This is a genomic window from Methylobacterium planeticum, assembly GCF_008806345.1.
GTDB classification, from domain to species: Bacteria; Pseudomonadota; Alphaproteobacteria; order Rhizobiales; family Beijerinckiaceae; genus Methylobacterium; species Methylobacterium planeticum.
In genome coordinates this window covers 1-53,537 of sequence record NZ_VZZJ01000017.1, presented here as the reverse complement: position 1 = coordinate 53,537, position 53,537 = coordinate 1, and the positions used below count along the sequence as shown (strand labels likewise).

59 protein-coding genes and 1 pseudogene (1 of these 60 running past the window's edge) are annotated in these 53,537 nt (G+C 69.6%); 27 read left to right on the top strand and 33 right to left on the bottom strand.

Annotated elements, in window-relative coordinates; all coding sequences use genetic code 11:
* The 3 genes from rpsO to F6X51_RS18320 all read left to right on the top strand — a co-directional run.
* Positions 1-259: the 3' portion of a 30S ribosomal protein S15 gene (rpsO, locus tag F6X51_RS18330; protein ID WP_150965119.1), read on the top strand. 11 nt of this gene lie to the left of the window's left edge; the window shows 259 of its 270 coding nt (coding positions 12-270); its start codon lies beyond the left edge, outside the window; it ends in the stop codon at positions 257-259.
* A 204-nt stretch (positions 260-463) separates the two neighbouring features.
* Positions 464-2,653, top strand: coding sequence for a polyribonucleotide nucleotidyltransferase (gene pnp, locus F6X51_RS18325; protein WP_150965118.1), 2,190 nt, complete (start codon positions 464-466; stop codon positions 2,651-2,653).
* A 175-nt stretch (positions 2,654-2,828) separates the two neighbouring features.
* On the top strand, positions 2,829-3,050 hold the full coding sequence (locus F6X51_RS18320; RefSeq protein WP_150965117.1) for a YgaP family membrane protein: 222 nt from the start codon (positions 2,829-2,831) through the stop codon (positions 3,048-3,050).
* Positions 3,051-3,133: 83 nt separating this feature from the next.
* Here F6X51_RS18320 and F6X51_RS18315 read toward each other — a convergent pair whose 3' ends face one another.
* On the bottom strand, positions 3,134-3,403 hold the full coding sequence (locus F6X51_RS18315; protein ID WP_109895320.1) for a GlsB/YeaQ/YmgE family stress response membrane protein: 270 nt from the start codon (positions 3,401-3,403) through the stop codon (positions 3,134-3,136).
* Positions 3,404-3,617: 214 nt separating this feature from the next.
* Between F6X51_RS18315 and F6X51_RS18310 the strand changes: the two genes are divergently transcribed.
* Both F6X51_RS18310 and F6X51_RS18305 read left to right on the top strand, forming a co-directional pair.
* Positions 3,618-3,989 carry a RidA family protein gene (locus F6X51_RS18310; protein ID WP_150965116.1) on the top strand — a complete coding sequence of 124 codons (372 nt, stop codon included), beginning with the start codon at positions 3,618-3,620 and terminating at the stop codon, positions 3,987-3,989.
* Entirely contained in the window at positions 3,986-5,092 is a 1,107-nt protein-coding gene (locus F6X51_RS18305) for a polyamine ABC transporter substrate-binding protein (RefSeq protein WP_150965115.1), read from the top strand. Before F6X51_RS18310 ends, F6X51_RS18305 begins: the two co-directional genes overlap by 4 nt.
* Positions 5,093-5,258: 166 nt before the next feature.
* Here the strand turns inward: F6X51_RS18305 and F6X51_RS18300 are convergent, their stop codons facing one another.
* Complete coding sequence (locus tag F6X51_RS18300) at positions 5,259-5,684, bottom strand: DUF3597 domain-containing protein (RefSeq protein ID WP_150965114.1); 426 nt, start codon at positions 5,682-5,684, stop codon at positions 5,259-5,261.
* A gap of 178 nt (positions 5,685-5,862) precedes the next feature.
* Here F6X51_RS18300 and F6X51_RS18295 point away from each other — a divergent pair, with 178 nt between their 5' ends.
* The 3 genes from F6X51_RS18295 to F6X51_RS18285 are packed head-to-tail and all read left to right on the top strand — an operon-like array spanning position 5,863 to position 8,442.
* Entirely contained in the window at positions 5,863-6,891 is a 1,029-nt protein-coding gene (locus F6X51_RS18295) for an ABC transporter substrate-binding protein (RefSeq protein ID WP_150965113.1), read from the top strand.
* Between the two features lie 19 nt (positions 6,892-6,910).
* Positions 6,911-7,663 carry an ABC transporter permease gene (locus tag F6X51_RS18290; protein WP_150965112.1) on the top strand — a complete coding sequence of 251 codons (753 nt, stop codon included), beginning with the start codon at positions 6,911-6,913 and terminating at the stop codon, positions 7,661-7,663.
* A gap of 5 nt (positions 7,664-7,668) precedes the next feature.
* Positions 7,669-8,442, top strand: a complete 774-nt coding sequence (locus F6X51_RS18285; RefSeq protein ID WP_150965111.1) for an ABC transporter ATP-binding protein — start codon at positions 7,669-7,671, stop codon at positions 8,440-8,442.
* On the opposite strand, the gene F6X51_RS18280 is transcribed toward F6X51_RS18285, so the two are convergent.
* From F6X51_RS18280 to F6X51_RS18265, 5 genes are all read right to left on the bottom strand, one after another.
* Positions 8,400-9,584: an alpha/beta fold hydrolase gene (locus F6X51_RS18280; protein WP_246696880.1), complete on the bottom strand. Its 1,185-nt coding sequence runs from the start codon at positions 9,582-9,584 to the stop codon at positions 8,400-8,402. The two genes, F6X51_RS18285 and F6X51_RS18280, sit on opposite strands and share 43 nt — an antisense overlap.
* A 149-nt stretch (positions 9,585-9,733) precedes the next feature.
* The gene (locus F6X51_RS18275; protein WP_150965110.1) at positions 9,734-9,985 is read right to left on the bottom strand and encodes a hypothetical protein; all 252 of its coding nucleotides are present in this window, start codon (positions 9,983-9,985) and stop codon (positions 9,734-9,736) included.
* A 121-nt stretch (positions 9,986-10,106) separates the two neighbouring features.
* Positions 10,107-10,421 (bottom strand): hypothetical protein, encoded by a 315-nt coding sequence (locus tag F6X51_RS18270; RefSeq protein WP_246696879.1) that lies wholly within the window; start codon positions 10,419-10,421, stop codon positions 10,107-10,109.
* On the bottom strand, positions 10,411-10,587 hold the full coding sequence (locus F6X51_RS28010) for a hypothetical protein (protein WP_191970164.1): 177 nt from the start codon (positions 10,585-10,587) through the stop codon (positions 10,411-10,413). The genes F6X51_RS18270 and F6X51_RS28010 overlap by 11 nt, the downstream gene beginning before the upstream one ends.
* A gap of 500 nt (positions 10,588-11,087) precedes the next feature.
* A complete protein-coding gene (locus tag F6X51_RS18265) occupies positions 11,088-11,423 on the bottom strand; it encodes a hypothetical protein (protein ID WP_150965109.1) in 336 nt (111 codons plus the stop codon).
* A 602-nt stretch (positions 11,424-12,025) separates the two neighbouring features.
* On the opposite strand from F6X51_RS18265, the gene F6X51_RS18260 reads away from it, so the two are divergent.
* The 4 genes from F6X51_RS18260 (at position 12,026) to F6X51_RS18245 (ending at position 13,613) form a co-directional block, all read left to right on the top strand.
* Positions 12,026-12,259 (top strand): hypothetical protein, encoded by a 234-nt coding sequence (locus F6X51_RS18260; RefSeq protein WP_150965108.1) that lies wholly within the window; start codon positions 12,026-12,028, stop codon positions 12,257-12,259.
* Positions 12,260-12,467: 208 nt separating this feature from the next.
* Positions 12,468-12,830 (top strand): hypothetical protein, encoded by a 363-nt coding sequence (locus F6X51_RS18255; protein WP_150965107.1) that lies wholly within the window; start codon positions 12,468-12,470, stop codon positions 12,828-12,830.
* A gap of 150 nt (positions 12,831-12,980) precedes the next feature.
* Positions 12,981-13,193 carry a hypothetical protein gene (locus F6X51_RS18250; protein ID WP_150965106.1) on the top strand — a complete coding sequence of 71 codons (213 nt, stop codon included), beginning with the start codon at positions 12,981-12,983 and terminating at the stop codon, positions 13,191-13,193.
* 138 nt (positions 13,194-13,331) lie between these two features.
* Complete coding sequence (locus F6X51_RS18245; RefSeq protein WP_150965105.1) at positions 13,332-13,613, top strand: hypothetical protein; 282 nt, start codon at positions 13,332-13,334, stop codon at positions 13,611-13,613.
* A gap of 41 nt (positions 13,614-13,654) precedes the next feature.
* Here F6X51_RS18245 and F6X51_RS18240 read toward each other — a convergent pair whose 3' ends face one another.
* The 4 genes from F6X51_RS18240 to F6X51_RS18225 all read right to left on the bottom strand — a co-directional run bounded on the left by F6X51_RS18240 (position 13,655) and on the right by F6X51_RS18225 (position 16,568).
* A complete protein-coding gene (locus F6X51_RS18240) occupies positions 13,655-14,101 on the bottom strand; it encodes a YybH family protein (RefSeq protein WP_246696878.1) in 447 nt (148 codons plus the stop codon).
* A 439-nt stretch (positions 14,102-14,540) separates the two neighbouring features.
* Complete coding sequence (locus F6X51_RS18235; RefSeq protein ID WP_150965104.1) at positions 14,541-14,810, bottom strand: hypothetical protein; 270 nt, start codon at positions 14,808-14,810, stop codon at positions 14,541-14,543.
* A gap of 548 nt (positions 14,811-15,358) precedes the next feature.
* Positions 15,359-15,577, bottom strand: a complete 219-nt coding sequence (locus F6X51_RS18230; RefSeq protein ID WP_150965103.1) for a DUF6894 family protein — start codon at positions 15,575-15,577, stop codon at positions 15,359-15,361.
* 220 nt (positions 15,578-15,797) lie between these two features.
* A complete protein-coding gene (locus F6X51_RS18225; protein WP_150965102.1) occupies positions 15,798-16,568 on the bottom strand; it encodes a CDP-diacylglycerol diphosphatase in 771 nt (256 codons plus the stop codon).
* 286 nt (positions 16,569-16,854) lie between these two features.
* Here F6X51_RS18225 and F6X51_RS18220 point away from each other — a divergent pair, with 286 nt between their 5' ends.
* Positions 16,855-17,220 carry a hypothetical protein gene (locus F6X51_RS18220; RefSeq protein WP_150965101.1) on the top strand — a complete coding sequence of 122 codons (366 nt, stop codon included), beginning with the start codon at positions 16,855-16,857 and terminating at the stop codon, positions 17,218-17,220.
* 79 nt (positions 17,221-17,299) lie between these two features.
* Positions 17,300-17,758, top strand: coding sequence for a hypothetical protein (locus tag F6X51_RS18215; RefSeq protein ID WP_150965100.1), 459 nt, complete (start codon positions 17,300-17,302; stop codon positions 17,756-17,758).
* Positions 17,759-17,828: 70 nt separating this feature from the next.
* On the opposite strand, the gene F6X51_RS18210 is transcribed toward F6X51_RS18215, so the two are convergent.
* The 3 genes from F6X51_RS18210 to F6X51_RS18200 all read right to left on the bottom strand — a co-directional run bounded on the left by F6X51_RS18210 (position 17,829) and on the right by F6X51_RS18200 (position 19,516).
* The gene (locus F6X51_RS18210) at positions 17,829-18,143 is read right to left on the bottom strand and encodes a hypothetical protein (protein WP_150965099.1); all 315 of its coding nucleotides are present in this window, start codon (positions 18,141-18,143) and stop codon (positions 17,829-17,831) included.
* Between the two features lie 355 nt (positions 18,144-18,498).
* A complete protein-coding gene (locus tag F6X51_RS18205) occupies positions 18,499-18,942 on the bottom strand; it encodes a VOC family protein (protein WP_246696877.1) in 444 nt (147 codons plus the stop codon).
* 67 nt (positions 18,943-19,009) lie between these two features.
* Entirely contained in the window at positions 19,010-19,516 is a 507-nt protein-coding gene (locus F6X51_RS18200; RefSeq protein ID WP_150965098.1) for a CYTH domain-containing protein, read from the bottom strand.
* 751 nt (positions 19,517-20,267) lie between these two features.
* Here F6X51_RS18200 and F6X51_RS18195 point away from each other — a divergent pair.
* A complete protein-coding gene (locus tag F6X51_RS18195) occupies positions 20,268-21,071 on the top strand; it encodes a MetQ/NlpA family ABC transporter substrate-binding protein (RefSeq protein ID WP_150965097.1) in 804 nt (267 codons plus the stop codon).
* A gap of 13 nt (positions 21,072-21,084) precedes the next feature.
* On the opposite strand, the gene F6X51_RS18190 is transcribed toward F6X51_RS18195, so the two are convergent.
* From F6X51_RS18190 to F6X51_RS18180, 3 genes are read right to left on the bottom strand one after another with little or no spacing between them, the layout of a single operon-like run.
* Positions 21,085-21,870, bottom strand: a complete 786-nt coding sequence (locus F6X51_RS18190) for a MetQ/NlpA family ABC transporter substrate-binding protein (RefSeq protein WP_150965096.1) — start codon at positions 21,868-21,870, stop codon at positions 21,085-21,087.
* Positions 21,871-21,911: 41 nt separating this feature from the next.
* Positions 21,912-22,577, bottom strand: a complete 666-nt coding sequence (locus F6X51_RS18185; protein WP_150965095.1) for a methionine ABC transporter permease — start codon at positions 22,575-22,577, stop codon at positions 21,912-21,914.
* The gene (locus F6X51_RS18180; RefSeq protein ID WP_407658618.1) at positions 22,567-23,691 is read right to left on the bottom strand and encodes a methionine ABC transporter ATP-binding protein; all 1,125 of its coding nucleotides are present in this window, start codon (positions 23,689-23,691) and stop codon (positions 22,567-22,569) included. Before F6X51_RS18180 ends, F6X51_RS18185 begins: the two co-directional genes overlap by 11 nt.
* Positions 23,692-24,259: 568 nt before the next feature.
* Between F6X51_RS18180 and F6X51_RS18175 the strand changes: the two genes are divergently transcribed.
* From F6X51_RS18175 to F6X51_RS18160, 4 genes and pseudogenes are all read left to right on the top strand, one after another.
* Positions 24,260-25,363, top strand: coding sequence for an ABC transporter substrate-binding protein (locus F6X51_RS18175; RefSeq protein WP_150965094.1), 1,104 nt, complete (start codon positions 24,260-24,262; stop codon positions 25,361-25,363).
* Between the two features lie 11 nt (positions 25,364-25,374).
* Positions 25,375-26,382 (top strand): ABC transporter permease, encoded by a 1,008-nt coding sequence (locus F6X51_RS18170; RefSeq protein WP_150965093.1) that lies wholly within the window; start codon positions 25,375-25,377, stop codon positions 26,380-26,382.
* Positions 26,376-27,212 carry an ABC transporter ATP-binding protein gene (locus F6X51_RS18165; RefSeq protein ID WP_150965092.1) on the top strand — a complete coding sequence of 279 codons (837 nt, stop codon included), beginning with the start codon at positions 26,376-26,378 and terminating at the stop codon, positions 27,210-27,212. The genes F6X51_RS18170 and F6X51_RS18165 overlap by 7 nt, the downstream gene beginning before the upstream one ends.
* 74 nt (positions 27,213-27,286) lie before the next feature.
* A pseudogene (locus tag F6X51_RS18160) lies at positions 27,287-27,625 on the top strand (c-type cytochrome); the annotation flags it as partial.
* 12 nt (positions 27,626-27,637) lie between these two features.
* On the opposite strand, the gene F6X51_RS18155 reads toward F6X51_RS18160, so the two are convergent.
* The 6 genes from F6X51_RS18155 to F6X51_RS18130 all read right to left on the bottom strand — a co-directional run bounded on the left by F6X51_RS18155 (position 27,638) and on the right by F6X51_RS18130 (position 34,586).
* Entirely contained in the window at positions 27,638-28,399 is a 762-nt protein-coding gene (locus F6X51_RS18155; RefSeq protein WP_150965091.1) for a Crp/Fnr family transcriptional regulator, read from the bottom strand.
* A 299-nt stretch (positions 28,400-28,698) separates the two neighbouring features.
* Positions 28,699-29,496 (bottom strand): MetQ/NlpA family ABC transporter substrate-binding protein, encoded by a 798-nt coding sequence (locus tag F6X51_RS18150; protein WP_150965090.1) that lies wholly within the window; start codon positions 29,494-29,496, stop codon positions 28,699-28,701.
* A gap of 35 nt (positions 29,497-29,531) precedes the next feature.
* Positions 29,532-31,244, bottom strand: a complete 1,713-nt coding sequence (gene nikE, locus F6X51_RS18145) for a nickel ABC transporter ATP-binding protein NikE (RefSeq protein WP_150965089.1) — start codon at positions 31,242-31,244, stop codon at positions 29,532-29,534.
* Positions 31,241-32,161, bottom strand: coding sequence for an ABC transporter permease (locus tag F6X51_RS18140; RefSeq protein ID WP_210250318.1), 921 nt, complete (start codon positions 32,159-32,161; stop codon positions 31,241-31,243). The genes nikE and F6X51_RS18140 overlap by 4 nt, the downstream gene beginning before the upstream one ends.
* Positions 32,158-33,075: an ABC transporter permease gene (locus F6X51_RS18135; protein WP_150965088.1), complete on the bottom strand. Its 918-nt coding sequence runs from the start codon at positions 33,073-33,075 to the stop codon at positions 32,158-32,160. Before F6X51_RS18135 ends, F6X51_RS18140 begins: the two co-directional genes overlap by 4 nt.
* An 8-nt stretch (positions 33,076-33,083) precedes the next feature.
* Positions 33,084-34,586: an ABC transporter substrate-binding protein gene (locus F6X51_RS18130; RefSeq protein ID WP_210250317.1), complete on the bottom strand. Its 1,503-nt coding sequence runs from the start codon at positions 34,584-34,586 to the stop codon at positions 33,084-33,086.
* Between the two features lie 456 nt (positions 34,587-35,042).
* On the opposite strand from F6X51_RS18130, the gene F6X51_RS18125 reads away from it, so the two are divergent.
* On the top strand, positions 35,043-36,383 hold the full coding sequence (locus F6X51_RS18125) for an LLM class flavin-dependent oxidoreductase (protein WP_150965086.1): 1,341 nt from the start codon (positions 35,043-35,045) through the stop codon (positions 36,381-36,383).
* Between the two features lie 32 nt (positions 36,384-36,415).
* Here F6X51_RS18125 and F6X51_RS18120 read toward each other — a convergent pair whose 3' ends face one another.
* The gene (locus F6X51_RS18120) at positions 36,416-37,777 is read right to left on the bottom strand and encodes an LLM class flavin-dependent oxidoreductase (RefSeq protein ID WP_150965085.1); all 1,362 of its coding nucleotides are present in this window, start codon (positions 37,775-37,777) and stop codon (positions 36,416-36,418) included.
* A gap of 82 nt (positions 37,778-37,859) precedes the next feature.
* The gene (locus F6X51_RS18115) at positions 37,860-39,083 is read right to left on the bottom strand and encodes an acyl-CoA dehydrogenase family protein (RefSeq protein ID WP_150965084.1); all 1,224 of its coding nucleotides are present in this window, start codon (positions 39,081-39,083) and stop codon (positions 37,860-37,862) included.
* A 359-nt stretch (positions 39,084-39,442) separates the two neighbouring features.
* On the opposite strand from F6X51_RS18115, the gene F6X51_RS18110 reads away from it, so the two are divergent.
* The gene (locus F6X51_RS18110; RefSeq protein ID WP_150965083.1) at positions 39,443-40,861 is read left to right on the top strand and encodes an LLM class flavin-dependent oxidoreductase; all 1,419 of its coding nucleotides are present in this window, start codon (positions 39,443-39,445) and stop codon (positions 40,859-40,861) included.
* A gap of 93 nt (positions 40,862-40,954) precedes the next feature.
* Here the strand turns inward: F6X51_RS18110 and F6X51_RS18105 are convergent, their stop codons facing one another.
* The 4 genes from F6X51_RS18105 to F6X51_RS18090 all read right to left on the bottom strand — a co-directional run bounded on the left by F6X51_RS18105 (position 40,955) and on the right by F6X51_RS18090 (position 45,855).
* Positions 40,955-42,970: a family 2A encapsulin nanocompartment cargo protein cysteine desulfurase gene (locus tag F6X51_RS18105; RefSeq protein WP_150965082.1), complete on the bottom strand. Its 2,016-nt coding sequence runs from the start codon at positions 42,968-42,970 to the stop codon at positions 40,955-40,957.
* Positions 42,957-44,348: a family 2B encapsulin nanocompartment shell protein gene (locus F6X51_RS28925; protein ID WP_150965081.1), complete on the bottom strand. Its 1,392-nt coding sequence runs from the start codon at positions 44,346-44,348 to the stop codon at positions 42,957-42,959. The genes F6X51_RS18105 and F6X51_RS28925 overlap by 14 nt, the downstream gene beginning before the upstream one ends.
* Positions 44,349-44,777: 429 nt before the next feature.
* The gene (gene cysE / locus F6X51_RS18095; RefSeq protein WP_150965080.1) at positions 44,778-45,617 is read right to left on the bottom strand and encodes a serine O-acetyltransferase; all 840 of its coding nucleotides are present in this window, start codon (positions 45,615-45,617) and stop codon (positions 44,778-44,780) included.
* Between the two features lie 31 nt (positions 45,618-45,648).
* A complete protein-coding gene (locus F6X51_RS18090; protein ID WP_150965079.1) occupies positions 45,649-45,855 on the bottom strand; it encodes a hypothetical protein in 207 nt (68 codons plus the stop codon).
* A 261-nt stretch (positions 45,856-46,116) separates the two neighbouring features.
* On the opposite strand from F6X51_RS18090, the gene F6X51_RS18085 reads away from it, so the two are divergent.
* The gene (locus F6X51_RS18085; RefSeq protein ID WP_281407650.1) at positions 46,117-46,563 is read left to right on the top strand and encodes a YeeE/YedE family protein; all 447 of its coding nucleotides are present in this window, start codon (positions 46,117-46,119) and stop codon (positions 46,561-46,563) included.
* 8 nt (positions 46,564-46,571) lie between these two features.
* Positions 46,572-47,006, top strand: coding sequence for a DUF6691 family protein (locus tag F6X51_RS18080; protein WP_407658615.1), 435 nt, complete (start codon positions 46,572-46,574; stop codon positions 47,004-47,006).
* Positions 47,007-47,704: 698 nt separating this feature from the next.
* Here F6X51_RS18080 and F6X51_RS18075 read toward each other — a convergent pair.
* The 3 genes from F6X51_RS18075 to F6X51_RS18065 form a co-directional block, all read right to left on the bottom strand.
* The gene (locus tag F6X51_RS18075) at positions 47,705-48,004 is read right to left on the bottom strand and encodes a hypothetical protein (protein ID WP_150965076.1); all 300 of its coding nucleotides are present in this window, start codon (positions 48,002-48,004) and stop codon (positions 47,705-47,707) included.
* Between the two features lie 281 nt (positions 48,005-48,285).
* Positions 48,286-49,617, bottom strand: coding sequence for an SCP2 sterol-binding domain-containing protein (locus F6X51_RS18070; protein WP_150965075.1), 1,332 nt, complete (start codon positions 49,615-49,617; stop codon positions 48,286-48,288).
* On the bottom strand, positions 49,614-50,357 hold the full coding sequence (locus F6X51_RS18065; protein WP_246696876.1) for an SDR family NAD(P)-dependent oxidoreductase: 744 nt from the start codon (positions 50,355-50,357) through the stop codon (positions 49,614-49,616). The genes F6X51_RS18070 and F6X51_RS18065 overlap by 4 nt, the downstream gene beginning before the upstream one ends.
* A gap of 167 nt (positions 50,358-50,524) precedes the next feature.
* Between F6X51_RS18065 and F6X51_RS18060 the strand changes: the two genes are divergently transcribed.
* Complete coding sequence (locus F6X51_RS18060) at positions 50,525-51,127, top strand: TetR/AcrR family transcriptional regulator (protein ID WP_150965074.1); 603 nt, start codon at positions 50,525-50,527, stop codon at positions 51,125-51,127.
* Positions 51,128-51,331: 204 nt separating this feature from the next.
* Here F6X51_RS18060 and F6X51_RS18055 read toward each other — a convergent pair whose 3' ends face one another.
* Entirely contained in the window at positions 51,332-51,568 is a 237-nt protein-coding gene (locus F6X51_RS18055) for a hypothetical protein (protein ID WP_150965073.1), read from the bottom strand.
* 268 nt (positions 51,569-51,836) lie between these two features.
* Here F6X51_RS18055 and F6X51_RS18050 point away from each other — a divergent pair, with 268 nt between their 5' ends.
* The 3 genes from F6X51_RS18050 (at position 51,837) to F6X51_RS18040 (ending at position 53,387) form a co-directional block, all read left to right on the top strand.
* Complete coding sequence (locus tag F6X51_RS18050; protein WP_150965072.1) at positions 51,837-52,148, top strand: hypothetical protein; 312 nt, start codon at positions 51,837-51,839, stop codon at positions 52,146-52,148.
* Positions 52,149-52,165: 17 nt separating this feature from the next.
* The gene (locus tag F6X51_RS18045; protein WP_150965071.1) at positions 52,166-52,798 is read left to right on the top strand and encodes a hypothetical protein; all 633 of its coding nucleotides are present in this window, start codon (positions 52,166-52,168) and stop codon (positions 52,796-52,798) included.
* A 352-nt stretch (positions 52,799-53,150) separates the two neighbouring features.
* Positions 53,151-53,387 carry a hypothetical protein gene (locus tag F6X51_RS18040; RefSeq protein ID WP_150965070.1) on the top strand — a complete coding sequence of 79 codons (237 nt, stop codon included), beginning with the start codon at positions 53,151-53,153 and terminating at the stop codon, positions 53,385-53,387.
* Positions 53,388-53,537 lie beyond the last annotated feature (150 nt).

The following is a 53,537-nucleotide window of genomic DNA, read 5'->3' as shown; positions in this document are numbered from 1 at the left end:
GGCAGAGCGCAAGACCGCGCTCATCAAGGACTACGCGCAGGGCGGCAAGGACACCGGTTCGCCGGAGGTCCAGGTGGCGATCCTCACCGAGCGGATCACCAACCTGACCCAGCACTTCAAGACCCACGGCAAGGACAACCATTCCCGCCGCGGCCTCCTGAAGCTGGTCTCGCAGCGCCGCTCGCTGCTCGACTACGTGAAGCGCAAGGACGAGGCCCGGTACCGCTCGCTGATCGAGCGCCTCGGCATCCGTCGCTAGGATCTTCCAACGCGCGGTCCCGAGCCCGGCTCGGGACCGCGCTCGACCATCGACGGGGCGGAATGGGTCCGGCCCGTCGATCCCCGGGCGACTTCGAGGCGCGACGCCAGGGCAGGATCGCGAGGGGCTTCCGAACCGGGAGTCCCTCGCCGTCTTGCCGCTGGCGGTGCCGGGTTCGCCCGACCGTATGAAGGCTGATGAGATATGTTCGACGTCCAACGTGAAGAGCTGATCTGGGGCGACCGCAAGCTCGTCCTCGAGACCGGCAAGGTCGCCCGCCAGGCCGACGGCGCCGTCGTCGCCACCTACGGCGAGACCTCGGTCCTCGCCACCGTCGTGTCGGGGAAGGAGCCGAAGGCCGGCATCGACTTTCTGCCGCTGACCGTGAACTACCAGGAGCGCGCCTACGCCGCCGGCCGCATCCCGGGCGGCTACTTCAAGCGGGAGGGCCGTCCCTCCGAGAAGGAGACCCTGGTCTCCCGCCTGATCGACCGTCCGATCCGCCCCCTCTTCGTCGAGGGCTGGCGCAACGACACCCAGGTCGTCGTTACCGTCCTGACCCACGACCTCGAGAACGATCCCGACATCGTCGCCATGGTGGCGGCCTCCGCCGCCCTCACGCTCTCCGGCGTGCCCTTCATGGGCCCGATCGGCGCGGCCCGCGTCGGCTACCTCAACGGCGGCTACAAGCTGAACCCGGCCGTGACCGAGACCGACGAATCGACCCTCGACCTCGTCGTCGCCGGCACCCAGGACGCGGTCCTGATGGTCGAGTCGGAGGCGAAGGAGCTCTCCGAGGACGTGATGCTCGGGGCCGTGATGTTCGGCCACAAGCACTTCCAGCCCGTGATCGAGGCGATCATCCGCCTCGCCGAGAAGGCCGCCAAGGAGCCGCGCGACTTCTCCCCGCCGGAGAACGCCGACGTCGAGACGGCCGTCCTGGAGATCTGCGAATCCGAGCTGCGCGACGCCTACAAGAAGACCGTCAAGCAGGAGCGCTACGCCGCCGTCGACGCCGTGAAGGCGAAGGTCGTGGCCGCCCTCTGCCCGGTCGAGGGCGAGCAGAAGTTCGCCCCCGAGAAGGTCAAGGCCGCCTTCAAGGAGGCCCAGTCGAAGGTGGTCCGCTGGAACATCCTCGACACCGGCTCGCGCATCGACGGCCGCGACGTGAAGACCGTCCGCCCGATCGTCTCCGAGGTCGGCGTGCTGCCCCGCGCCCACGGCTCGGCCCTGTTCACCCGCGGCGAGACGCAGGCGCTCGTCGTCGCGACCCTCGGCACCGGCGAGGACGAGCAGTTCATCGACGCGCTGGAAGGCACCTACAAGGAGACCTTCCTGCTGCACTACAATTTCCCGCCCTATTCGGTGGGCGAGACCGGCCGGATGGGCTCCCCCGGCCGCCGCGAGATCGGCCACGGCAAGCTCGCCTGGCGCGCGATCCACCCGGTGCTGCCGCCGGCCCACGAGTTCCCGTACACGATCCGCGTCGTGTCCGAGATCACGGAGTCGAACGGCTCCTCCTCGATGGCCTCCGTCTGCGGCGGCTCGCTGTCGCTGATGGATGCGGGCGTGCCCCTGCGCCGCCCCGTCGCGGGCATCGCCATGGGCCTCATCCTCGAGGGCGAGCGCTTCGCGGTGCTCTCCGACATCCTCGGCGACGAGGATCACCTCGGCGACATGGACTTCAAGGTGGCCGGCACGGACGAGGGCATCACCTCGCTCCAGATGGACATCAAGATCGCCGGCATCACCGAGGAGATCATGAAGGTGGCGCTGGCCCAGGCCAAGGACGGCCGCGGCCACATCCTGGCCGAGATGGCCAAGGCCCTGACGGCGGCCCGGCCCGAGCTCGGCGAGTACGCGCCGCGCATCGAGACCATGCAGATCCCGACCGACAAGATCCGGGAAGTGATCGGCACCGGCGGCAAGGTGATCCGCGAGATCGTCGAGAAGACCGGCGCCAAGATCAACATCGAGGATACTGGCATCGTGAAGATCGCCTCCTCGGACGGCAAGGCGATCAAGGCGGCCTATAACTGGATCCGTTCGATCGTGGCCGAGGCCGAGCCGGGCATGATCTACGATGGCACCGTCGTGAAGACGATGGAGTTCGGCGCCTTCGTGAACTTCTTCGGCGCCAAGGATGGTCTCGTCCACATCTCGGAGCTCGCTGCCCAGCGGGTCGCCAAGGTCACGGATGTCGTCAAGGAAGGCGACAAGGTGAAGGTGAAGTTCCTCGGTCAGGACGACCGCGGCAAGATCCGCCTCTCCATGAAGGTCGTCGACCAGCAGACCGGCGAGGACCTCACCGAGAAGCTCAAGGCCGAGCGCGGTGACCGCGGCGACCAAGAGCCCCGCCGCGAGCGCGGCGAGCGCCGCAACGCCGGCGAGTAGGCTCCGGCCGAACCGACCCGACAGCAACGAAGCGCGGCCCCCCGGGCCGCGCTTTTTTCATGCGCGCGCGGGTCCGGTCGGACCGGTGCCGGTGCGATGCGGCACAGGGGCTCGGAACGCTGCCCGGGGCTTCGCGTTCGCACCGCGAGACTCGTTTCACAGGAGAGAACGCCCGATGGCGAATGCGATGATCCACGACATCTTCAGCGGTCAGCCGAACCTCACGACGACCGAGCGCGCCGTCTCGGTGGTGCTCGGGCTCGGCATCGCGGCCGCCGCCGCGCAGCCCCGGCCGAACAAGCTCCTCAGCCTCGCCGCCCTGATCGTCGGTGCCGGCCTCGCCATCCGGGGTGCCACGGGCCATTGCGCGGTCAAGGCCGCGGCCGACCAGCTCTGAGACGACGCCCAGATCCGGTCCCGCACAACGAAAGAGGGGCGCCTCGCGGCGCCCCTCTGCATGTCCGGACTTGCGTGAGAGCGTCAGAGCGTGGTGGTGCGGCTGCGGCCGGCGACGAAGCCGTAGATCGCCAGCACGACCACCGCGCCCACGATGGCGCCGATGAAGCCCGCCCCCTGATTTGGCCCGTACCAGCCGACGGCCTGGCCGATGAAGGTCGCCACGAAGGCGCCGACGATGCCCAGGATGGTGGTGAGGATGAAGCCGGACGGCTCGTTGTTCCCCGGCATGAGGAACTTGGCGATGACGCCGGCGATGAAGCCGATGATGATGGTCCCGATGATCGAAAACATGGCGCTAAGTTCCTGAGCTTCACTGTAAACTGCCCAATGAACGTGCCAACCGGGCCTTGGGTTGCGCCGCATCGTGAGAGTTTGTCGCAGTTCACGCCCTCGCGTGCGCGAGGCCGAGCCCGCGGCTTCCCCCTTTACGGCCGGGCGCATCCGGCGGCACAACGCGCCGGGCGGGTCCTTCGCGCCCGCATCCTCCAGAAAGCTCAAGGCGACCATGACGATCAAGCGCTTCGAACCCGGCCCGCGCATGAGCCAGGCGGTCACCCACGGCGACATGGTGTTCCTGGCGGGCCAGGTGGCGGCCGACACCGTGGGCACCGGGGTGACCGCCCAGACGCAATCGATCCTCGCCGAGATCGACCGGCTGCTCGCCGTCGCCGGCAGCGACAAGAGCCGCATCCTCGCCACCACCATCTACCTCGCCGACATGGCGACCTTCGCGGAGATGAACGCCGCCTGGGATGCCTGGGTCGACAAGGCGAACCCGCCGGCCCGCGCCACCGTCGAGGCCAGGCTCGCCGGGCCGGAATACCTCGTCGAGATCGTGGTCACCGCCGCCAAGCTGCCGGCCGGGGATGCTCCGTGAGGCGCCGTGCCCTCCTCGGCACCCTCGCTGCGCTGCTCGCGTCCCTCGCGGGCGCGCCCGCCGGGGCGCAGACGCCCGGGCGCGTCGTCAACATCTACAACTGGTCGGACTATATCGACCCGAAGGTGCTGGAGGACTTCACCCAGCAGACCGGCATCAAGGTCGTCTACGACACCTACGACAACAACGAGATCCTCGAGACGAAGCTGCTCGCCGGCCGTTCCGGCTACGACGTGGTGGTGCCCTCCGGCCCGTTCCTGCAGCGGCTGATCAAGGCGGGCGCCTTCCAGCCCCTCGACAAGGCCAAGATCCCGAACCTGACGCATGTCTGGCCCGAGATCGCCGGGCGCCTCGCCACCTACGATCCGGGCAACGCCTACGCGGTGGACTACATGTGGGGCACCACGGGTCTCGGGCTCAACCTCGCGGCGGTGCGCGAGCGCCTCGGCGCGTCGGCTCCCCTCAACACCTGGAACCTCGTCCTCAATCCCGCGAGCGCCAACAAGCTCAAGGATTGCGGGATCATGATGCTCGATTCCCCCGAGGATCTGATCCCCAGCATGCTGCCGGCCTACGGCCTCAAGGCGGATTCGAAGCGCTGGGACGACATCACCCAGGTCACCGACGCGCTCTACAAGGTACGGGGCGCGGTGCGGAAGTTCCACTCCTCGGAATACATCCAGTCCCTCGCCAACGGCGACCTCTGCGTCGCGGTCGGCTATTCGGGCGACGTGCTGCAGGCCAAGAAGCGCGCCGAGGAGGCCAAGAACGGCATCGAGATCGGCTACGTCATCCCGAAGGAGGGCGCGCTGATGTGGTTCGACGCCTTCGCGATCCCCAAGGATGCGCCCCACCCGGCGGAGGCCCACGCCTTCATCGACTATATGATGCGGCCCGAGGTGGCGGCGGCCAACACCAACTTCGTCTCCTACGCGAGCGGCAACCTGCCGGCGAAGAAGCTGGTGAAGCCCGAGATCCTGAACAATACCGGGATCTACCCGGACGAGGCGATGATGCAGCGCCTCTCGACCAACACGGCCTGGGACGACCGCACCCAGCGCTTCGTCACCCGGCTCTGGACGCGGGTTCGCACGGGCAAGTGAGCGGTGCCGCGCGCCCGTTCGGGTGAGCTTCGCGCCAGCGATTCCGCCGGGGGGCCGGCCTCTCTGGAACGTCCTGCTCCCTCTCCCGGGCCGGGAGAGGGAGCGTTCCTGCGGACAGGCTCCGGAACGCGAAGCCTGTCGCCCCTCGGCCGGGCCCCGGCTCGCCTCAGTCCTTCAGATCGGCCGGGACCTTGCCGCCGTTCTCCTCGAGCTTCTTGATCACCTGCTTGTGCAGCCAGATGTTCATCGAGGCCGAGTCGCTCTTGTCGCCGGTATAGTGCAACTCGTCAGCGAGCTGCTGGCGGGCATGCAAACTCGAGTCGAGGTCGAGCAGCTTCATCAGATCGACGATGGAGGTGCGCCAGTTCAGCGTCTGCGAGTTCTTCGCGGCCATGTCGTTGAGGACGGACTCGACGTCGACCGTGCCTCCGGTCGAGGCAGGAGCCGAGCCGGCGGATCCGGTGGTGGCCGTCGAGGCCGGGTTGCTCGATCCCCCCGCAGGGGCGGCGGACGAGCCCGAGGGCGCCGCCTCCGCCGAGCCACCGCCGAACGGGTGCAGGATCTTGCTGACGATGCTGCCGATGAGGCTCATGGCACAACTCCCTGATTGTCTGTCGTGGCCGCACGCGGCGACCGGCTGACAACGAGAGGCCGCGCGCGGGTGTTCCCCAGCGTCCTGGGTCCGACCAATTCACGGATCGACATTGGTATTTGAAGTTTTGCCCGCCTGTGGCATGGGGATGGCCGCTTCCCCGACCGGATCCCCACCGATGCGTCCGCCGCTCTCCGTCATCAAGACGTTCCTCACGGCTGCCGCCGGCCTGCTCCTGGCCAGCGCCGCGAGCGCCCAGACGGCGGCCGTCCCCGTGCGCATCGGCGTGATCCCGGTCATCGGCGCGGCCCCGATCTTCGTGGCGAACGGCGAGGGCTGGCTGAAGGAGGCGGGCCTTGCCCCGACCTTCACCACCTTCGAATCCGGCCCGAACATGATCCAGGCGCTGGCCTCCGGCACGATCGACATCTACGTCGCCGGCATCGCGCCCCTCGCGGTGGCGCGCACCAAGAACATCGACGTGCGGGTTGTCGCCGCCACCGCCATCGAGGAGATGGTGTTCGTGGCCGGTCCCAAGCTCGCCCCCTACTTCAAGGACGGAGCCGACAAGGCCGAGGCCTTCCGGGCCTTCCACGCCAAGGAGGGCCGGGCCGCGCGCCTCGCCACCCAGCCCCCGGGCTCGGTGCCGAACACCACCCTGCAGCACTGGCTCTGGCAGGTCGTGAAGACCGGCAAGGCCGACGCCGACATCGTCGCCATGGGCATCGACGCGACCCAGCAGGCTCTGCTCGCCGGCGCCGTCGACGGGGCCTCGATCCGCGAGCCGGCGCTCACCATCGTCCGGTCCCGCAACCCGGCGATGAAGCTCGTGGCCACCGGCGGCGAGATGTTCCCCGATCAGCCCGGCACCGTGGTGGGGGTCTTCGGCGCCTTCGCGGACAAGAATCCTGCGGCCGTCGAGGGGCTCGTGAAGGCCCTCGTGAAGGCGACCGATCTTCTCAGGAGCGACCCAGCGCGCGCCGCCGTGCCGGTCGAGCAGGCGCTCGGCAAGGGCATCACGGACGTCGCGACCATCCAGAAGGCCCTGTCGTCGCCGGCCGCCCGGTTCACCGTCGATCCCCGCGGGATCATCGAGGCGACCAAGAAGCTGCAGGCCTACCAGGTCAGCATCGGCACCCTCGAGAAGGACATCCCGGTGGACGGCCTGTTCGTGCCGAGCTTCTACGAGAAGGCGACCGCGCGCTGAGGCGCGCCGCACCGGCCCGATGAAATATCTCCGCTCGACGCTGCTCGCCGCGACCGGGCTCATCGCGTTCCTGGCCTTCTGGGAGGCGATGCCCCGTCTCGGCCTGATCAACCCGGCCTTCCTGCCGCCGCCGAGCACCCTGCCGACGGCCTTCCTGCGCGAGGTCTCCCTCGGAATCTGGCCGGAGGCCGTGATGTCGAGCCTCAGCCACTACGTCGCCGGCCTCGTGGTGGGCGCCGGCGCCGGGATCGGGCTCGGATTGCTGAGCGGCATGTTCCAGCCCTTCGAGGCCTTCACCGCCTGGATCGTGCGGCTGCTGCGCCCGATTCCCGGCCTCGCCTGGGTGCCCTTCGCCATCATCTGGTTCGGGGTGCAGCCCTCGGCGGCGGTGTTCATCATCGCCATCGGGGTGTTCTGGATCGTGTTCTTCGCGACCCAAGGGGCGGTCCGGCAGGTCGATCGCGACCTGATCGAGGTGGCGCAGGCCTTCGGCTTCCGCTCTCCCGTCAGCCGGCTCGTGAAGATCCTGCTGCCGGCCGCGACCCCGGGCATCCTCGTCGGTCTGCGCACGGCGCTCGGCCAGGCCTGGATGGCCGTGGTGGCGGCCGAGATCTTCGGCGTCGCGGGGGTCGGCCAGCGCATGATGCAGGCTTCGAGTCTCCTCTCCACCGACATCGTGGTCGTCTACATGCTGACCATGGCGGCGCTCTACGGGCTGTTCGACACGGCCTTCGTGGCCCTGCAGGGCTGGCTCCTGCGCTGGCGGGCGTGAGACCCATGACCGATCGACCCGGCGGCAGCCCCATCATCGACATCCGCGGCCTGAGCCTCGCCTACGAGCGCGGCGGCACGCGCAACATCATCCTGGCCAATCTCGACCTCAGCATCGCGCGGGGCGAGTTCCTGGTGATCGTGGGCGAGTCCGGCGTCGGCAAGTCCACCCTGCTGCGGGTGCTGATCGGGCTGGCCAAGCCCTCCTCCGGCAAGGTCCGGCTCGACACCCGGCCCGGCTGCCGCACCCCGATGGCGCTGGTGTTTCAGGATGCGCGGCTGCTGCCCTGGCGCCGGGTCGTCGACAACGTCGCCTTCGGGCTCGAGGGCTCCGGCCTGTCGCGCGCCGCGCGCCGGGCCAAGGCCGCCGAGATGCTCGTCCTCGTGGGCCTCGCCGACCTCGCCGGCCGCTGGCCGCACCAGCTCTCGGGCGGGCAGCGCCAGCGCGTCGCCATCGCCCGGGCGCTCGCGGTGGAGCCCGACGTGCTGCTGATGGACGAGCCCTTCTCGGCCCTCGACAGCTTCACCCGCGAGGGGCTGCAGGACGAGTTGCAGCGCATCCAGGCGCAGACGGGCAAGACCGTCCTGTTCGTCACCCACGACATCGACGAGGCGGTGACGCTCGCCGACCGGGTGGTGGTGCTGGCCGGCAGCCCGGGCCGGATCGCCGCGGAGGTCAGGCTCGACCTGCCCCGCCCCCGCCAGCGCCGCGCCGCGGCCCTGACGGAGGCGGCGCGTCACCTGCGGGCCGAGCTGTCGAGGCGCTCGGCCGAGCTCTGAGCCTCCGTCGCCTCCGTGGGATCGGCGAGGAACTCGGCCAGATAGCCCTTCCAGAGGTTGGCGAAGCGCAGCGACTGGTGGCCGTGGGTGTCGGACGAGGTCGGCACCAAGACGAAGCGTCCGTCCTTCACCTTGGCGACCGCGGCGTTCATCACGTCGAGCTGGGGCGGGTTCAGCTCGTCGTCGGCGAAGTTGACCGCCAGCACCTTGGCGCTGATGCGCCCGAGCTCGGCGAAGGGGTCGTAATCGTAGGAGGAATCGAACCAGTACATCCAGTCGTTGGCGTCGGCCCTATTCTCGTAGGAGGCGACGAGCTTGTCGTAGAGCGCGTCCGCGGCGGCCCGGGTCGGGGCCTGCTTCTGCTGGCCGAGCACGCTCTCGGTCATGATATTGAAGATCGGCAGGATGTGCCCGAAATTTCTCGGCTGCGACGTGTACTCGCCATTCTTCCAGTCCGGATCGGTGCGGATGCCCTCGATCAGGAGGCGCCGCCACAGGGCGTTGCGCCCGCTCACGGGAATCGGCTGGCTCGCCACCGGCATGATCAGGTCCATCATTCCGGGGTAGCGCTCGCCCCACATCCAGGCCTGCATGCCGCCCATCGAGGTGCCGAGCACGAGGCGCAGGTGCTTGATGCCGAGGGCCTCGGCCACGACCCGGTGCTGGCCCTCCACCACGTCGGCGTAGCCGTAGCGGGGGAACCGCGCCCGCAGCCCGTCCGAGGGCTTCGTCGAGCCCCCCCGTCCGAGCCCGTCGGGGAGGATGACGAAGTACCGGCGCGCATCGAGGGGCGCGCCCTCCCCGAACAGCTCCGGGCCGAGCCCCGGATTGAGGAAGCTCTTGCCGGTTCCGGTGGTGCCGTGCAGCGCCAGCACGGCGTTGTCGATCTCGCCCCGGGCGTTCCGGTGCGGCGTGCCCAGGGTGGTGTAGTGCAGCACCACCGGCAGCGTCTCGCCGGTGCTGAAGCGGAAATCCTTGACCACATGGTCGGCTTCGCGCTGCTCCGGAAAGCTGGCCGGTGCCGCGATGGCCGCCGCGACGACCCCGAGAAAGAGCGTGGTGGCGAGCGCTGCGCGCGCGAGCCCCGACCGGATTGCGCCCGTCACCGGACGCGCCATCGTCGCGTGGTCCTGCCTCGTCATCGATATTCCTCCCTGCCCGCGCCCGAAGGCGTCCTCGCCGCTCCTGGCCCGGTGCGGAGCGAGCCGGTCTTACGTGCCGGCCGGCGCATCAAGGCAAGGGATCGCCCCGCGGTCAAATGGCGGGAGACGATGGGCGGCGCAGGGTCACCTCAGCCCTCGGCGAGCGCCTGCAGCAGGGAGAGGCACCGGCGCCGGGCATTCGGATCCCCGATGCGCAGGAACGCCGCCAGCACGGCCGCGCATTCCACTTCCGTCGGGGGCGTGTGCCCGGCTCGCAGCGCGTGGCCGTAGAGATCGGCCAGCGGCATATCCAGAGCCTCGGCGATCCGATGCAGCAGGTGCAGCCGATCCGCCTGAGGCGGGACCGCCTCGGTGGGCAGCGCGTTGCCGGCATCCGCCATGAGAGTTCCTCGTCGATCTTGCCTGCCGCAGCGATACCCGGTCGAGGCCGGCGGTCAAGTCGATTGTCCGCGATCGAGTTTTCGTGTTCGGGAGGCTTCGACGCGGCCCGACACCGCTCGATCAGGGGCCGGCGGTCGCCAGGACCAGGGCTTGGCCGGCGAGTGCGGCGGCCCCGAGGAAGCGCCGCCACGGGTTGACGCCGCGCAGGAGCTCGTCGATGGCCCACCACGCGAGGCTCGCACCCGCAATGAGGCGCAGGGCCCAGGCGACCGTGCCGGGCGGGTTCAGGATCCAATCCGCGAGGCTCGTCCCGGCGAACAGCCACAGGGGAAGGTTCGGCCATTGCGCGACTGTGATCGCGCCGGTCCGGCGGTCGCGGAAGGCCCAATCGATGGCCCGCCGCAGACCGCCGTGCGTCGCGGGATCAGGCCCCATCGGCCTGACGGATCGGAGCGCAGATCTGCGGGCTCACCTTGTCGAGATGCACGCAGGCATGGTCGCGGTACCACGCGCGCAGCTCGGGCTGCGAGGGCGCGACGTACATGGCCACGAGCACGAAGCCGGCCGCCACGAGGATCAGGAGGAGGAGGATGTTGCGCATGTCAGAACTCCGATGGAACACGGGTTCCGTAGCCCGCCGGGGCTGAACGGCGCCAGACTTGGCGGCGCGAGTCCGGGCCGGGCTCCTGCCCCCTTCACATGAAATGGCCCGCTCGCCGGTTCGGCGAGCGGGCCTTTGGCCTCGGGAAGGCCGCGGTTGTTGAGACCTGCCTGCACAACCCTTCATTCCTGGTGAAGTTCCCGCGCCCCGGTCGCTTTCGAAATTCCGCGCCGGGCGGAATGCCTAAGATTTCGTCGGCTCTGTTCCGAGAAATGCGGGCATGTCGGCGAAACCCGTGACGAAACGCACGGCGACATCGCGCGGAAACAGCGAAGATCTAGTCGTCGCCGGGACCGGACGGAGCCCGAGGACGGGGCCGCCGAAGACAGAACGTTTCGAGGATGCCATGAGCGAGCGGATCGAGGACCTGAAATTCATCGCCACCCTGGCTTTCGTGGTCCTCTGCGGCAGCGGCCTCGGCGCCGTCCTGGGCTGACGCGTCAGGCCGGGCGGGCGCCGGCTCCCCGTGCGTAGGCGCGGCGCAGCGCCTTGAGGGCCTCCGAATCCTGCCGGGACGCGGCCGCCTGCACCGTTGCCGGCCGGTGCGCCGTTGCGGGCCGCGCCGCGAGGGTCCGCGGCGGCATCGCCCGCCGTCCCGAGATCTGGGCCTTGCCGGGGGATATGGGCCCTGCACTGACCGGATTGCCGGATTTCAGGAACGTCTTGAGCCCGACGGCCTTCGCGCGTCGCTCGGCCCGCATCAGAACCAGCCCGAGGCCGAGGCCGGCGAACCCGGCCAGCTCGAGACCGATCGCGATCACGTAACCAGGGGCCATCTCGTCCCATCCCGCCGAACGCCGTGGGCCGACTCGCTCAAGCCCCATAGATCTCGGTTTCGGCCAACGTGGTTACCTGAGCGTTAAGCCGTCCGGCGGCGCAATGCCCGGTCCTGTTTCGCTGCGGCACAGCAAGGCGTCGCCCGCCGTCGAAACCGAGAGGCAACCCGATCGACCGAGGCGTCGCGCCTGACGTCTCCCAGGCAACGACCGCCCCGCGCGGGGCGGTCGACGTGACGCCTCAGTCCCGCTTTGCGGGATGGTGGACCTTCGGGGCAGCCCAGGCCTGGGCCATCGCCTTGGCGGCTTGCTTGGTGAGCTTCATGGGTCGGATCTCCGTCCGCCCCCGCCTGTTCCATATGGGTCCTCGACGGTTCGGCCGAAAGGCGCTCGCGCGACGCCCCTCGGGCGGCCCCGCGGGGCGCCGCTCCGGCCCATGCTCGATACCCAGAGGGGCCGCCGGACCCGCACCGGTCCGTAGCCGAACAAGTTGTGCCGCGGCGCGACTTCGTACAGTGAAGTCCAGACTTGTCCGCCGCAGTAAACTGCCTCAGACATTCGCGCATGGCTCATCGCCGCCAACCCGAATCAAGAGGTTGCGCATGTATTCGGAACTCGATCGAGCGCGACAAGGGTTCAACCGCAGCCAGGAAGCTTTCGCGGAGCTGGAAACGCGCCGGCCCGAGGATCCTTTGGACGCATCACGACACGACGCGCTCATGCATCTCGCGCGGCTTCGGGTCTACATCGCTCTGGGCCGTGTGGCGGAACTCGAGCGAAGTACCCATGCCCACCGCGCCTGCGAGGACGTGCCCACCCGCCACCTGTTTCGATGAGCGCGTGCGGGCGCGGGCCTGCTCCGGGCCGATCTCCCGATATCCCGACCCTGCTCTGCAACTGACCGCGAGGCGCCTCGGCCCCTCCGGGATCGGCGGGCTCGCGCCTGCGCCGAACTGAGCCCGAACTCAACCGTGTCAGGCAAAGCCTCCTGCGGGAAGGCCCGTCGGCATGCACGCGATGTGTGATCCTGCTGGAGGCGAGAGCGTGCCGAACACCCTGATTCTCTGTCGCTACAATCCCGGGCGCGGCGGGCACGCGCCGAGCTACCTCCGCGACGCATTCCTGGACGTGATCGAGGATCTGCCGCGCTGGCAGCCCGGCATGCTGGAGCCGATCGCGGAGGTGCATGAGCGGGCCGTGCCGCTCTCCGTCCTGTGCGGCCTCCTGTGGAACTGCCCCGATCTCCTGCCCGGGCTCGAAGCCTGCGAGGTCGAGCGGCTGACCGGGCGCCAGGTCAGCACCTACGCGTCGGCGGCGCGCGCCACCAAGGCGATGCTGCGCCGTCGCGTCGGCGACGGGGCGTCGGGCGACCCGTGCGTCGCATCCGCGACCGCGACGGAGATCTGAAGGCGCGCGCGTCCGCAGGTCCTGCCCGCCGGGCGCGGCTTGTCGGCGGGGGCCGGCGGGCCCACGATGGGAACGACCGCAGCGACGCCGCCCGGGAACGCGTCCCGCCGGCATCGACGCGGTGCCCTCTCAGCGGAGCCGATGCGCGTCATGAGCCCGATCAGGAAACTCGCCCGTATCCTCACCGATGAGGTTCACGGGGCCTTCCACATCACGCTGGAGGCGGAGAACGGAGAGACCTTCCAGGTCTGCGCGACCGAGACGCAGGTTCAGGATCTGATCGTGGAGCTGGATGCGCTGATCGGCGACGACGCGGACGAGGAGGATGAGCTGACCGAGCGCAAGGAGCTCGGCGACGAGTGACGCCGGCTCGGCGCGCCTCGGGACGCAGGCTTTGCCGCGTGCGCCCCGGATGCGGCCCCGAGGCTCTGTGAGGGACCTCACAGAGCCTGCGCCTCCCGGGGCCTACAGCGCAGCATCGAACACGCTCAGGGGCCCACGATGGCGCGCGGTCCGAGTCACGCCGCGATCTGGACGCGGGATCTGCACGGGTTGATGGGCGCGGCGCCCGGCGCCGTGCTCCCAATCCTCGCGGAGGGAGGCTGGCAGATGGTGGACAAGGCCGAGATGAGGGCGGCATCGGCTGCGGGCGCCGCCGATGCCCGCGCGGGACACGAGAAGCGCGACTACGTGGTCTGGGCCTTCGTCGCGCTCGCCGCGAGCTGCACCGTCGTCTGGGCCGGCCTGACGGGCTGGATCGTCTGGCGGATGCTGGCGATCTGAGGCGCCCGTCTCGATTCACGCCGGCGCGTCCATCGCGGCCGTCAGTTCCAGGTGTGCAGGACCGTCCGCCACTCGTTGCCCTGGCGCTCCATCACGTTGACCCAGTTCCCCTCGAAGGTCTTCTTCGCGCCGCCTTCCCCGGGCCCGGTCATCGACCAGCGGCCGGTCAGGACCATCAGGTTGTCCTTCGGCGTGGCCGCATTGACGGTGGTCTTGTGGCTGTCGAACCCCTTGGCCTTGAGGCCTGCGAAGAAGGATTGGATGCCCGCGCCGTTCACCGGAGCGCCCTTCGGGATTACCGTGGCGTCCGGGGTGTAGAGCTTGCCGAGGCCCTCCATATCGCCCGAATTGTAGGCCTGATCCCATCGGTCGGCCGCCGTCTGGGCATCGGACTTCGTATCGGCGAGGCCGAGAGCCGGCCATCCCAAGGTGGACAGGAACAGAGTTGCGGCCACGGCCGTCATGCACCATGAGGGACGGGAGGTCATGGAAGTCTCCGATCGATGCGTTTCGAGATCGCGGGGAGCGATACTGATTTGCTTCGTTGCATTTGAAAAGTGAACCCTGTGATCTCGTCGTGAGACGTACCGCGATGCGCCGATCGTCAGAGCCATGATCGAGGCCCGATCTCTGGAATCTCGAGATCGGCGGCACATTGCGAACGTGCGGCCGGGCCACAATCTGCTCAGGGACATCCGGCCCGGTCACCATCCTGATCGCTGATCTCCGGACGACGGCGGTCTCCGCTCGATCAATTTGGTAGTACAGCCCGCGCACTACATCGTCTGCTTCGTGGTGGGGCGGCTGATCTTCTGCTTTCCTGGGCCCCGGGCGTACGCGCAGGCGGCGAGGACACGAGATGGCAAAGCAGATTGGCCCCGATCGACCGATCTGGCCGCCCGTGCCCGAACCGGACGCTCCCAAGCCTCATGCCGCCACGCTCGCCCCGCCGTCCAGGGATGCCGCCAGGATCCACCTGCAGCGCTGCACTCTGCTACAGGAGACCTTCGCCTCCTCGGTGAAGCTCATCGCGAAGTCGGCCGAACTGCACTGACCTCTCGCGCGCGGAGCACGGCCCTGGCGCCGTGGCATGCGGCGGATCTGGTCGATATTCTCGCTCGACAGGTCGATGTAGATCTGGCGGCTGTCGCGTTCGGGTGGCACCGCGCGGCGCGCGGCCTGTTCGGGGCTGACCATCGGCGCTCCGGGAGTGAGGCCCGCATTTCCCGTCCTGTTGGCGAGATCGTCCTGGATCGTTGTCCGGGAGGGGGCGTGCCGCCACATCCCTCGCAGATCGGCGTGGTCCTGGATTGCCACAGGCCGTTGGTCCGCTCCTCCACGGATTCGGAGCGCTCGCGATGGGCCGAGACGAGCTGAAAGGCATCGAGATCCTTCTGCTGCTTCGATTCAGGCGCCGCGCGAAGCTCGTTCAGCCGCGTATCATCCTGTATTTGAGCAATCACCGGACTGCTTGCGAGCGATAACAGCGTGATTGACACGATCAATCTCGTGGTTTGCTCCATTTTAGAGTCGACCACGCGCATGCATGCTGTTTCAGAGCAATGCTATACGCTCGATATCCTGTGTTGATCACCTCGGATGGAAGCTTGCGCCGGGCGGATTCGCCCGCCCCGGTCCTGTGGGGCTCAGGCATCCGCCGGCGCAGCCCGATCAGCGTGAGGAGGCCGGCATCCGACGTTCCGGAGCGAGCGTGAGCTGCCGGACGCGCGGCGGCACCGCCCCCGTTACGGAATCTCGATCGAACGCAGCAGGACCCCGGACTCGCTGCGGATCTCGAGGTTCCATCCCCCGATCACATCCGACATGTCGCCCTGCCGTCGGAGCTCCTCGATGGCCGACAAGGCCTCGGCTTGCGCTTCCTCGATATCCTCGGCCAACGCTCCGACCGGGTCCTCGATGACGTCCTGTGCACTGACCAGTCGGAAATGAAACCGTTGCGGCATACCGTGGCGCGCTCTCGAGATGGGCAAGCTGCGTTGCTGGGCAAGATGACGCTCCGGCCGTCGCCATCAAACAGGCATCCGGACGCACCTGTAAAGCTTTCCTTCGGAGGTCACCGCGTGCCGCTTCGGAGCAAACGGGCTAGGCGTGGGCGGTGATTCAGCCGCGCCCCGAAACCCGTCGGGAGGCATCGGGTTCAGGCCGCGCCCGCTTTCCCGCGCGTCATTGCGTGGAGGCCTGCGAAGCCTCCGCGCAGGTGTGATCGAGGAGGAGTTCGCCCGCGAAGCTGCCGGACGCCCGGTTAGCCAGCACGATGAAGCCCGGCGCAGGATCGTCGCGCGCCGTGCTGAAGACCGCGATACCCACCGCCCGCAGATCGGTCGATTTCCCGGGCAGATGCGTCAGTGCCGCGAAGGGGTTGAAGCCGTCCACATCGGCCGCCCGCACGCGCATCGCGAAGAAGCGGCGCCCCTGGAGCGCGATGGGAAACGTCGTCCAATTGTCCCTCACGGCCTGCCCATGGCGGAGAAGCGCCGTGCGCACCCGCGGTTCGATGCAGTCGACGTGGATGTGCAACTGGTCCTGGCTGCGCCCGCCCGCGGAATTGACCGCCATCCCGACCCGATCGAGGGGCAGGCGCCCCTTCAGGGCTTCCGTGACGAGGGGCCGCGCTGCCAGGGCGGCGCGCCAATACGCGTTTCCGGCGGAGCGCTGAAGCTGGGGCGCCTCGATGCCGGAAACGTCGTCGGTCGGCATGACGACGAGATGGGTCGCGGCACCCGGCGCGCGCAGGACGGCGGCGCCCGGACGATCCTTGTCGCCGAGATCGACGCTGAGGCAGGGAAACATGCGCCCGGTCGCCTTCTTGGCAAGGATGCAGCCCTGCAGAGCTGCCCAGAGCACGTTGCGTGACGGATTGGGAACGGCCTGGGCCGGCGAGGCAACCCAGGCTGCGCTGGCCAGGAGCACGGACAGCCATGCGGTTGCTCTCACGTCGTTTCACCCTTCGAGCGCGGGCCGCTGCCGGATCCGGCCCATCCGAAACTGGTGCGACGGGCGCTTCACCGCAAGGCTGCCGCGCTTGGCCGTACCCGCACAGGTTGGACTGAGATTATTCGCCCACAATCAGAAGTAAAGCGTGCATGGGTATTGTTCTTCGAACAGGCCTTCCGGATCGAATTAAGCATAGGTGCCACGAATCAAAATCCGCCGCATTATATTTGCGGATCACACGAGCGGACGTGCTATCCAGGGCGTATCGATAGTGCAATCGCTCGGTATGGCGCTGCTGAACATGCGATCAGATGACAGCCGGGATCCGCGTAGTGCTGAGACCCTGGTGTATTCCGAAGATGGAACGCGCGGCTCCGGTCAGCCACACATCATCTACATCGACGAGGAGGCGCCGTCCGGCAGATCGCGCGGCCTGTTCAGGTTCGGGCTGATCAAGCTGATGCTGGTCGCGGGGTTTCCCCTGGCGTTCCTGGCTGGGCCCTATCTGGTGGAGTGCCGACCGGGCTCGAGCGGCGGCTTGGCCGTCGATCTCTTCCGCAAGGCCGTCTGCGCCCGGAGGGAGCTGACGGACAACGCCCTCACGGGTCAAAAGGGGTTCGAGGCGATCTCGTCCGTGCTGAGGGGCATCTGATCCCACGTCGATCAGTTCGCGTGCCGGTCACGGCCATCATGATCAGGGTCCAGGAACCATTCGACTAGAGTATCGGACGATGAACAGATCGGGAAATCTGGCAATTGGCGAAGACCTGACCAACCGGCGCCTCGCGATCAAGCCTGGCCTGGACGACGATCCGATCGAGGCGAGGCGGGGCACGTCCGAGTCGATGCCCACCACGGGTGCTCCGTCCTTCTCGCGGCCGGAAGTCCCCGACGTCGTCGTGGTCCGCAGGAGGTCGCGGGCCGCCGCGGGCCGGTCGGGGAGGACCGAGGGTGGGTTGAAGCTCGGCTGGAAGTCCTGGCTGCTGATCCAGATCGCCTGCGTGGCGATCGTCTTCGCGATCGTGCTGATCTGGCCGGTTTCACAGGCATGCCGCCGGATCGAGGCCGAGCGCGGCTTCTACTGGGGCGATTCCTACGAGCAATGCGTCAAGAGGGGCGTCTCCGAGCGCTGGAACAGCTTCGACCAGCGCGTGAAGATGCTGGTGCGCCGGTCCGGCCCGAGTTCCTGATCGAGCGCGACGGGCAGGCCCGGCGACCCGCATTGCGTGGTCCCCGGGCGGGATCCGCGTCAGGCTCCGCCTATTCCATGTGCTTGGTGATCGCGATCGTGAAGCTCTGGCCCTTCGTCGAGGATCCGGCGACGGCCTCGACGCGCACCGTGTCGGTGACGTCGCTCTCCGGTCCAGCCCGATAAGACAACCCGAGGGCTGGGATCTTCTTGTCGGGACAAACCTTCGAGTCCGCCTTCAGGCTGAGCGCCACGAGCTTCACCGTGAGGGTCCCGCGCGCGGGCGGCGCCGTGATGCGCAGGTCCGGCGCCGGCAGGCCCGAACAGGCTTCGTTGACGTTGGCGTAGACGCCGAGCTGCACCTCCTGGCCGGCAGCAGCCTTCACGACGCGTTCGCCGCCCTGGGGTGAATCCTGAGCCGTTGCCGGCATGAGGCCCAAGAGACAAGCCCAGACGCCGCACCCGATCGCCCTGTCCCGCATCCTCACTCTCCCCGATCGCCGGCCCCTACCCGTCGGCCCCTGCCCCATCGGCCGATCCGCACCGCTCTCGACCGCGTCCGGTCCGGGATCGCCGTCCGGCATCCTCGGTGGGCCTCCGCATCCGCCTGAGATGCCGACGGGGATCCGGCCGGTCGGTTGCCCCATCGCGACGTCGGCCATGGGTGCCGCCGAGCACCGGGAGCGAAGCCTCGGGCAGCGTCGATCGATGGGAAGCCCGCTGCGACGAGGGCGGTCGACGCTAGCTTGCCGGCCAACGTTGCAGGAGCTCGATCCGAACGGCGTCCGGTCCGTCGATGAAGATCACCCGGAGGCCGGGACGCACATCCGTGATGCCTGACACGATCGGCACGTTTCTGGAGCGCAGCTCGGCCAGGGTGGCCTCGATGTCGTCGACGGCGAGGCCGATATGCTCGATGCCGAGATGCGGCGGTTCCGGTGACGGCCCGATCCCCTCCGGGCCTGCTCGATGAACAGCAGCAACCCGCCGAGGTCGATCGTCACGCGGCTCACCACCGGGGATCCATCGCGACCGATCTCCCGGGCGCCGAAGGTCTCGACGTAGAAGCGCGCGGCCGCGACCGCATCCCGGCTGCGCAGGTGAACATGATCGCAGCGGTAGTGCATCCCTGGGGGCTCCGTGATCCGGTCGGGGTTCGGCGATGGCCAGCGTAGGGCCGAACACCGGCCGGAGCCAGCGCGTTCGAAGCCGCCTTCCGGGCCAGCAGGACCGGGGGCTTGGCCGGGCGGCGTCACAGTCGCGCGGCCAGCACCTCCGCCAGGGTGATGCTGCGCCCGGCCTCCCGCGACAACCGCAGCAGCGTGGACTGGCGAAAGCGCGGGTCGGCCGTGACCTCCTGGCCGAGCCATCCGGGCAGCTCGATCGCCTGCGCCTCGTGCTCCAGCTCCACCTCCGCCAGGACCATCCCGGACAGGGCGCCCGCATACACGTCCACCTCCCAGGTCAGCCCGGCATGCGGCACGCAGTGGCGGGTCTTCTCGATCAGGCAGGTGTCGCAGACCATGGCGAGCATGGCCTCCGCGTCGGATCGCGGGATCTCGTACTCGAATTCCGGCCGGGCGAGTCCGACGCGCTCGCCCTTGATCGTCAGCCAGGCGCGCGTCTCGTCGAGCCGCACCCGCACCTTGCCGCTCGCGAACTGCCCGACGAGCCCGTCCCTGAGCTGGCGCCGGCTGACGACACCCGCCCGCCAGCCCTCGTGGGCGACCAGGAACTTACGCTCGACCTCGAACCGCATCACACGCCCTGTCCTGGACGACGAGCATGCCCGCCCGCATCCTTCAGCGCGCAGCGGCATAGGGCAACACCGGCGCGCGCGCCATCGCGGTGAATGCCCGAACCGGCATGCGGCGCGGACGGCGCCCGCGTGTTTCGCCGGGCATGCCACGGAACGCGGCTGCCGCACCGCAGGTGCGGCGGCCCCGCCGCCGGATGCCGAGCGGCCGATCGCGCGAGCCTGGGCATGCTGGTGCGAATGTTCTCCGTGGATTCGTTTCGGGATGAAGAAATTCGCGCGCCATCGCGATTTTGAAAATTGCATTTCATTGACGCTGTGCGCTCAAGAAGAGATGGTTAGACTGCAAGTTAGAGGGTGGTCGCTTCCGATTTAGCCTCTGATGCGGTCGATGCACTGAAGCGATTTGTAGCCTGCCGGATGTTCGATTCGGGCTGCACCACCGAGCGCATGCCCATCCTGGGCCTCCCCCTCGCCGTCCCCGGAGCGCCGCGATGTCGCATGGTCATGTTCACCCCGGCCTCCTCCCGCAGCTCTCCGCCTGGATCGCCGGTCGCGGCGCGGCGGCCCCGGCGCGTCCGCACGAACTCCATCCCCTCCCCGACGCCGCCTTCCTGCTGCCGACCGGAGCGCTCCTCAGCCACGCTTGGCTCGCGCCTCATCCCCTCCATCCAACGGCGCCGGGGGGGCAGTGCCCGCAAGGCGGTGCCGTTCCTCCCGAGATGCCCGCGGGAATCGTCCGACGAGGTCTGCCATGACGCGATGCACACCGACGCGCCGCGCCCTGATCGGGCTCGCGGCCGCCCTCCTGGCGATTGCGGCGAGCCCCGCCTTCGCGGACAAGCCCCTGCGCATCGGCGCCACCGCGGGGCCGGTCGGCCGCACCCTCGCCTTCGCGGCGGACCTCGCCCGCAAGCAGGGCCAGACCGTCGAGATCGTCGAGTTCACCGATTGGGTGACGCCGAACGAGGCGGTGGCCGACCGCGACATCGACGCCAACCTGTTCCAGCACGTGCCCTACCTGCAGGCCGCCATCAAGGCGCGGGGCTACCGGCTGGTGCCGGTCGCGGGGGCGATCGTGCTGCCGGTCGGCCTGTTCTCCAAGACGCTGAAATCCCTCGATCAGGTGCCCGCCGGGGCCTCGGTCGCGATCGCCAACGATCCCGTCAACGCGGCCCGCGGCCTTCGCCTCCTCCAGGCCGCCGGCCTCCTGACGCTGAAGCCCGGTATCGGCGACGAGGCCTCCATCGCCGACATCGTCGAGAACCCGAAGCGCCTGCGCATCCTCGAACTCGACGCCGCGCAATTGCCCCGTGCCCTCGACGACGTGGCGCTGGCGCAGGTCAGCTTCACCTACCTGATCGCCTCGGGCGGCGATCCGAAGAGCTCCCTCATCACCGACGGGGCGGGCGACCGGCGCTACACGCTGAGCTTCGTCGCGCGCCCCGACAACCGGGACGACCCGCGGCTCGCGGCCTTCATCCGGACCTACCGCTCGCCCGAGGTGAAAGCCTTCATCGAGCAGAGCTACCAGGGATATCTCGAGCCGGCCTGGTAGGTGCCCCGGGGCGCTACCAGCTCGTCAGGACCGTGCCCCCGAAGGTCTTCTCGATGAAGGCCTTCGTCTCCGGCGTGCGGTAGCTCTCCACCAGCGCCTTCACCCAGGGCTTGTCCTTCTCGGACGTCTTCACCGCCAGCACGTTCACGTAAGGGCCCTTCGGCGCCTCCTTGAGGATGGCGTCGGCGGGCTTGAGGCCGGCGGGCGTCGCGTAGTTGGTGTTGATGGCCGCGGCATCCACGTCCTCCAGGGCGCGAGGCGTCTGCGCCGCCTCGACCTCGATGAAGCGGAGGTTGCGCGGGTTTTCCACGATGTCGGCCACCGTCGGCTTGAAGCCCGTGCCGGGCTTGAGCTTGATCACCCCCTTGTCCTGCAGGAGCAGGAGCGAGCGGCCGCCATTCGTCGGATCGTTCTGGATCGCGATCGTGCCGCCCTTCGGCACGGCGTCGAAGCTCGCATGGCGCCGCGAGTAGATGCCGAGGGGGAAGTTCACCGTGAGGGCCACGGACTCGATGGCGTAGCCGCGATCCGCCTTCTGGTTGTCGAGGAAGGGCTGATTCTGGAACGAGTTCGCCTCGATCTCACCGGCCGAGAGCGCCTCGTTCGGCACCACGTAATCCGAGAACTCGATGATCTTGAGATCGAGGCCGTTCCGCGCGGCGATCGGCTTCACCGCCTCCAGGATCTGCGCGTGCGGCCCCGGCGTCGCGCCGATCCGCACGAGCTTCAGGGCGTCGGCCCAGGCGGAGGCGGCGGGCGCGGCGCCCAGGAGAGCGGCGAGGATGAGGGCGCGCAGCATGGCGGGTCGGTCTTCTCGGTGATGGGCGGGAGGAGTGGGTTTCAGGCTCGGCGGATGCGCCGGTTGAGACGGCTCGCCAGGCGCTCGCCGAGGGTTTGCACCGCCTGCACGAGCACGATCAGCACGACCACGACGGCGAGCATCATCTCGGGGCGGAAGCGCTGGTAGCCGTAGCGGATGCCGAGATCGCCGAGGCCCCCGCCGCCCACCGCCCCGACCATGGCCGAGTAGCCGAGGAGCGACACCACCGCGAGGGTCAGGCCGAGGACGATGCCGGGCAGGGCCTCGGGGATCAGCACCTTGCGGATGATCTGCGTCGGGCTCGCCCCGAAGGCGCGGGCGGCCTCGACGAGGCCGGGATCAACCTCGCGGATCGCCGCCTCGACGAGCCGGGCGATGAAGGGTGTCGAGGCCACGGTGAGCGGCACCGTCGCGGCCCAGGTCCCGATCGAGGTGCCGGCGATGAGCCGGGTGAACGGGATGATGGCGACGACGAGGATGATGAAGGGCGTCGAGCGGGTGGCGTTCACGACGAGGCCGAGCACGCCGTTGAGCCAGGGCGCGGCCAGCAATTCCCCGCGCCGGCTCGTGGCCAGGAAGACGCCGAGCGGCAGCCCGAACAGGGTGCCGAGGGCCGCCGCGAGGGCGACCATGGTGAGGGTGTCACCGGTCGCCTGAAGCAGCAGGCGGGTCATCTCAGGCGACATGGCGGTCCTCCGCGCTGCGGGCCGGCAGGTATCCGAGAAGGTCGGAGACGAGGCCGTGCGCATCCAGGAAGGCGCGTGCCCGCACAACGACGTCGGGCCCTGCCGGCAGGCTGACCGCGAGGGAGCCGAAGGGCTGCCCGGCGATCTCGTCGACGGTGCCGGACAGGATGTTCGCCTCGATGCCGGTCTCGCGGGCCAGGCGCGCCACGATCGGGTCGTTGGCATGCGGCCCGCGGAAGGCGATGCGCAGCACCGCCGCCGCCCCGGAGACGGGCTCGCGGCCGAGCTGCGCCGCGAGGGCCGCCGGCAAGGTCAGGCCCATCTCGCCGGCCAGCAGCGTGCGGGTGACCTCGGCCTGCGGGCGGGTGAAGACCTCGAACACGTCGCCCTGCTCGACGATGCGGCCGTTCTCCAGGACGGCGACCCGGTCCGCGATGGCCCGGATCACCGACATCTCGTGCGTGATGAGCAGGATGGTCAGGCCGAGCTCGCGGTTGATGCGCCGCAGCAGCGCCAGGATCGCGCGGGTGGTCTCGGGATCGAGGGCGGAGGTCGCCTCGTCGGACAGGAGCACGCTCGGGCCCGTGGCGAGGGCGCGGGCGATGCCCACGCGCTGCTTCTGCCCGCCCGACAATTCCGACGGGTAGCGGTCGCGCTGGTCCTCGAGGCCCGTCAGCGCCAGCAGCTCCTCGACCCGGGCGCGGATCTCGGCCTTGCCGCGGCCCTCGATCTCGAGGGGCAGCGCGATGTTGCCGAAGGCGCTGCGCGAGGAGAGCAGGTTGAAGTGCTGGAAGATCATGCCGACGCCGCGGCGCACCCGGCGCAGCGCCCGCTCGTCGAGGGCGGAGATCTCCGCGTCGCCGACGCGGATGCGGCCGACATCCGGCCGCTCCAGCCCGTTGACGAGGCGGATCAGGGTCGACTTGCCCGCCCCCGAACGTCCGATGACGCCGAGCACGGAGCCGGCCGGCACCGCAAGGTCGATGTCCGCGAGGGCGGAGACGCTGGTGCGCTGGCGCGTCGCGTAGGTCTTCGAGACGCCCTCGAAGCTGATCAGCGGCTGCGACGCGATCCGAGGATCGGTGTTCGGCCTGTCGAATGGGATGTCGGGCACCCTGCCTCCTCGCGGGCCCGGGACCCACGGGCCCCCGGCCGATCCCGGTCAAGCATCTGTCGAAATTCGTCATCCTGTTTATTGTGCGGCCCGGCCTCCTATCAATGGTGGCGCAGGCTGAATTTGCCCCTCGCGATAGAAGAGTTTTCGCGCACCTCGCGCGAGCCGGGGAATTCCATTCCCTTCGGTCTTGGGAGAGACCGCCAAACGGCAGCGCCGTGCACGGTCGGCAGGCGCCCGGCGGCGAAGCGGTCCCGTGCGCGCGGCTCGGGCAGCGGCTCGGTCTCCGCACCCGCCCGGAAAGAAGTCATCCGAGTTCGCTCCAGAACCGAGCGAATGTTTCCCCGCATCGCCGCAAATTCAAAATACGGTTTTATTGCATTTTTGCGGGTGGCGCGGTTCTTTTGCTTGTCGGCTTCGTGATGACCGGAACCCCGAACGGGGTGGGCGTGTCGTGCCTGTCCCGGACAGGTGCCCCTGATGGGCCCAGGTGCCCCTGATGGGCCGCGGCGTCGGCAATCGAAGGCTCTTATCCGAACAGGCGGGCCGGACGGCTCTGGAGACGATCATGATCGACGATGTGTCCCGGCGTGGCCTCGAGCACCGCGACGCCGAACCCCTGTCGCGGCGGCGGCTCCTGCGGGCGGGCTTCAGCGCCGCCGCGGCCCTGCCCCTCGGGCTCGCCGCCACGACGAGCCGCGCCTGGGGCCCCGGGCCCGGCACGCCCTTCGATCCCGGCCCGCTCTGCCGGCCGGTCGCGGAGAATGCGGGCGGTCCGCTTCGGAGCCTCAAGCTCGCCTGGAACGCCACTGCCATCTGCACCGCCGCCGCCCCCCTGGCCAAGGAGCGCGGGATCTTCGCCCGCCACGGCCTCGACGTGGAATTCGTCAATTTCGGCGGCTCGACCGAGGCGCTGCTCGAGGCCATCGCGACGGGCAAGGCCGATGCCGGGATCGGCATGGCCCTGCGCTGGCTGAAGCCCCTGGAGCAGGGCTTCGACGTCAAGATCACGGCGGGCCTCCACGGCGGCTGCCTGCGGCTCCTCGGCGCGAAATCCGCCGGGATCACCGACATCGCCTCCCTCAGGGGCAAGACGATCGCGATCAGCGACCATGCCAGTCCGGCCAAGAACTTCTTCGGTCTGATGCTGGCCGATGCGGGCATCGACCCGGAGACGGGCGTCGCGTGGCGGCCCTACCCCGCCGATCTCCTCAACCTCGCGATCGAGAAGGGCGAGGCCCAGGCGCTCGCCGATGCCGATCCGCGCACCTGGATCTGGCTCAAGGACCAGCGCCTGACCGAGGTCGCCACGAACCTGTCCGGATCTTACGCCGATCGCACCTGCTGCGTCGTCGCCGTGCGCGGCAGCCTGATCCGCAGCGACCGCGCCGTCGCCGGCGCCTTGACGCGCGCCGTGCTGGAGGCCGGGCACCGGGTCGCGGAGGATCCGGCCGATGCCGCCGGGATCTTCGCCGGGTACGGAGGCAAGGGCTCGATCGAGGATCTGACCGCGATGCTCAGGAGCCAGACCCATGCCCACCGGCCGGTCGGCCCCGACCTCAGGGCGCAGCTCGTGCTCTACGGCGACGAGTTGAAGCGCGTGAACGTCCTGAAACGCACGACCGACACGGCGAAGTTCGCCGAGCGCGTCTACGCCGACGTGCTGAGCTGAGGAGCCCCGCGATGACGAGCGTCACGGCCGGCTCGCTCCCGCGCGCATCGGCCCGTCCCGCCGCTCCCCCCTCGCCCTGGGTCCGCTGGGGGACCGTCCTGGCCGCCCTCCCCTGGCTCGCCCTGTCCGTCGCGACCCGGCGGCTGCCGGAGACCGGCGACTTCCCCTATTCCCTGGTCTTCGCGAACGGCACCGGCCTCCTCGGCCTGCTGCTGCTCACCGGGCTTCCGGTCGCGCACGGGCTCGGACGGGTCGGCGCGCGGCTGCGGCACTGGGCTCCCTGGATCGGGGTGCTCGGGCTGGCCTTTCTCGCCTGGGAACTCGTGACCGCGAAGCTCGAGCTTCTGCCGATGCCGTTCTTCCCGCCGCCGCAGGCCATCCTCGAGGTCTTCCTCGACGATTGGGCCCGGCTCGGGCACAGCACCTTCAATTCCCTCGTGCTGCTCGCGGGCGGCTACGCCATCGGCGCGGCGGTCGGCTTCGTCCTCGGCGTCGCGATCGGCTGGTCGCGCGCCGTGGGGTACTGGGCTCACCCGATCCTGCGCTTCGTCGGGCCGCTGCCCGCCACTGCCTGGCTCCCCCTCGCCTTCTTCGTCTTCCCCTCCTCGTGGTCGGCCAGCACCTTCCTGGTGGCCCTCGCCACGGGCTTCCCCGTCACTGTCCTGACATGGTCGGGGGTGGCGGGCGTCAACAAGGCCTATTTCGACGTGGCCCGGACGCTCGGAGCCTCGGGCACCTTCCTCGTGCTGCGCGTCGCGGTGCCGGCGGCGCTGCCGCACGTCTTCGTCGGCCTGTTCATGGGCCTCGGCGGGTCCTTCGCGGTGCTCGTCGTCGCCGAGATGCTCGGGGTGAAGGCGGGTCTCGGCTGGTACCTCCAATGGGCCCAGGGCTGGGCCGCCTACGCCAACATGTACGCGGCCCTGATCGTCATGGCGCTGATGTGCTCGAGCCTGATCAGCCTGCTGTTCCGCCTGCGCGACAGGCTGCTCGCCTGGCAGAAGGGCCTGGTGCAATGGTAGCCGCGCTGCCGCGCTGGGCGGCCCTGCGGCGCCCCCTTCGCGCCCGCCCGCCCGCGGCCGATCCGGCACCGGAGGGCGCGCGGGGCGCGGAGCTGTCGGTGGAGGACGTGTCCCACGCCTTCCAGATCAACGGCGCCCCCCTGCCGGTCCTCGACCGGATCAGCCTGTCCGTCGCGCCGGGGGGCTTCGTTGCGCTGCTGGGGCCGTCCGGCTGCGGCAAGTCGACCCTCCTGCGGCTCGCCGCCGGCCTCGAGCCGGCCGATGACGGCCGCCTCGTCCTCGACGGGGAGAGGATCGACCGCCCGGACCCCTCGCGGCTGCTCGTCTTCCAGGATCCGACCCTCTATCCCTGGCGGACCGTGCGCGGGAACGTCGCCGTCGGCCTCGAGGCCCGGGGCCTCCTCGCGCAGCGGAGGGGGCGGATCGACGAAGCCCTGGGCCTCGTGGGCCTGTCCGCCTTCGCGGAGGCCCACCCGCACCAGCTCTCGGGCGGCATGCAGCAGCGCACGGCGCTCGCCCGGGCCCTCGTCAACGATCCCCGTCTCCTCCTCCTCGACGAGCCCCTCGGCAAGCTCGATGCCCTGACCCGCCTCGCCCTGCAGGACGAACTCGTGCGCCTGTGGCGCCGGAGCGGGTTCACGGCCCTCCTCGTCACGCACGATGTGGAGGAAGCCCTGGTTCTGGCCGAGCGCGTCGTCGTCCTGAGCGACCGGCCCGCGCGCATCCGGGCCGAGATCAGGGTCGAGGCGCCCTATCCGCGCCGGCGCGACGATCCGGAACTCGTCCGCCTGCGCAGCCACATCCTGAACATCCTCGGCCATGCCGCCTGATCCGCCGCCCGAACCGTCGCGCCCGGCATCCCGATCTGCGAGCCGGCGCGGCTTCCTGCGGCTCGCCGGGGGGCGCGGCCTGCCCCGGCGCGCGGGGCGAGGGCGCCGCCGCCGAAGCCCTGGCCGGCGGCCAGGGGACGCTCGCCACGGCGAAGCCGCTCCGGACGGTCGGCAGCTTCTGGCCCTGCGCCACCACCCTGTTCGACTTCGTCCGCCGCGCGATGCCCTTCGACGCGCCGCAATCGCTGAGCGGGGACGCGACCTACGCGGTCAGCGCCTACGTCCTTTACCGGTTCGGCATCCTGGCCGCCGACGCCGTGCTCGACCCGTCCACGCTGCCGAAGGTCCGGATGCCGAACCGGGACGGCTTCACGGCCGACCCGCGCCCCGACGTGCCGGCGCCCGCCCGCTGACGCCGCCGCGGCTCAGGCTTCGCTCGACACGATGTCGCGCAGCCGGTCGGGGCGGGTCAGGCGGATATGCTCCTTGTCGACGGCCACGATGCCGTCGCGCTGGAATCGCTTGAGCATCATCGTCACCCATTGGCGGGTCGACCCGACGAGGGCGGCGATCTCGTCATGCGTGATCCGCCGATGGATCACGGTCGTGCCGGCCTCGGCCGTGCCGTAGAGCTCGCCGAGGTTGAGGAGGAGTTGCGCCAGGCGCTCGATCACCGAACGGGTGCCCAGCATCTGCGCCATCGCGGTGTAGCAGCGGCCCTTGGCCTCCAGCGCCTCGATCAGGCAGAGGGCGAAGCTCGGCATCTGCTGGATCAGCCTGCGCAGCGTCGCGCCCGACAGCATCGTGAGCCGCACCGTCTCGATCGCCTCCCCCGACCATTGATGCGTGCCGCCGCCGGACAGGCTCGGGCCGCCGATGAAGTGGCCCGGCGTCCAGTAGGCGAGCGTCACCTGGCGGCCCGAGGGGCCGTCGTAGAAGACGCGCACCCGGCCCTCCTCGATCAGGAAGATGCCGCCATGCGGCTCGCCCTGGCGGAAGACGCTCCGGCCCGCGCCCACCGAGACCGGCCGCCCGGCGGCGCGGACGCGTGCGGCCTCCGCCGCCGTCAGGCGGTCGAGGAAGCCGGCACCGTCGTCGAGACCCTCGGTGGTCTCGCTCAGGAAGAGCGCGCTCGCGATCAGCGGAGCGGGCGTGCGCAGCGGTGTGACGGCGGCGGTCGAGACCATGGGGCGAGGCGATCCACGTGCGGCGGTCCGGGAGGCGCGATTATCGGGCGGCAGCGCCTTCGAGCAATTCCAAAAAACGGCATCGCCAACCGATGTTGTTCCCTCACGGCACGCGACGGGAGACGGAATTTCTTTCCGACACCTCTTCGCCGCGCCGGCTGAGGATCGGAAGCCGGTTCGCCATCGATTGCGCGTCGCGACGGCAGGTCGGACACCCAATCGACCGCGCCGCATCCACCCCGTCGCCGGCGCGCCTGCCGGCGGTCGCTGCTCGGATTGCCGGCGCGCTGACGGCCCGCTCAGGTGCGGGCGGCCGGGATCACCGAGCCGCGGTAGCGCTCTCGGATGAAGGCGCCCACCTCGGCCGATTCCAGCAGCGCGGAGAGCCGCTCGACCCGCGGATCGTGGGCGAGGGCCTCCGTGGTGACCAGGACGTTGGCGTAGGGGTTTCCCTCCGCCCGTTCGAGCCCGAGGGCGTCCTTGGCCGGGTTCAGCCCGGCCTCGAGGGCGTAGTTCCCGTTGATCACCGAGAGCGCGACGTCGTCGAGGGAGCGCGGCAGCTGGGGCGGCGCCACCTCGACGAAGGTGAGGGCCTTCGGGTTGTCGGCGATGTCGCCGGCCGTCGCGAAGGTGCCGTCCCCGCCCGGCCGCAGGCGGATCAGGCCGTGATCCTGCAGGAGCTTCAGGCCGCGGCTGAAATTCGTGACGTTGTTCGAGAGGGCGACGGTCGCACCCCGGGGCACGTCCGCCAGCGCCTTGTACCGCCGCGAGTAGATCCCGAGGGGCTCGACATGCACGGTCGCCGTCACGGCGAAGCGGATGCCGAGCTCCTTCTCCTCCGCGCGCAGATACGGCACGTGCTGGAAGAAGTTCGCGTCCGCGTCGCCGTCGAGGAGAAGCCGGTTCGGGCGGATGTCCCCGCTGATCTCGATCACGCGCAAGGGCAGATCGCGGGCGAGCTTGTCCTGGACGAAGGCCAGGATCTCGGCGTGCGGCACCGACGAGGCGACGACGCGCAGGGGCGTCGCGGCCCTGACCGAGGAGATCGCGACGAGCGCGAGGGAACCGCCCAGGAGGGCGCGGCGGGTCGGATGCATGGGCGACACCTTCGGTTGGGGGTTTCGTTGCGGGGTCAGTGGGCGTGCGCGGGCAGGCCGCCCGCGAGCCGCGGCTGGGCTGCGAGGAGCGTGCGGGTATAGGCGTGGCCGGGCGTGCACAGGACCTCGCCGACGGGCCCCTCCTCGACGAGCCGTCCGTCGTGGAAGACCAGCACCCGGTCGGCGAGATGCTGGATCACGCCGAGATCGTGGGAGATGAAGAGCAACGCGGTCCCGAGGCGGTCCCGCAAGTCGCCGAGCAGATCCAGCACCTGCGCCTGGATCCCGATGTCGAGGGCCGAGACCGGCTCGTCGCAGACGATGAGCGCGGGCTCGGCCGCGAGGGCGCGGGCGATCGAGACGCGCTGGCGCTGGCCGCCCGACAGCGCGCGCGGGTGGCGCCCGGCGAGGTCGGCGCGCAGGCCGACCTGCTCCAGGAGCGCGGCCACACGCCCCGGCCTGTCGGCCGGGCGCAGGCCCGCGAGGTTCGCCGCGATGATCTCCGAGACCCGGTAGCGCGGATCGAAGCTGCTCAGGGCGTCCTGGGGGATGTACTGGAGGCGCGGGCGCAGTGGGCGGCGCTCGGGTTCCCGGATGCCCGACCAGGGTTGGCCGAGCAGGCGGACCGCGCCGCGATCGGGGGCGAGGAGGCCGAGGACGATCTTCGCGCAGGTCGACTTGCCCGAGCCCGATTCGCCGACGATGCCGACGACCTCGCCGGCCCTCACCGCGAAGCTCACATCCGTCAGGGCGGTCAGGGTGGAGCCGGCGCGGCCGATGCCGGGCCTGGTCGGGTAATCCTTCGCGATGCCGCGGACCTCGAGGACCGGAACGTCGCCCGGTCCCCGGCGCGGCGGCGGCGCGGCGCGCGCGGGTCCGGACGGCCCGACCGGCGTCGCGGACGCGAGCCGCCTGCCGCGCGACGCGGCGGACGGGATCGCGGCGATCAGCTGGCGCGTGTAGGGATGGCGCGGGCGCATCAGGACGTCCGCGGTCGGCCCGCTATCGACCGCGCGCCCCTCGCGCATCACGATCACCCGGTCCGCGATCCCGGACACCACCGCGAGGTCGTGGCTGATCAGCAGGAGCCCCGCGCCCTCGCGCACCCGCTCGGCCAGGACCTGCAGCACCTGCGCCTGTACCGCGACGTCGAGGGAGGTCGTCGGCTCGTCCGCGATGATCAGGTCCGGATCGCCCGCGATGGCCGCGGCGATCAGGGCGCGCTGGCGCAACCCGCCGGAGAGCTGGTGGGCATATTGGCGCGACCGGACCTCCGGATCCGGGATGCCGACCTTGCCGAGGACGTCGCGCACCCGCGCGGCGATCGCCGTACGGCCGCGGAGGATGCGGTGCTCGGACAGGACCTCCCCCACCTCCTGGCCGATGGTCCGCAGCGGATCGAGGGAGACGAGGGCGTCCTGCATCACGAGGCCCGTGACCGTACCGCGCAGGCGCCGCCAATCGGCCTCGCGGAAGCCGCGCGCGTCGCGCCCCCGGAGATGGAAGCGGCGGGACTCGACCCGTGCGCCGTCGCCGGCGAGGTTCAGGAGGCTGCGCGCCGTCAGGCTCTTGCCCGATCCCGATTCCCCGACGAGCGCGACGCACTCGCCGGCGCGGATCGCGAGGTCGATGTCCCGGACGATCGGGGCGCCGGATCCGGACGCGGCGAACCCGATCGACAGGCCCCGGATATCGACGAGGAGGGGCGGTTCCCCGTGCCCCCCGGGCGTCTTCGTGTCCGCGATCATGCGAGGCGCCCCTCGAACCGCTTCTGCAGGACCCCGCCGACGACGCTGAAGGCGATCACCGTGAGGGTGATGGCGGCGCCGGGGAAGACCGCGGGCCACCAGGCGACGCGCAGCACGTCGCGGCTCTCCGCCAGCATCACCCCCCATTCCGGCGTCGACGGCTGCGGACCGAGGCCGAGGAAGCTCAGGCCCGAGACCGTCAGGATGGTGCTGCCGATATAGACCGTCGCGATCACCGGGACGGCGACGAGGACGTTCGGCAGGACGTGGCGCAGGAAGACCTGCCTCCGGCCGAGACCGTAGATCGCGGCCTGGGTCACGTAATCCGCATCGCGCACGAGCTGGGTCTGGGCCCGCACCACGCGGCCGAATTTCGGGATGCCGGCGATGCCCACCGCCACCGCGATGTTCAGCATGCCCTGCCCGAGGAAGGTGACGACGAGCATCGCCAGCAGCACCCCCGGGAACGAGGACAGCACGTCGAAGATGCGCGAGGTCGCCTCGTCGAGGAGGCGGTTCTGCTGCCCGGCGAGGATGCCGAGGAGGACGCCGGCCACGACGCTGATCGCCATGCCGCTGAGGCCGATCAGCAGCGAGTAGCGGGCCCCGTGGAGGGTGCGGGCGAGGACGTCCCGCCCGAGCCGATCGGTGCCGAAGAGGTGCGCCCAGCTCGGCGGCTTCAGGCCTTCGGCGAAGTCCCCCGTCAGCGGGTCGTAGCCGGTGAAGAGGCTCGGGACGGCCGCGACGATCAGGAGCGCGACGAGGAACAGCGCCGAGAGGTGGAAGGCGGGCGCTGAGGTCCAGTCCCGCCCCGGCTTGGACGCCCGGAGGCGGTCGAGGCCGGGGAGATCGCCGGGCGGGAACGCCGCGGCGATCTCGCCGGGCGCAGCGGCGGGCATTCGGGAGGGAGCGTTCATGCGGCTCTCAATCGCGGGTCGATCAGCAGGTAGAGGATGTCGAGGATGGTCGAGGCCGCGACGTGGATGAAGGCGGCGAGCAGCACCACCGCGAGGACGACGGGCACGTCGTGGGTCAGCACGGCACCGAGGGTGACGCTCCCGAGCCCCGGCCGGCCGAAGACCTTCTCGGTGATGACCGCGCCCCCGAGGAGGCCGCCGATCAGCCAGCCGCCGAGCGTCACGGCCGGAAGCAGCGCGTGGCGCAGCACGTGCCGGGCCCGGATGGCGAACTCGCCGACGCCCCGCGCCCGGATCGTCGTGACGAAGGGCTGGTCGAGGGTCTTCTCGATCGCTTCGCGCAGCACCTGCGCCAGGAGCCCCGCGGTCGGCAGGGCGAGGGCGATCGACGGCAGCACGAGGGAGGTCCAGCCGTTCGCGCCCGAGACCGGGAACCACCTCAGGGTGAACGAGAACAGCATCAGCAGGAGGATGCCGATCCAGAAGACCGGGGTGGAGGCCAGGACGAGTTCGAGGATCGAGGCGAGCTTGCGCGCGCGGCGGCCGCGACCGGCGGTGAGGAGCGCCACCGACACCGCGAGCGCCACGGCGAGCACGCCCGCCGCGAGCGCGAGCTGCACCGTCGGCCAGAGCTGCGAGCCGACGATCTCGGTCACCGGCTGGCGCAGGACGTAGGAGGTGCCGAGATCGCCGCCCGCGATCCGGGACACGAACGCGGCGTATTGCTCGAACAGGCTCCGGTCGAGGCCCCATTCGGCGGCGATGGCCTCGCGCAGGCCCGGGTAGTCGACGTCCCCGGCGAGGATATCCTCGATCCGACCCGGCAGGGCATGGAGGGCGAGAAAGGCCGCGGTGACGCTCGCCCAGGCGACGACCAGGCTCGTGAGCAGGCGGGATGCGATGCGCGACCACATGGCGGACCTCACGCGCCTTCGAGCCAGACGTCGTAGGCGCTCGAGGGCGAGTCGAGGCCGGCCTCGAAGCTCAGGCCGCGCACCCGCTTCTTCGCCGCCAGGAACCAGCTCGGCGCGAAGAGCGGCACGATGAAGGCCTTCTCGACGCCGAGCGCCTGGATCCGGTCGGTCAGCGCGCGCTTGCGCGTCGGGTCGGTCGCCTGCAGGGCCTCGTCGATCAGGCCGGTGATCTCGGGATCGGGATGGGGGACGTTGGTGTAGAGGAACCCCTTCGAGCCGAGCATGTCCCAGAGCTCCCGCGCCGGATCGGACGGATTGTCGGTGTTGGGGTAGATCGCCCAGGTGCCGGTCGCGTTGCCCTTGGCGTATTCGCCGGCGGTGACGATGCGCAGGTTCAGGTCGAGGCCGATATTCTTGCGCAGGGCCGCCTGGATGCCCTGGATCAGGATTTCGCGGTTGTCGCGCACGTAGGGCTGGGGATAGCCGACATCGATGCGCAGGCGCCGCCCGTCCTTCGTCCGGAACCCCTCCGCGTCGCGCGTCGTCCAGCCGGCTTCGTCGAGGAGCCGGTTCGCCCCCGCGATGTCGTTGCCCCACGCCCCGACGAGGGCCTTGTTGTAGGCCGGGTTGGCGGGCCCGATGATCGACCAGGCCCGCGGCACGTGGCCGAGATAGACCTGACGCACGATCGGCTCCGGATCGAAGCCGTCGCGCAGGGCGCGGCGAACCCGGACGTCGTCGGCCGGCCAGCGCGTGTAGTTGATGTTGAAGGTGAAGGACGTGCTCGCGCCGGACGGCCCGACCAGCAGGGTGAAGTCCGGCTGATCGGCGAAGAGCGAGACGTCGGTGGCCTGCACGCCCTCGATCACGTCGACCTGCCCGGAGGTCAGCGCGCCGGTGCGGACCGCGTATTCCGGGAGGAACCGGAACGTGAACCGGTCGAGATAGGCGGGCCCGTGATGGGCCGCGTAGCCGGGTGCCCAGGCATAGGCCTTGTTCCGCACGAAGGTGGCGGATTGGCCGCGCACGTAGCGTTCGAACACGAACGGGCCCGTGCCGGCGAGCGCGGGACCGCCGCCGCAGAGGTCGCCCTTCGCCAGAGCCTTCGGCGAGATCAGGCCGAGCTTCACGTTGGAGACGGATTCGAGGAACGTCGAATCCGGGCGCGACAGGGTGAACCGCACCACGTGGGGTGCGACGACCTCCGCGCCCGTGAAATTCTCGAGGAGGGAGGCCGCGGTGGCGGCGTTCTCCGGCTTCTTGACGAAATCGTAGTTCGCCTTGACGGCCGCCGCGTCGAACGTCTCACCGTCGTGGAAGGCGACATCCTCCCGCAACGTGAAGGTGTAGGTCAGGCCGTCCGGTGCGATCGACCATTGCGTCGCGAGCCAGGGGGCGAAGCTGCCGTCCGCCCGCTTGCCGACGAGCGAGTCGATGTAGTTCCGGGCGACGAAGAAGGCCGCCTGCTGGGACGACCGATGCGGATCGAAGCAGGAGGGTTCCGTCGTCACCCCCCAGGTGATCGACCCTCCGGGCCGGGGTTGAGCCGCATCGGAGCGGGCACGCACGGCGTCCGCGAGGCCGGCCGTGGAGAGCGCAGCCAGCGCAAGCAACGAAACAAATTTTCGCATCGACCTCGGCTCTGGCCTAAATCCACTCTCGGCAACATCCGATACGCAGAAAATCTCCCCTAATCATATCGGTGAGAGATTTCGGCTTCATCTGTGGAGCGGATCGGGTTAGCTGTTGTGAGGGCGATCTAAGTCGCGAACACGGTCAAAATCAACTCATCACGATCAAGCAATCGGTCATGATCAGCTTTTTGGAAGCTTCATGATGCCTGGGCATCCAAGCGTAGATGAACAGGCTGTGCCGCGCGGAAGCGGGAGATGCGATCCTCTCCCCCGACGGCGGGCCGTGCCGGCCCCGCCGGCCTCTCACCCTTCAAACGCCAGACGAGCCTTTCGATGAGCGCGAGACGACTCCACCTCAACGTCAATCTGCTGCATTCCGGCGTCTATCCATCGGCCTGGCGCCTCCCGGCCAGCCGGCCCGACGCCTTCATGGATGTCGGCCACTACGTCCGGGTCGCCCGCATCGCGGAGCGGGGCAAGCTCGACGCGATCTTCCTCGCGGACACGCCCTCCGTGTCGGACCGGATCGACTACCGGCCGTTCCTGTCCCTCGAGCCGACGATCGTGCTGGCGAGCGTCGCCGCCGCCACCACGCATATCGGCCTGATCGCGACGGCCTCGACGACCTACAACGAGCCCTACAATCTCGCCCGACGCTTCGCCACCCTGGATCATGCCAGCGGCGGCCGCGCCGGCTGGAACGTCGTGACCACGGCGGATGCCGCCGCGAGCTGCAATTTCGGGCTGGCCTCCGTGCTCGAGCACGGGGCGCGCTACGAGCGCGCCCGGGAATTCGTCGACATCGTCCATGCCCTCTGGGACAGCTGGGAGGACGATGCCTTCGTGGGCGACAAGGAGACGGGGCGCTTCGTCGACACCACGAAGGTGCATCCCATCCGCCATCGCGGCGCCCATTACGCGGTGGAGGGACCCTTGAACGTGCCGCGCCCGCCGCAGGGCCGTCCCGTCACGGTGCAGGCCGGCGGCTCGAACGACGGCCGCGATCTCGCGGCCGCGACCGCGGATGCCGTCTTCACCCTGTCGCAGACGATCGCGGACGGCGTCGCCTACGCACGCGACCTGCGCGCCCGTGCCGCCAGCCTCGGCCGCGCGCCGGGCTCGATCGTGATCCTGCCGGGCCTCGCCACGGTGATCGGCAGCACGGAGGCGGAAGCGCGCCGCCGGCAGGATGAGCTGTGGGAGCTCGTGCCGCTGGAATACAGCCTCGCGCGCCTGGCGGGGACGCTTCAGATCGCGCCGGAGCGACTCGCGCTCGACAAGCCCCTGCCGGACCCGCTGCCGCTGCCCGCCAATGCCAACCAGACCATGTTCCAGGGCACCGTCGCGCTCGCGCGCCGCGACAACCTCACGGTGCGCGAGCTGCTGCGGGCGCTCGGCGGCGGGGTCGGCCATCGCATCGTCGTGGGGACGCCCGACGCCGTTGCGGACGATATCGAGGCCTGGTTCCGGGCCGGCGCCGCCGACGGCTTCAACCTGATGCCCGACGTGCTGCCGGAGGGCCTCGAGACCTTCGTGGACGCGGTGGTGCCGATCCTGCAGCGGCGCGGCCTGTTCCGGACCGCGTATGCGGGCTCCACCCTGCGCGAGCATCTCGGCCTGGACCGGCCGCCGAGCCGCAACGCGCAACCCGGGCCCGAATCCCTCTCGGCCTGACGGGGGCACGGGGGAGCCGTGGGCGCGGCCCCCTATTCGGCTGCGACGCGCCCGGACTGTGCGGGCTTCCGATGGGGCGGCCGCGCCAGGCCGAGGTGCTCGCGCAGGGTGGAGCCCGCATAGGCGGTCCGGAACAGGCCGCGCCGCTGCAGCTCCGGGATGACGAGGCTCGTGAAATCCTCGAGCCCGCCCGGGAGCGTCGGGGGCATGATGTTGAACCCGTCCGCCCCATAGGCCTCGAAGCTCTCCTCCAGCGCGTCGGCGATCTGGACCGGCGTCCCGACGAGGGTCCAGTGACCGCGCGCGCCCGCGATCCTGAGATAGAGGTCGCGGATCGTCAGGCCCTCGCGGCGGGCCAGCCTGAGGAGGAGGTCCTGCCGGCTCTTGCCGCCATTCGTCTCCGGCAGGTCCGGCACCGGCGCATCGTCCGGATAGGCCGAGAGATCGGCGCCGCTGAGCTGCTCCAGCAGCGAGCGGCCGACGACGGGATGGATCAGGTCCTGAAGCTGCCCGTACTTGTCCTGCGCCTCGGTTTCGGTCCGGCCGACCACCGGGAAGGCGCCGGGCATGATCTTGAGCTCGTCCGGCGCGCGGCCGTGCCGGGCCATCCGGCCCTTCAGATCCGCGTAGAAGGCCTGCGCATCCGCGAGCGTCGCCTGCGCGGTGAAGACGATCTCGGCGGTGCGTGCCGCGAGCGCCTTGCCGGCCTCCGACGATCCGGCCTGCACGATGACCGGGTGCCCCTGGGGCGGGCGCGGCACGTTGAGCGGGCCGCGCACCGAGAAATGCTCGCCCTCGTGCCCGAGCAGGTGCAGCTTGTCCGGATCGAAGAAGCGTCCCTCCGCGGCGTCGCGCACGAAGGCCTCGTCCTCGAAGCTGTCCCAGAGGCCGGTGACGACGTCCACGAATTCCTCGGCGCGGCCGTAGCGCCGGGCGTGGGCGAGATGGCTGTCGCGGCCGAAATTGTAGGCCTCGCGCGGGTCGGCGGAGGTCACGAGGTTCCACCCCGCCCGGCCGCCGCTGAGATGGTCGAGGGAGGCGAACTTGCGCGCGACGTGGAAGGGCTCGTTGTAGGTGGTCGAGGCCGTGGCGACGAGGCCGATGCGCTCCGTCACGGCGGAGAGGTGCGAGAGCAGCGTCAGGGGCTCGAACTGCCCGACGTAGCGGATCGCCGTGCGGCTCAGCGCATCGATGTCGTCGCCCCGGATGCTGACCCCGTCGGCGAGGAAGAGGAGGTCGAACTTCGCCGCCTCCGCCGCCCGGGCGAGCTGCCGGTAATGCGCCGCGTTGGTGCCGGCATCGGCCTGCGACGCGGGGTGGCGCCACGCCGCGACGTGGTGACCGCCCGGGTACAGGAAGGCCCCGAGATGCAGGGTCTCCGAACGACGCGCCATGATCGATCCTTCGCGATCGGGCCGGTCCTGCGGGATCCGGCGGGTTGGAGGCTGATGCGGGCCCGGGGCCGGATGCCGCCCCTCAGGCGGAGCCCACCCGATATTGCCGGGGCGGCGCGGCGCCGTTGACCGCGAAGGCGCCGACCGTCCGCTCCCGGTAGATGCGCGGATTGTGGGAGGCGATCGTCCGGGCGTTGCGCCAGTAGCGGTCGAGCCCGAGCCCCTCCTTCACGGCCGACGCCCCGAGGGCATCGAACAGGGTCGTGGTGGCGTCGAGGATGAGGCTCGTCACCACCGTCACCCCCTGGTTGACCTCGACATCCGCCAGGGAGGCCGCCGCGTCGGCCTCCTCGTTGCGGCCGGCCCGGCGGGCGTCGTGGCTGCGCTGCAGGGCCTCGGCCGCCTTGAGCACGACGGCGCCCGCTGCGTAGGCCGCCCCGCGCACATGCCCGACCACCTGGAGGATCTGCGGGTCGTCCCGGGTCCGGCCGGCATTGCCGTGGCTGTAGACCCGCGTCCGCTCGGAGACGAGGCGTGCCACATCGTCGGAGGCGGCCCGCCCGATGCCCGCGAGCGTCGCGAGGTGGACGAGCTGGAAGAACGCCATCGCGTAGGGGAAGCGCTCGGGCGTCGGGTTGATCAGCTCGGCGGGCAGGTGGACATCGGCGAAGCGCGCGGTTCCACTCGCGGTGAGGGCCTGCCCGAACCCGTCCCAATCGTCCAGCACCGCGACGCCCTTGGCGCGCCGCGGCACCAGCGCGACGACCGGCTCGCCCGCCTCGTCCTGGGCCGAGACGTGGATCCAGTCGGCGAAGAGCGAGCCCGTGGTGTAGAACTTGGTGCCACCGAGGAGCCAGTCCGCGCCGCGGCGGTGCAGCACGGTGTCGAACTGCCCCACCTTCGCCTCGCCCGTCTCCGAGACGCCGCTGCCGACGGTCTGCCGGTCGCCGATCCGGCCGAGCCATCGCGCCCGCCAGTCCGGCGAGGGCGAGCAGAGGGTGTCCTCGGTGAAGCCGAAATGGGCGCGGAGCGCGTTGGTGACGTTCGAATCGGCCGCGGACAGCTCGATCAGGAGGTTGAAGAGTTCGGGCAGGCTCGCATCGGACCCGCCCTGGTCCTGCCCGAGCCGGAGGGCAGTGAAGCCGGTCTCCTTCAGCCAGTCGATCTCCGCGTGCGGCAGCCGATGCGCGCGGTCGCGCTCGACCGCGGTGGCGCGAACGCGCGCGAAGACCGGGCGGAAGCGCGCGGCCAGATCCTCGTAGCGTGGGCTCGCCCCGGCACCCCATCCCGCTTGGGTCTGTGACATGCTGCTGATCCGATCCTGTGACCCGGAGCCCTGACGGGGGCCTGCCTGCGCCTCCACGGCGGCGAGGAATCATCGATTTTGCCGCCATCCACAAGTCGATTCATAGTCGAACCAAATCAAGATGCGCGACTTTAGAAGCTGAACCCATTGGGTTTGCGCGGGATGAACGTTCCTTCTGCTGAGGAAGCAGGTGGAGAAAGATCATTCTCGTTGACCGGTCGGGATCCGGGACTAGTCTTCCGGCCTCATCCTGAGTTTGAGCGCGCACGCCGCCTGCGACGTGCCCGGACCCGCGAGCGCACCCGGCCTCCAGCCGCCGCGTCGCTTCGGCCCGAACGCGCACCAGCCGAGAGCCTCCCATGACCCGACAGCGCGAATTGAGGTTGAACGCCTTCCAGATGGCCGCGCCGGGCCATACCTGGGCCGGCCTGTGGCGCCATCCGCGCGACACCGGTTCGGATTACAATCGGCTCGATTACTGGGTGTCCCTCGCCCGCACCGCCGAGCGCGGCCTGTTCGACGGGGTCTTCCTCGCCGACGTTCTCGGCGTCTACGACGTCTACGGCGGCAACAGCGACGCGGCCGTCGCGCGGGCCGCGCAGGCGCCGAACGCCGACCCCTTCCTGGTGGTGCCGGCGATGGCGCAGGCCACGGAGCATCTCGGCTTCGGGATCACCGCCAACCTCACCTACGAGCATCCCTACGCATTCGCGCGCCGGGTCTCGACCCTCGACCACCTCACGGGCGGCCGGGTCGGCTGGAACGTCGTCACCGGCTACCTCGAGAGCGGCGCCAAGGGCATGGGACTCGCGGGCGCCCGCGCCCACGACACCCGCTACGAGGCGGGCGAGGATTTCCTCGAAGCGGCCTACAAGCTCTGGGAGGGCAGCTGGCAGGACGACGCGGTCCTGCGTGACCGCGCGCGCGGCCTCTTCGCGGATCCCGCCAAGGTGCACCGCGTCCTGCACGAGGGGCCCTATTACCGCGTCGACGGCCAGCATCTGAGCGAGCCCTCGCCCCAGCGCACGCCCGTGCTCTACCAGGCCGGCACCTCGTCGCGCGGGCGCCTGTTCGCGGCGCGCCACGCCGAGAGCATCTTCCTGAACGGCCACACCAAGGCGATCGCCGCACGCTCGGTGCGCAGCATCCGCGAGGGCGCGCGGGAAAGCGGGCGCGATCCCAACGACATCCTGATGTTCCTCGGCGCCACCGTGATCGTGGCGCCGACCCGGGCCGAGGCGCTCGACCTGCGCGACGAGTACGCGCGCTATCTCGACGTGGAGGGGCAACTCGCCCTGGTCTCGGGCTGGACCGGGATCGACCTGTCGCAGCTCGATCCCGAGGAGGCGCTGGCCTATGTCCGGACGAACGCGATGCAGTCGCTCGTCGAGAACCTGACGGTGCCGGGCGAGCGGCCCTTCACCTTGGCGGATTTCGCGGAGTTCGGGCCCCGCGGGGCACGCGCGCCCTTCATCGTCGGCTCGCCCTCGGAGGTCGCCGACGAATTGCTGTCCTGGGCCGAGGCGAGCGACGTCGACGGGTTCAACCTGACGCGGGTCGTCGCGCCGGAGACCCTGGAGGCCTTCGTCGATCTCGTGGTTCCGGAGTTGCAGTCGCGCGGCGCCTTCAAGGAGCGCTACCGGGAGGGGACCCTGCGCGAGAAGCTCTTCCCCGGTGCCGGCCCTCGCCTGAAGGACAGCCATCCGGGCGCGCGGTTCCGCGATCCGGGGAGACTCCGGCCGGCGGGGGGCCCCGCCGCTCTCCGGGCCACCGGCTGAGGCCCTGTTCCGGGGGCCTCGATCGAGGGCGGACCGACCTGGCGCGGGGCCTCCGGAGGGCGGCGCGCCGTGCGGCCGTCCCCCAGCGGGGCTTCAGCGGCGCGGCAGGGCGTGCAGCACCTTGAGGAAGACGTCGACATCCTCGCGGGTGTTGTAGAAGGCGAGCGAGGCGCGCACCGACTGGTCCACGCCGAAGCGGCGCAGGGCCGGCAGGGCGCAATGGTGGCCCGAGCGCACCGCGATGCCGTGCGCGTCGAGATGATGGGCCACCGCCTCGTTCTCCTGGCCCTCGATCACGAAGGACATCACGCTGGCCTTCTCGCGGGCCGTGCCGATCAGGCGCAGGCCCCTCACCTCGGCGAGGCCGCCTTGCGCGTAGTCGAGCAGGTCGTGCTCGTAGGCGGCGATCGCCGGGAGACCGACGCTCTCGAGGTAGTCGAGCGCCGCGCCGAGTCCCACCGCGCCCGCGATGTCGGGCGTGCCGGCCTCGAACTTCTCCGGCGCGCCCTTGTAGACGGTCTTCGTGAAGGTAACGTCGTGGATCATGTGGCCGCCCCCCTGCCAGGGCGGCATCGCCTCGAGCAGGTGCGCCTTGCCGTAGAGCGCGCCGATGCCGGTCGGCCCGAACACCTTGTGGCCGGAGAAGACCAGGAAGTCGGCGTCGAGCGCCTGTACGTCGAGGGGCATGTGCGGCGAGGATTGTGCCGCATCGACCAGCACCGGCACGCCGTAGGCGTGGGCGAGCGCGATGATCTCCCGCACGGGGTTCACGGTGCCGAGCGCGTTGGCCACGTGCGTCACCGAGACGATCTTGGTCCGGCCCGAGAGCAGGGCCGCGTATTGCTCGAAGATGATCTCGCCCCGGTCGTTGACGGGGATCACCCGGATCGTCGCGCCGGTGGCCTGGGCGAGCAGCTGCCAGGGCACGATGTTGGCGTGATGCTCGATCGTCGAGAGAATGATCTCGTCGCCCGGCCCGATATTCGCCCGCCCGTAGGAATTGGCGACGAGGTTGATCGCCTCCGTGGTCCCGCGCAGGAAGACGATGTCGTCCTTGGAGGGCGCGTTGAGGAAGCGGCGCACCGCCTCGCGTCCGCCCTCGAACAGGTCGGTGGAGCGCGCCGCCAGGGTGTGGGCGGCCCGGTGGATGTTCGAGTTGTGGCGGGCGTAGAACTCAGACGTGGCGTCGATCACGGCCTTCGGCTTGTGCGTCGTCGCCGCGTTGTCGAGCCAGACCAGCGGGTGGCCGTTCACGCTCTGGTGGAGTGCCGGGAAATCCCTGCGGACATGCTCCACGTCGAAGGGCGCCGCGACCGGGCTCGCGCCGTGGGAGGTCACGCGGGGCGCCGGGCCCCGGTGGCGGGAGGGCTCGACCCGGGGGCTTGCCGGCGCCTTGCGGGCCGGCCCGGGGCCGAGATTCAGGAAGTAGTAGTCGGAGGTCGGCGCCTCGGGCGCCCGCGAGAGGCGGCCGGTCCGCCCGAAATGCTCCTGCGCCTCGTCGACGCCCGCCCTCGACGGGTCGGCCGGCACCAGATGGGGGCTGAGCGCATGCGCGAAGGCGTTCGCGCGCGGGTGGTCCGCCGCGATCTGGCGGTACAGCTCCGGCCCGCCGGGGAGCGCGGCGGCGAGAGCCGGCGCGCTCGGCAGGGAGGTGGGAGCCCCCGGGAGCGAGAAGTCCGGCAGGCCCGACCGCGGGCTCGCCGGGTGGACCGGCGGGATCGCGGCGACGTCGAGGAAGGCCGGGCTCGCGGGGGCAAGGTTCGGGAGCGTCGGTCCGAACAGGCCGGGCAGGCCCGCCGGCGGCGCCCCGAACGAGCGGGCCGCCAGCGCGGAGGCATCGGGCTGCAGGCCGGAGGGCTGCCCCCCGGCCGGCGCCCCGGGGAGCCCCACGGAGGCGCTCGGCAGCGGCGCGCCGCCGGGTCCCTGCGGCAGCCCCTCGAAGCCCTGCGGGGCTTGCGGCCCCGAGGGCAGCGCCGGGGTGAAGGGCTGGCTTGCGGCCTGCCCCTGCCCGTAGATCTCGCGGGCGAGGCGCCCGACGAGATCCGCGTGGGCGCGCTCGCCCGCGACCCCCGAAGGGATGCCGGTCGGGAACGCCTCAGGCGTAGTCATGATAATTGCCGAGCAGCACGTTATCGAGGCGGGCGATCGCGTCCTCGACCAGGACGGCGGCCGAGAAGTAGCGGGTCACGAGGTGCGAGGCGATGGAGTGATCGTTGGTGCCCATGTAGCGCACCGACAGGCCGGGCTCGATCTCGCCGCTCACGCCGGACTTCTGCAGGCCCACCACGCCCTGCTCGCCCTCGCCGACGCGCAGGAGCAGGATCGAGGTGGTCTGCGCACCCGTAACCGGATCGGTATCGATCGACAGCTTGTCGCTCGGCACCAGGGGCACGCCGCGCCAGGTGATGAAGGGGGCGCCGAATAGGTGCACCACCACCGGCGGCACGCCGCGGCGTGTCGCCTCCCGGCCGAAGGCCGCGATGGCGCGGGGATGAGCCACGAAGAAGGCCGGCTTCTTCCACACCAGCGTCAGCAGCTCGTCGAGGTCGTCCGGGGTCGGCGGGCCGCCGCGGGTCGGGATGCGCTGGCGCGGGCCGGCCTCGTGCAGGAGGCCGAACTCGGAATTGTTGAGAAGCTCCCACTCCTCGCGCTCCTTCACCGCGTCGACGGTGAGGCGGATCTGCTCGCGCAGCTGATCGATCTCGTTCGAGTAGAGGTCGGTGACCCGGGTATGCGTGTTGAGGATCGTCTGGATCGTCGAGAGGTGGTACTCGCGCGGATCGATCTCGTAATCGACGAAGGTGGTGGGCAGGCGCGGCTCGCCCGCATGCACCGCCAGCAGCTCGATGCCCTGCTCGCCGTACGAATTCGTGTGGCCCTTGAGACGGTCGCGCTCCTCCTTGTACTGGGCGATCTTGGCGCCGATCGCCTCGTCCTCGATCGCCGCGCGATCGAGGGTGAGCAGGGTCACCGCCGAGAGGGCCTTCACGGCCGGCGCCGGTCCGGCCTCGCCGAGGAGATCGCCGTCACCGTAATAGTCGCCGCGGGTGGCGAGCCCCTGGCGCAGGCGGCCCTTGTAGGGGCCCGACAGGGTCAGCTCGACGGTGCCGTCGGCGACGATCGTGAGGCTGCGGCCGGCCGATCCCTCCTCGCTGATGACCTCGCCGGCCTGATGCCGGCTCTCCTTGAACCGACCCGCGAGGGCCGACAGCTCGGCATCGCCGAACCGGCTGAACAGCGGCACGGCCCGCAGGGACCCCGACCGGATCACGCGGCCGCCCTCCTCGCTCGCGATGTCGATGCGGCCGGGCTTGGCCAGCACCACCGCGCGGCGGTTGACCCGGTAGACGCCGCCCGGCACGTCCACGAAGGGCAGGAGGCGCAGCAGGAAGCGCGGCGTGTTGGCGGCGTTCTGGACCGATGTCACGGTCGCCGTCGCTAGATTGCGTGCAGCTGAAGCGCTCACGCTCAAACCCGGTCCGCTCATCGTCTCTCGTCTCCGTCTCGAAGGCACAGGGGGGCGGCCGCGGACGGGCCCTGGGCCCCGCCGGTTCGAACGTACCGCCAAGTGTTGTCACGCAAGGGCTCACGCTCAACACAGTCGAGGGACTGCGTCGAGGCTGCGATGTACTGGGGCGCACCGATCAGAACGCGCCTTTATCCTCAACTCGGCTGCCGCCGGAGCGACTTTAACCCGAGGATGATTCCCTCTAGCCTCGCCGCTGCGAGTCGGTCAATAAAATGATCTTCTAAAATATCGCCAGACGGTGGTACGTTATCGCTCAGGGGGGAATGATTGCAGGTTATCGTCCCATGTACTCGTCGCTCACTAGAAAATTTATCCAAGGGCCCGCGGCTTTGGCAGGGAAACTCGATCGTTTTTGCGGGGGAGGGTTTTCTCTGCCTTGACGTCGGTTCAGATGCCGTCGCCGAAGAACTGATCCATGCTGAGCGCCGGCTCCTCGTCCCGGGGGATTCTGGACACCACCCGTGCCGGCACTCCCGCGACGGTGGTGTGGGGCGGCACCTCGTGCAGCACCACCGCGGCGGCCGCGACCTTGGCGCCCTCGCCGACCCGGATGTTGCCGAGCACCTTCGCGCCGACGCTCAGGAGCACGCCGCGCTCGATCTTGGGATGACGGTCGCCGCTCTCCTTGCCGTTGCCCCCGAGCGTGACCGATTGCAGGATCGACACGTCGTCGGCGATCACCGTCGTCTCGCCGATGACGACGCCGGTGGCATGGTCGATGAAGACGCCCGAGCCGATCCTGGCAGCCGGGTGGATGTCGCAGCCGAAAACCTCGGAGATCCGGCTCTGGACATGGAGGGCGAGCGTCGCCCGGCCCTGATGCCAGAGCCAATGCGCGACCCGGTAGCCCTCGAGCGCGGCGAGCCCCTTGTAGAACAGGAACGGGTCGAGGTAGCGGCGGCAGGTCGGGTCGCGCTCGCGGATGGCGACGAGGTCGGCGACCGCGTGCGCCCCCGCATGCGGGTCGGCCTCGAAGGCCGCGAGGCAGAGGTCGCGCATCGAGAGCCGCGCGAGGTCGCCGTCGCCGAGCCGGTGCGCCAGGCGGTAGGCGAAGGCCTGGGCGAGGTTGCGCTGGTCCAGGATCGTCGCCTGGATGATGCCGGCGTAGAGCGGCTCCTCGATCAGGGCCGCCTCCGCCTCGGCGCGCAACTCCGCCCAGACCTCCGCCTCCGCGGTGCTTCGGCTCGTCGCGCGCAGCGGCGGCTGGATGACCGCACTCGTCGTCATTCGGATTTCTCCGGCCGCGCGAGGCCCGGCATCAATGCACCCGCCGGAACAGGTCCGGGAGGTAGCCCTGCAGGGTCTCGTGGCCGTCGAACTTCACGTCGACGGTGGCCGCGCGGCCGCCCTGGCCATGGATACCGACGATCCGGCCCCGCGCATTGCGCCAAATCCCGAGGGCCTCAGCGAGGTCGAGGCGGTCGAACACCACTTGATCTCCGGCCGTCATTGTCACTGAAGCCATGCTGTCGTCCTCCGTGTGCCGACGGATCGCGTTGGTCCGATCCTGTGATGAGGCATGCTCGATCCGGGTGGGTCCGGGGGGGCGGGAAAACTCTTCCGAGTGGCCGCGACGCTGAGAGAACAATCCGGTCGCGAAACCATCGCCTGAGAGCATGTTATTTGCTAAGTCCTTGTGCTGTATGAATATTTATGGAGAAGTCGCGGTTTTGCAAGCCTTGTCTCCCGTCAGATCCCACACTATCCCGAGCAGGGGGCGGCCCGCGTGGCGCCCCGCTCAACGACGCAGGACCCACCCATGAGCACCGACCCTTCACCGCTCGCGGGCGGTCTGCTGATCGGCCTCTCCGCCGCGATGCTCATTCTCCTGAACGGCCGTGTCGCGGGCGTCAGCGGCTTGGTGGCGAACCTCGCCCGGCCCCTCGGCGGGCGCTGGCTGGCCGACCTCGCCTTCATCCTCGGCCTGATCCTGGGGCCGCCACTCTTCATGCGGCTGTCCGGCCACTGGCCGGCGATGCGGATCGAGGCCGGCCTGCCGGTTCTGATCCTCGCGGGGATTCTCGTCGGCTTCGGGACCCGGCTCGGTTCGGGCTGCACCTCCGGCCACGGCGTCTGCGGCCTCGCCCGGCTCTCGCCGCGCTCACTCGCCGCGGTGCTTGTCTTCGTCGGGACCGGGATGTTGACGGTCGCCGCCGTCCGGGTGCTGTCGTGAGGCCCGCGTTGCGCACGCTCGCGGCGCTGGCCGCCGGACTCGTCTTCGGGTTCGGCCTGGCCCTCTCGGGGATGCTCGATCCCGCGCGGGTGCGCGGCTTCCTCGACGTGACGGGCGCCTGGGACCCGAGCCTCGTCTTCGTGCTCGGCGGCGCCGTCACGATCTCCGGACTCGGCTACGCGCTGTCGCGACGGCTCGCCCGTCCGGTGCTCGATACGGGCTTCGACCTGCCGCGGACGCGGCGGATCGATCCGCCGCTCCTCCTCGGCGCGGCCCTGTTCGGCATCGGCTGGGGGCTCGCCGGCTTCTGTCCCGGTCCCGCCGTCGCGGCGCTCTCGACCGGCGCGATCCCGGTCCTCGCCTTCGTGGCCGCGATGCTCGCCGGCATGGCGGCCCACGGCCTCCTTGGTTCTTCGGCGCGGAGCTCTGCGATCTCTACCTGACGGACGCTGCCGGCCGCGTGAAGGCCTCGACGCCGGCGATGGACCGCAGCCGCATCGAGTGGCACCTCGCAGCTGACGATCGCGGGGCTCCCGGGTCACCGCCTGCCGGGCGTCACAGCCCGCTATGCCCCGTGGCCGACGCAGCGCTGGTCGCCGCGGCGGATGCAGTCGCAGACGCAATCGCGGCGAGGCTGATCACTCGCGGCCCAAGCGAAGACCATATTCCTCGTCGTCTCCCGAACCATCCGTAGCGGTGGCCTCAAGGCGCCGTGGTTCCGAGGAGCGGCGTGGAGGATCGACCCAGCGCGAATCCTCACCCTCGGCCGCCGCAACAGGCTGGAGGCAGGTCGCTGACAGAGCCGTCTCAAGGGCTCGCTCAATCTGTATCTCGATCGGACCACCGCCGAGCGCCATAGCTGTAGCAACGAGTCCACACAGCGCCATGACGCTGGGTAGAATTGCTCGAACGAGGAGCATTCGCGTCTCCTGAATCTGCGGCTCAGTATGCCATTTGCTTGAGGCTTACTAAACGACAGCTTGATGGAGATGCGGCATTGTGGCCGGGAGAAGGCAATTGCTGAGCCTCTGCGGGCTCGTGATCACCACTCCACAGGCGGTGCTATAGCGGACCGAGACCGCGAAAAGCCCCGCCACGGCATGCGTGGCAGGGCCTTTGAACTCAACCCGTGGGTGATGGCTTAGTAGCCGCGACCGTAATAGCCCGGGCCGTAGCCCCGATCATAGGCGCCGGCTGCTGCGGCCCCTGCGGCGACGCCGGCAATGCCGAGCCCGACCGCCGCGCCGGTCGACAGGCCACGACGCCCACGGCGGTCGTAGCCCCGATCATGCCCGTAGCCCCGATCGTATCCTCGGCCGTAGCCACCATCACGGTAGCCGCCATAGCCACCACCGTAGCCATAGCCTTGCGCCTGTGCGCCCGTTGCGCCGAGAGCCCCTAAGGAAAGCGTCACGGCGGAGATGAGAGCGAGCTTACGCATCGGTTTCTCCTTCGCTGTTGCGTTGGGGGGCCAACACGATGCGATGGGATGTGTTCCGAACTTTTCTCGGGATGGCGTGGGATGGGTGACGCCGCAAAGGGCGCGCACGCCGTGATCGCGTGGCAGGTCTATTCCCCTCGATACCGTCTTGATGGTAGCGGCGGTCCTGAGGCGCATTCGCCAATGATATCCGGTCGTTTCCTCGACAGAGCGTCTCGCGATGTTGGGGTCGGTCTGTCAGGGCGAACTCTCATGGACCAGCTTCCTGACCGCCTTCCGTCTCATGAGGGGAAGCATCGACCGAAGGCAGCAAGCAGCCGCGGCGATCCCCAGAGGCGCAGGCTACCGGTGGTCAGCAGGCGGACGAGGCTGACCTCCCGGTTGAGGAACCGCACCCATTTCGAACCATCAATGGTGATGCGCAGGTCCGGTCTATCGACGTAACCATCGGAAACCGCGATCCGTTGGTTGCGGATCACGACTGTCGCTTGTGCCGCCTCACGGCCTGTAAATGCGAAGTGGTACACTGCCGACAGGTCGCCCGCCTTGCCCGGCTGGAATGACAGCGGCATGCCGACCAGAAATCCTTTGACCGAGGACGCGTGGGCGCTCTGGCGCACGAAGCGGATGCGCTTATGCGGAAAGCGGCGCGCCACGTGGTCGGCCGCGTCGCTGCCTCGCACAACGTAGACCGGTTCGGTCTTGTTCTTGAGCGGGTCAACGATGGCGCGAAGATGCTGGGCCTTGTCGGCGCGATAAGGCCCGATCACATCCTCGCCCGCCGGACAGACGGCGATGCAGTAGGCTGCGTTGTAGTTCGGGCCGTAAGAAAGGCTCTGCCAGCGCGTCACCGTCTCCGCATAGCTGTGCTTCGCGCGGTAGTCCGCCGCCGAGCGGCTCTCCGCGACGTCCTCGACGAAATTGACGAAGCCGCCCATGAACTGCTGATAATTGTGATTCAGGCAGGCCGAAAAATCGAAATAGCCATCGGGCTTTAGAGCGCCGACCGGGCAGGCTGCCACGCACAATTTGCACGAGAGGCAGGGATTGTAGTCCAGCGGCGCCCCGACCTCATCGACCTCAGCCGCGACAAGCAGCGTGTTCAGCAGCACGAACGAGCCGAAGCGTGGATGGATCAGGCTCCTGTGAATGCCCATCCGGCCCAGGCCCGCGGCCTCCGCCACGCGCTTGTGTGAGACGACCCAGGCACGCTGGGGAAAGTCGTCCATCTCCATCGGGAAGGCCATGGCCGGATTGAGCGCGCGAATGCCGGCATCCTCCAGCCGACGCACGATCCGACGGGCGACCTCGTCAAGCTCGTGACCCGAGGCATGGAACTCCAGGTTGGCGATCGAACGAGCCGGTGAGCGGACCGGCTCACGGTGCATGCGCCCGACCAAGGCGAGCAGGGTGCGGGTAGCCGGAAACGCTTTCGTGACGAACGGCGCATCCTCCTGCAGTGCCGGGTCCTCGATCGACACGAGCCCGCAATCGTCGGCGCCGCACACCTGTGCGAGCGCCAGAAGTTCGCTGCTGCGCAGCCTTGGGACGCCGCCCTGATCAGCGGTGACGTTGAGACGGACGGTCGGCACCTGCGGCGCGAGCGCGGTCATCGCGCCGTCATCCCGGCCATGACCTTGCCCATCATGAGTACCCGACCGGGACGCGGCAGCGGCTTGAGGCCGGTCTCCAGCGCCTTGGCGAGAAAGCCCGGGCGAACCGTCGTCCGTCGTCCGAGCGCATGCAGGCTCCCGACCGCAACGTCGTCTGGGGTCTGGCCAGAGGTGATCCGCATCGCGGCGCGCTGTCCAAAGCCGCTCAGGACCGGGCCGGGTGCCGAAGCTAGGACATCGACACCATGCGATCGCAACTCGGCGTGCAGGCCCTCCGCCAGGGTCTGCACATAGGCCTTCGTCGCGGCATAATTGGCTGCCCGAGGAACGCCTTGAAACGCGACGAGCGAACTCATCAGGACGATGCCGCCGCGCCCGCGCTCGACGAACCGCCGCGCGAAGGTGTGTGTCAACTGCGCCAGCGCGCGGCAATTGACGTCGATCATGCTCAACTCCGCCTCAAGATCGCCGTCGATGAACGGTCCGGACGTGCCGTACCCGGCCGCGGCGATGAGCAAGCCAACGTCGTGGCCGGCTGTCGCCTTCGCCACGCGCCTCACCTGTTCACCGTCGGAGAGATCGGCTGCGAGCACCTGACCATCGATCGCGTGGTGGCTGCGAAGCTCGTGCGCGAGTTCGGCCAGCGCCACTTCCCGGCGAGCCACCAGGATAAGATCGAAGCCGGCTTCCGCGAGGCGTCGGGCGAAGGCGCGTCCGATGCCGTCGGAAGCGCCGGTCACGAGGGCCGCCGGACCGTACCGATCGCAGAGTCTTGGACGTGTTCCGAAGCGCGCCCTGGAATGTGGCATAGGGCCAACCCGCCAATCTAAGATGTCGATCGACATCCATTTGCTAGGATGTCACCGATCATCTAAATGTCAACTGGCACCTGGCGAGGAGAGTTGAGATGCGCATGTCCAAAGAGGCCGCAGCCGCCAGCAAGGTCCGCATCATCGAAGTCGCTTCACGCCTGCTGCGGGAGCGTGGGATCGAGGCGACCAGCATTGCCGACGTGATGGCAGCGGCCGGAATGACGCACGGTGGCTTCTACAAGCACTTCCAGTCCAAGGATGAGCTTGTCACTGCGGCGTTGGACGCGGCGTTTGCCAGCCATGTGGAACGCTTCGACCGGCGTCGTGAGGAGAACGGGACACAGGCAGCACTCGACGCCTATGTTGACGAGTACCTGTCGCCCGAGCACGTCACCCATGCGGGCTTCGGTTGTCCGGTGGCGGCGTTGGGAGCCGATGCGGGCCGCAGTTCCGCGGTTGTATCCTCTGCATTCTCGCGTGGGACCGAAGACATCATCGAGCGCTACGTCAGATCGGCACCCGCCGGATCAGACGTGACCACAAGCCGTCGGGCGGCAATCCGGCGTCTAGCCGCGATGGTGGGAGCTGTCGTCATCGCGCGCGGCGTCGGACCAGGCGCACTCTCGGGCGAGGTTCTCGCAGCCGTCTCAGAGATGGAAAACTTCCCTCTGGTTCCGCGTCCTTCCAGGACGTCATAGGGCGGGGCACTGGCCGCAGATCGGCGCCGACAATGCGCTTTGCTCGAGCCGCCAGATGAAGACGATGGAGCGCTGTGGCCTCTGGTCCGTCTGCAGTGGCACCGGACCATCACGAGCGCGAGCCACACGTGCGCTTCCGCGAGCCGGGCAGCTCCACAAGGTCAGCCAACGAACGGCACTGCGCTCCTGAGCCGACCCTGGATCTCAGGGGCTCGGCACGATCTCGTCGTCGTCGAGCCGAAGCGACCAGACCATGGCGCCATCCGCACCGGTGAGCCAAACCAAGTTGATGTCGTCGGTGGTCAGGAAATCACCCTCGGCCAAGGCGGCACTCACGGCCTCGGAGGCACTGGCAGCCTTGATAACTTTCACCGACGTAACGTGATGGGTGATCAGGCCGTTCGGCTCGCGCCAGCCGCGGTGCAGGTGAAACGTGCTCATAGACGAGCTGCCGGCGTGGTCTGTCCGTTCGTCTGCTCGATCCCGTCTCTCACAGCATCCTCCTGTGGCGGCGCTCCAAGATGTCGCCTCTGCCGGACCACTGCCCTTCGAACCGACGGCCCTGAGGACCCATCGCTTCTGACCCTGGCGACCGGACCCTTATCCGAGGCCAGGACACAGTTACAGCGCCGGCCTGTCTGCCGCCGAGCCGCCTTGGCTCCGGCGTACGCTCTTGACAAGGTCGGGTATGTTGAACCGTGAGATCTGCATGGTCAGCGTTGCGATGGAGCAATGCGAGGATGACCCGCGGCGCTTCCGTTGGCTTCTGCCGCAGGTCATCGCGAAGGACGATCAGCGCGTCGCGGCCGTCGCTGCCGAGCACCAGTCTGCCGCTTGGGTTGGCGCCATACATGCCGGTTCGAGCGCCATCCTGGTGAGCGACGACCGGCGCAAGCATCCAGGTCCCGACGACCTCCCGGGCTGTCTGCGCATCCGCTTCAGGAACAGGGACGAGGCAGACACGGCTGATACGGCGGCGACCGACGCAACGAGGCCGTTCATGGCGCCTCTCCCGAGCTGAGTGCCGGGAGCGCGCCTTTGGTCGACGCGCTGCGGCGTCCGAGCCTACCGCTCCGTCTGCGGCAGGCCGGACGCGATCTCGGTGTGCGCTACGTCCTGACCGGCAGCGTCCGCCGGGCGGGCGAGCGCATCCGCGTCAATTCACAACTGGCCGATGCAACGAGCGGCGCGCAGATCTGGTCCGATCGCTTCGAGAGCGACCGCAACACCTTCGCGGAACTGCAGGACGAGCTGATTGCGCGCCTCGCCCGCACCCTCGACCTCGAACTAACGGAAGCGGAAAGCCGGCGCGCTCAGAAGGAGCGGTCCGAGAACCTTGATGCGAGCGACATCGCGATGCGCGGCTGGTCGGTGCGCAACCGCCCGATCACGCAGCAGCAGCTGGCGGAGGCTCAGGATCTCTTCGAGCAGTCCCTGCGCCTCGATCCGCGCCTTGCCCATGCACAGATCGGACTGGCTCGGACCCTAGCTGCCAAGGTCAACGTGCGCTGGTCGACCTCTCAGGAAACGGACCTCACGCGCGCCGAGGCCCTGAACAGCGAGGTGCTCGCCACCCACCCCGGCGACGCCATGGCGCGCGACCTTCGCCTCATGGAAGCAGCAGGGGGGTCCGCTCGGAGATGTCGGGCGCGCTGCCCGAATGCGCCTTGATCGCCCCGCTCGGGCCGATCCGAACGAGGGGGCATGTCGTGTCCAGACGTGCGTGTTCCGCCCGATGGTGACGATGGGTTCCGGTCGAAGGTGATGGAGGTTTCCAGCGCAAGGTGATGGCGGTGTCCGGTCCGGGATGATGGCCGGTTCCGGTGATCGTGATGGCGGCGCGACCGCCCTTCTTGCTGGCAGTCTGCAGCTCTGGGTTCGCGCTCGGCTCCTCTGGTCCTGGCTGATCCTCTCAATCAGCCCGGTTCGAACCCAGCCGGTCAGCTCAGTCCCGAGGTGCGAGCGGCGCGACGAGGGCCGACGCCGGTTCGCTGAAATGATGCGGAGGTGTAGGCTCACACCGATGCTGACCTTGCTCCGCAACTTTCTGACCAACACCCGGTCTTTGGAGGCCAGCCTCCATGCCGAACTGAGGGCGATGGAAGAGCGGCTCTCGCGGCGTATGTTTGTCATCGAGCAACGGCTGGACGCGAACGAGCAAGCCCTGCGCCAGCTCGGCCACAAGGTCGCGCGCCTTGAGGGTCGCGCATCTGTGCTAGCGGCGAGGATCGCGAATGAGGAGAACGACCCGGCCGAGTGATGCGCGGCAAAAGAGTCGAGACCGATTCAGGCTGATCGGGCGGTCCCCCGACTGCACAGCTTGCCATCGGGATGGTGACGGTTCCTGCGCTCTACGGTTGAGCGAGACACCTCGTTAGCGGACGCTGTCCGCAGCAGAGGTGGACGATGG

What these genes read in the sequence shown, in the direction of transcription:
- pnp (WP_150965118.1), top strand. Translation starts at nt 464, where the DNA reads ATGTTCGACGTCCAACGTGAAGAGCTGATCTGGGGCGACCGCAAGCTC.
- F6X51_RS18320 (WP_150965117.1), top strand. Translation starts at nt 2,829, where the DNA reads ATGGCGAATGCGATGATCCACGACATCTTCAGCGGTCAGCCGAACCTC.
- F6X51_RS18315 (WP_109895320.1), bottom strand. Translation starts at nt 3,403, where the DNA reads ATGTTTTCGATCATCGGGACCATCATCATCGGCTTCATCGCCGGCGTC.
- F6X51_RS18310 (WP_150965116.1), top strand. Translation starts at nt 3,618, where the DNA reads ATGACGATCAAGCGCTTCGAACCCGGCCCGCGCATGAGCCAGGCGGTC.
- F6X51_RS18300 (WP_150965114.1), bottom strand. Translation starts at nt 5,684, where the DNA reads ATGAGCCTCATCGGCAGCATCGTCAGCAAGATCCTGCACCCGTTCGGC.
- F6X51_RS18295 (WP_150965113.1), top strand. Translation starts at nt 5,863, where the DNA reads ATGCGTCCGCCGCTCTCCGTCATCAAGACGTTCCTCACGGCTGCCGCC.
- F6X51_RS18290 (WP_150965112.1), top strand. Translation starts at nt 6,911, where the DNA reads ATGAAATATCTCCGCTCGACGCTGCTCGCCGCGACCGGGCTCATCGCG.
- F6X51_RS18285 (WP_150965111.1), top strand. Translation starts at nt 7,669, where the DNA reads ATGACCGATCGACCCGGCGGCAGCCCCATCATCGACATCCGCGGCCTG.
- F6X51_RS18280 (WP_246696880.1), bottom strand. Translation starts at nt 9,584, where the DNA reads ATGACGAGGCAGGACCACGCGACGATGGCGCGTCCGGTGACGGGCGCA.
- F6X51_RS18275 (WP_150965110.1), bottom strand. Translation starts at nt 9,985, where the DNA reads ATGGCGGATGCCGGCAACGCGCTGCCCACCGAGGCGGTCCCGCCTCAG.
- F6X51_RS18270 (WP_246696879.1), bottom strand. Translation starts at nt 10,421, where the DNA reads ATGGGGCCTGATCCCGCGACGCACGGCGGTCTGCGGCGGGCCATCGAT.
- F6X51_RS28010 (WP_191970164.1), bottom strand. Translation starts at nt 10,587, where the DNA reads ATGCGCAACATCCTCCTCCTCCTGATCCTCGTGGCGGCCGGCTTCGTG.
- F6X51_RS18265 (WP_150965109.1), bottom strand. Translation starts at nt 11,423, where the DNA reads ATGGCCCCTGGTTACGTGATCGCGATCGGTCTCGAGCTGGCCGGGTTC.
- F6X51_RS18260 (WP_150965108.1), top strand. Translation starts at nt 12,026, where the DNA reads ATGTATTCGGAACTCGATCGAGCGCGACAAGGGTTCAACCGCAGCCAG.
- F6X51_RS18250 (WP_150965106.1), top strand. Translation starts at nt 12,981, where the DNA reads ATGAGCCCGATCAGGAAACTCGCCCGTATCCTCACCGATGAGGTTCAC.
- F6X51_RS18245 (WP_150965105.1), top strand. Translation starts at nt 13,332, where the DNA reads ATGGCGCGCGGTCCGAGTCACGCCGCGATCTGGACGCGGGATCTGCAC.
- F6X51_RS18240 (WP_246696878.1), bottom strand. Translation starts at nt 14,101, where the DNA reads ATGACCTCCCGTCCCTCATGGTGCATGACGGCCGTGGCCGCAACTCTG.
- F6X51_RS18235 (WP_150965104.1), bottom strand. Translation starts at nt 14,810, where the DNA reads ATGGTCAGCCCCGAACAGGCCGCGCGCCGCGCGGTGCCACCCGAACGC.
- F6X51_RS18230 (WP_150965103.1), bottom strand. Translation starts at nt 15,577, where the DNA reads ATGCCGCAACGGTTTCATTTCCGACTGGTCAGTGCACAGGACGTCATC.
- F6X51_RS18220 (WP_150965101.1), top strand. Translation starts at nt 16,855, where the DNA reads ATGGCGCTGCTGAACATGCGATCAGATGACAGCCGGGATCCGCGTAGT.
- F6X51_RS18215 (WP_150965100.1), top strand. Translation starts at nt 17,300, where the DNA reads ATGAACAGATCGGGAAATCTGGCAATTGGCGAAGACCTGACCAACCGG.
- F6X51_RS18200 (WP_150965098.1), bottom strand. Translation starts at nt 19,516, where the DNA reads ATGCGGTTCGAGGTCGAGCGTAAGTTCCTGGTCGCCCACGAGGGCTGG.
- F6X51_RS18195 (WP_150965097.1), top strand. Translation starts at nt 20,268, where the DNA reads ATGACGCGATGCACACCGACGCGCCGCGCCCTGATCGGGCTCGCGGCC.
- F6X51_RS18190 (WP_150965096.1), bottom strand. Translation starts at nt 21,870, where the DNA reads ATGCTGCGCGCCCTCATCCTCGCCGCTCTCCTGGGCGCCGCGCCCGCC.
- F6X51_RS18185 (WP_150965095.1), bottom strand. Translation starts at nt 22,577, where the DNA reads ATGTCGCCTGAGATGACCCGCCTGCTGCTTCAGGCGACCGGTGACACC.
- F6X51_RS18175 (WP_150965094.1), top strand. Translation starts at nt 24,260, where the DNA reads ATGATCGACGATGTGTCCCGGCGTGGCCTCGAGCACCGCGACGCCGAA.
- F6X51_RS18170 (WP_150965093.1), top strand. Translation starts at nt 25,375, where the DNA reads ATGACGAGCGTCACGGCCGGCTCGCTCCCGCGCGCATCGGCCCGTCCC.
- F6X51_RS18165 (WP_150965092.1), top strand. Translation starts at nt 26,376, where the DNA reads ATGGTAGCCGCGCTGCCGCGCTGGGCGGCCCTGCGGCGCCCCCTTCGC.
- F6X51_RS18155 (WP_150965091.1), bottom strand. Translation starts at nt 28,399, where the DNA reads ATGGTCTCGACCGCCGCCGTCACACCGCTGCGCACGCCCGCTCCGCTG.
- F6X51_RS18150 (WP_150965090.1), bottom strand. Translation starts at nt 29,496, where the DNA reads ATGCATCCGACCCGCCGCGCCCTCCTGGGCGGTTCCCTCGCGCTCGTC.
- nikE (WP_150965089.1), bottom strand. Translation starts at nt 31,244, where the DNA reads ATGATCGCGGACACGAAGACGCCCGGGGGGCACGGGGAACCGCCCCTC.
- F6X51_RS18140 (WP_210250318.1), bottom strand. Translation starts at nt 32,161, where the DNA reads ATGAACGCTCCCTCCCGAATGCCCGCCGCTGCGCCCGGCGAGATCGCC.
- F6X51_RS18135 (WP_150965088.1), bottom strand. Translation starts at nt 33,075, where the DNA reads ATGTGGTCGCGCATCGCATCCCGCCTGCTCACGAGCCTGGTCGTCGCC.
- F6X51_RS18125 (WP_150965086.1), top strand. Translation starts at nt 35,043, where the DNA reads ATGAGCGCGAGACGACTCCACCTCAACGTCAATCTGCTGCATTCCGGC.
- F6X51_RS18120 (WP_150965085.1), bottom strand. Translation starts at nt 37,777, where the DNA reads ATGGCGCGTCGTTCGGAGACCCTGCATCTCGGGGCCTTCCTGTACCCG.
- F6X51_RS18115 (WP_150965084.1), bottom strand. Translation starts at nt 39,083, where the DNA reads ATGTCACAGACCCAAGCGGGATGGGGTGCCGGGGCGAGCCCACGCTAC.
- F6X51_RS18110 (WP_150965083.1), top strand. Translation starts at nt 39,443, where the DNA reads ATGACCCGACAGCGCGAATTGAGGTTGAACGCCTTCCAGATGGCCGCG.
- F6X51_RS18105 (WP_150965082.1), bottom strand. Translation starts at nt 42,970, where the DNA reads ATGACTACGCCTGAGGCGTTCCCGACCGGCATCCCTTCGGGGGTCGCG.
- F6X51_RS28925 (WP_150965081.1), bottom strand. Translation starts at nt 44,348, where the DNA reads ATGAGCGGACCGGGTTTGAGCGTGAGCGCTTCAGCTGCACGCAATCTA.
- cysE (WP_150965080.1), bottom strand. Translation starts at nt 45,617, where the DNA reads ATGACGACGAGTGCGGTCATCCAGCCGCCGCTGCGCGCGACGAGCCGA.
- F6X51_RS18090 (WP_150965079.1), bottom strand. Translation starts at nt 45,855, where the DNA reads ATGGCTTCAGTGACAATGACGGCCGGAGATCAAGTGGTGTTCGACCGC.
- F6X51_RS18075 (WP_150965076.1), bottom strand. Translation starts at nt 48,004, where the DNA reads ATGCGTAAGCTCGCTCTCATCTCCGCCGTGACGCTTTCCTTAGGGGCT.
- F6X51_RS18070 (WP_150965075.1), bottom strand. Translation starts at nt 49,617, where the DNA reads ATGACCGCGCTCGCGCCGCAGGTGCCGACCGTCCGTCTCAACGTCACC.
- F6X51_RS18060 (WP_150965074.1), top strand. Translation starts at nt 50,525, where the DNA reads ATGCGCATGTCCAAAGAGGCCGCAGCCGCCAGCAAGGTCCGCATCATC.
- F6X51_RS18055 (WP_150965073.1), bottom strand. Translation starts at nt 51,568, where the DNA reads ATGAGCACGTTTCACCTGCACCGCGGCTGGCGCGAGCCGAACGGCCTG.
- F6X51_RS18050 (WP_150965072.1), top strand. Translation starts at nt 51,837, where the DNA reads ATGGTCAGCGTTGCGATGGAGCAATGCGAGGATGACCCGCGGCGCTTC.
- F6X51_RS18040 (WP_150965070.1), top strand. Translation starts at nt 53,151, where the DNA reads ATGCTGACCTTGCTCCGCAACTTTCTGACCAACACCCGGTCTTTGGAG.